General features: G+C 39.4%; 44 protein-coding genes and 1 pseudogene (1 of these 45 only partly in view). 24 read left to right on the top strand and 21 right to left on the bottom strand.

Translation table 11 applies throughout. The features are described 5' to 3' along the window. Nucleotides 1-356 carry the 5' portion of a glycoside hydrolase family 140 protein gene (locus tag IFO69_RS19520; RefSeq protein ID WP_225444227.1) on the bottom strand. The gene continues 1012 nt to the left of window position 1, outside the view, so the window shows 356 of its 1368 coding nt (coding positions 1-356); it begins with the start codon at nt 354-356; its stop codon lies beyond the left edge, outside the window. 109 nt (nt 357-465) lie between these two features. Here IFO69_RS19520 and IFO69_RS19525 point away from each other — a divergent pair, with 109 nt between their 5' ends. Beyond that, nucleotides 466-1320: an SDR family NAD(P)-dependent oxidoreductase gene (locus IFO69_RS19525; protein ID WP_192011826.1), complete on the top strand. Its 855-nt coding sequence runs from the start codon at nt 466-468 to the stop codon at nt 1318-1320. Here the strand turns inward: IFO69_RS19525 and IFO69_RS19530 are convergent. Further along, on the bottom strand, nt 1317-2132 hold the full coding sequence (locus IFO69_RS19530; RefSeq protein ID WP_192011827.1) for an SDR family NAD(P)-dependent oxidoreductase: 816 nt from the start codon (nt 2130-2132) through the stop codon (nt 1317-1319). The two genes, IFO69_RS19525 and IFO69_RS19530, sit on opposite strands and share 4 nt — an antisense overlap. A 213-nt stretch (nt 2133-2345) precedes the next feature. On the opposite strand from IFO69_RS19530, the gene IFO69_RS19535 reads away from it, so the two are divergent. Beyond that, complete coding sequence (locus IFO69_RS19535; protein ID WP_192011828.1) at nt 2346-2795, top strand: DUF4231 domain-containing protein; 450 nt, start codon at nt 2346-2348, stop codon at nt 2793-2795. 51 nt (nt 2796-2846) lie between these two features. Here IFO69_RS19535 and IFO69_RS19540 read toward each other — a convergent pair whose 3' ends face one another. The 4 genes from IFO69_RS19540 to IFO69_RS19555 all read right to left on the bottom strand — a co-directional run bounded on the left by IFO69_RS19540 (nt 2847) and on the right by IFO69_RS19555 (nt 6183). Further along, on the bottom strand, nt 2847-3245 hold the full coding sequence (locus IFO69_RS19540) for a hypothetical protein (RefSeq protein WP_192011829.1): 399 nt from the start codon (nt 3243-3245) through the stop codon (nt 2847-2849). 36 nt (nt 3246-3281) lie between these two features. After that, nucleotides 3282-4277, bottom strand: a complete 996-nt coding sequence (locus IFO69_RS19545; protein ID WP_192011830.1) for a hypothetical protein — start codon at nt 4275-4277, stop codon at nt 3282-3284. Between the two features lie 22 nt (nt 4278-4299). After that, nucleotides 4300-5349, bottom strand: a complete 1050-nt coding sequence (locus IFO69_RS19550; RefSeq protein WP_192011831.1) for a toll/interleukin-1 receptor domain-containing protein — start codon at nt 5347-5349, stop codon at nt 4300-4302. A gap of 291 nt (nt 5350-5640) precedes the next feature. Continuing rightward, nucleotides 5641-6183 carry a hypothetical protein gene (locus IFO69_RS19555; RefSeq protein WP_192011832.1) on the bottom strand — a complete coding sequence of 181 codons (543 nt, stop codon included), beginning with the start codon at nt 6181-6183 and terminating at the stop codon, nt 5641-5643. A 272-nt stretch (nt 6184-6455) separates the two neighbouring features. On the opposite strand from IFO69_RS19555, the gene smc reads away from it, so the two are divergent. Together smc and IFO69_RS19565 are read left to right on the top strand one after the other, a co-directional pair. Further along, complete coding sequence (gene smc, locus IFO69_RS19560) at nt 6456-10010, top strand: chromosome segregation protein SMC (RefSeq protein ID WP_192011833.1); 3555 nt, start codon at nt 6456-6458, stop codon at nt 10008-10010. A 232-nt stretch (nt 10011-10242) separates the two neighbouring features. Further along, nucleotides 10243-11925, top strand: coding sequence for a S41 family peptidase (locus IFO69_RS19565; RefSeq protein ID WP_192011834.1), 1683 nt, complete (start codon nt 10243-10245; stop codon nt 11923-11925). Between the two features lie 106 nt (nt 11926-12031). Here IFO69_RS19565 and IFO69_RS19570 read toward each other — a convergent pair whose 3' ends face one another. Continuing rightward, nucleotides 12032-14206 (bottom strand): B12-binding domain-containing radical SAM protein, encoded by a 2175-nt coding sequence (locus tag IFO69_RS19570; protein ID WP_192011835.1) that lies wholly within the window; start codon nt 14204-14206, stop codon nt 12032-12034. Nucleotides 14207-14543: 337 nt separating this feature from the next. Between IFO69_RS19570 and IFO69_RS19575 the strand changes: the two are divergent. After that, a pseudogene (locus IFO69_RS19575) lies at nt 14544-15524 on the top strand (DUF1624 domain-containing protein); the annotation flags it as partial. Nucleotides 15525-15603: 79 nt separating this feature from the next. Here IFO69_RS19575 and IFO69_RS19580 read toward each other — a convergent pair. Further along, the gene (locus IFO69_RS19580; protein ID WP_192011836.1) at nt 15604-16317 is read right to left on the bottom strand and encodes a DsbA family oxidoreductase; all 714 of its coding nucleotides are present in this window, start codon (nt 16315-16317) and stop codon (nt 15604-15606) included. Nucleotides 16318-16596: 279 nt separating this feature from the next. Then, a complete protein-coding gene (locus IFO69_RS19585) occupies nt 16597-17667 on the bottom strand; it encodes a Fic family protein (RefSeq protein ID WP_192011837.1) in 1071 nt (356 codons plus the stop codon). A 676-nt stretch (nt 17668-18343) separates the two neighbouring features. On the opposite strand from IFO69_RS19585, the gene IFO69_RS19590 reads away from it, so the two are divergent. The 10 genes from IFO69_RS19590 to dprA all read left to right on the top strand — a co-directional run bounded on the left by IFO69_RS19590 (nt 18344) and on the right by dprA (nt 28352). After that, entirely contained in the window at nt 18344-19018 is a 675-nt protein-coding gene (locus tag IFO69_RS19590) for a GNAT family N-acetyltransferase (protein ID WP_192011838.1), read from the top strand. A 1-nt stretch (nt 19019) separates the two neighbouring features. Then, nucleotides 19020-20219: an argininosuccinate synthase gene (locus IFO69_RS19595; RefSeq protein WP_192011839.1), complete on the top strand. Its 1200-nt coding sequence runs from the start codon at nt 19020-19022 to the stop codon at nt 20217-20219. Then, on the top strand, nt 20212-21180 hold the full coding sequence (gene argC / locus IFO69_RS19600; RefSeq protein WP_192011840.1) for an N-acetyl-gamma-glutamyl-phosphate reductase: 969 nt from the start codon (nt 20212-20214) through the stop codon (nt 21178-21180). The genes IFO69_RS19595 and argC overlap by 8 nt, the downstream gene beginning before the upstream one ends. A gap of 11 nt (nt 21181-21191) precedes the next feature. After that, a complete protein-coding gene (locus tag IFO69_RS19605) occupies nt 21192-22337 on the top strand; it encodes an aspartate aminotransferase family protein (protein ID WP_192011841.1) in 1146 nt (381 codons plus the stop codon). Nucleotides 22338-22440: 103 nt separating this feature from the next. Continuing rightward, nucleotides 22441-23382, top strand: a complete 942-nt coding sequence (locus IFO69_RS19610) for an N-acetylornithine carbamoyltransferase (RefSeq protein WP_192011842.1) — start codon at nt 22441-22443, stop codon at nt 23380-23382. A 25-nt stretch (nt 23383-23407) separates the two neighbouring features. After that, nucleotides 23408-24208: an acetylglutamate kinase gene (gene argB / locus IFO69_RS19615; protein ID WP_192011843.1), complete on the top strand. Its 801-nt coding sequence runs from the start codon at nt 23408-23410 to the stop codon at nt 24206-24208. Between the two features lie 79 nt (nt 24209-24287). Then, complete coding sequence (locus tag IFO69_RS19620; protein ID WP_192011844.1) at nt 24288-25349, top strand: M20 family metallo-hydrolase; 1062 nt, start codon at nt 24288-24290, stop codon at nt 25347-25349. A gap of 41 nt (nt 25350-25390) precedes the next feature. After that, the gene (argH, locus tag IFO69_RS19625) at nt 25391-26725 is read left to right on the top strand and encodes an argininosuccinate lyase (protein ID WP_192011845.1); all 1335 of its coding nucleotides are present in this window, start codon (nt 25391-25393) and stop codon (nt 26723-26725) included. 171 nt (nt 26726-26896) lie between these two features. Further along, on the top strand, nt 26897-27247 hold the full coding sequence (locus tag IFO69_RS19630) for a MerR family transcriptional regulator (protein ID WP_192011846.1): 351 nt from the start codon (nt 26897-26899) through the stop codon (nt 27245-27247). Continuing rightward, a complete protein-coding gene (gene dprA / locus IFO69_RS19635; protein ID WP_192011847.1) occupies nt 27231-28352 on the top strand; it encodes a DNA-processing protein DprA in 1122 nt (373 codons plus the stop codon). The genes IFO69_RS19630 and dprA overlap by 17 nt, the downstream gene beginning before the upstream one ends. 659 nt (nt 28353-29011) lie before the next feature. On the opposite strand, the gene IFO69_RS19640 is transcribed toward dprA, so the two are convergent. Together IFO69_RS19640 and IFO69_RS19645 are read right to left on the bottom strand one after the other, a co-directional pair. Continuing rightward, nucleotides 29012-29857 (bottom strand): hydroxymethylglutaryl-CoA lyase, encoded by an 846-nt coding sequence (locus IFO69_RS19640; RefSeq protein ID WP_192011848.1) that lies wholly within the window; start codon nt 29855-29857, stop codon nt 29012-29014. Nucleotides 29858-29950: 93 nt separating this feature from the next. Then, nucleotides 29951-30205 carry a hypothetical protein gene (locus IFO69_RS19645; protein ID WP_192011849.1) on the bottom strand — a complete coding sequence of 85 codons (255 nt, stop codon included), beginning with the start codon at nt 30203-30205 and terminating at the stop codon, nt 29951-29953. Between the two features lie 448 nt (nt 30206-30653). Between IFO69_RS19645 and IFO69_RS19650 the strand changes: the two genes are divergently transcribed. From IFO69_RS19650 to IFO69_RS19680, 7 genes are all read left to right on the top strand, one after another. Beyond that, nucleotides 30654-31175 carry a T9SS type A sorting domain-containing protein gene (locus tag IFO69_RS19650; protein ID WP_192011850.1) on the top strand — a complete coding sequence of 174 codons (522 nt, stop codon included), beginning with the start codon at nt 30654-30656 and terminating at the stop codon, nt 31173-31175. A 7-nt stretch (nt 31176-31182) separates the two neighbouring features. Beyond that, nucleotides 31183-32106: a hypothetical protein gene (locus IFO69_RS19655; RefSeq protein ID WP_192011851.1), complete on the top strand. Its 924-nt coding sequence runs from the start codon at nt 31183-31185 to the stop codon at nt 32104-32106. Nucleotides 32107-32309: 203 nt separating this feature from the next. Then, nucleotides 32310-34745 (top strand): YfhO family protein, encoded by a 2436-nt coding sequence (locus IFO69_RS19660; RefSeq protein WP_192011852.1) that lies wholly within the window; start codon nt 32310-32312, stop codon nt 34743-34745. Continuing rightward, complete coding sequence (locus tag IFO69_RS19665) at nt 34729-35442, top strand: SAM-dependent methyltransferase (protein ID WP_192011853.1); 714 nt, start codon at nt 34729-34731, stop codon at nt 35440-35442. The genes IFO69_RS19660 and IFO69_RS19665 overlap by 17 nt, the downstream gene beginning before the upstream one ends. A 21-nt stretch (nt 35443-35463) precedes the next feature. Continuing rightward, nucleotides 35464-36321, top strand: coding sequence for a glycosyltransferase family 2 protein (locus IFO69_RS19670; RefSeq protein WP_192011854.1), 858 nt, complete (start codon nt 35464-35466; stop codon nt 36319-36321). A gap of 50 nt (nt 36322-36371) precedes the next feature. Then, nucleotides 36372-37088 carry a class I SAM-dependent methyltransferase gene (locus tag IFO69_RS19675; RefSeq protein WP_192011855.1) on the top strand — a complete coding sequence of 239 codons (717 nt, stop codon included), beginning with the start codon at nt 36372-36374 and terminating at the stop codon, nt 37086-37088. 4 nt (nt 37089-37092) lie between these two features. Beyond that, nucleotides 37093-38583 carry a lipopolysaccharide biosynthesis protein gene (locus IFO69_RS19680; protein WP_192011856.1) on the top strand — a complete coding sequence of 497 codons (1491 nt, stop codon included), beginning with the start codon at nt 37093-37095 and terminating at the stop codon, nt 38581-38583. Here the strand turns inward: IFO69_RS19680 and IFO69_RS19685 are convergent. The 3 genes from IFO69_RS19685 to IFO69_RS19695 form a co-directional block, all read right to left on the bottom strand. Then, the gene (locus IFO69_RS19685) at nt 38573-38974 is read right to left on the bottom strand and encodes an acyl-CoA thioesterase (protein WP_192011857.1); all 402 of its coding nucleotides are present in this window, start codon (nt 38972-38974) and stop codon (nt 38573-38575) included. The genes IFO69_RS19680 and IFO69_RS19685 overlap by 11 nt on opposite strands. A gap of 156 nt (nt 38975-39130) precedes the next feature. Then, the gene (locus IFO69_RS19690) at nt 39131-40006 is read right to left on the bottom strand and encodes a DUF6528 family protein (protein ID WP_192011858.1); all 876 of its coding nucleotides are present in this window, start codon (nt 40004-40006) and stop codon (nt 39131-39133) included. Between the two features lie 174 nt (nt 40007-40180). Beyond that, complete coding sequence (locus tag IFO69_RS19695) at nt 40181-40570, bottom strand: DUF302 domain-containing protein (protein ID WP_192011859.1); 390 nt, start codon at nt 40568-40570, stop codon at nt 40181-40183. 343 nt (nt 40571-40913) lie between these two features. Between IFO69_RS19695 and IFO69_RS19700 the strand changes: the two genes are divergently transcribed. Continuing rightward, the gene (locus IFO69_RS19700) at nt 40914-41477 is read left to right on the top strand and encodes a hypothetical protein (RefSeq protein WP_192011860.1); all 564 of its coding nucleotides are present in this window, start codon (nt 40914-40916) and stop codon (nt 41475-41477) included. Nucleotides 41478-41492: 15 nt separating this feature from the next. Here the strand turns inward: IFO69_RS19700 and IFO69_RS19705 are convergent, their stop codons facing one another. The 7 genes from IFO69_RS19705 to IFO69_RS19735 form a co-directional block, all read right to left on the bottom strand. Further along, on the bottom strand, nt 41493-42587 hold the full coding sequence (locus IFO69_RS19705) for a DegT/DnrJ/EryC1/StrS family aminotransferase (protein WP_192011861.1): 1095 nt from the start codon (nt 42585-42587) through the stop codon (nt 41493-41495). Further along, nucleotides 42562-43872: a glycosyltransferase family 4 protein gene (locus IFO69_RS19710; RefSeq protein ID WP_192011862.1), complete on the bottom strand. Its 1311-nt coding sequence runs from the start codon at nt 43870-43872 to the stop codon at nt 42562-42564. Before IFO69_RS19710 ends, IFO69_RS19705 begins: the two co-directional genes overlap by 26 nt. A gap of 47 nt (nt 43873-43919) precedes the next feature. After that, entirely contained in the window at nt 43920-45068 is a 1149-nt protein-coding gene (locus tag IFO69_RS19715) for a glycosyltransferase family 4 protein (RefSeq protein WP_192011863.1), read from the bottom strand. A 170-nt stretch (nt 45069-45238) separates the two neighbouring features. Next, nucleotides 45239-48187, bottom strand: a complete 2949-nt coding sequence (locus IFO69_RS19720) for an FAD-binding and (Fe-S)-binding domain-containing protein (RefSeq protein WP_192011864.1) — start codon at nt 48185-48187, stop codon at nt 45239-45241. 100 nt (nt 48188-48287) lie between these two features. Beyond that, nucleotides 48288-49025: a class I SAM-dependent methyltransferase gene (locus IFO69_RS19725; RefSeq protein WP_225444229.1), complete on the bottom strand. Its 738-nt coding sequence runs from the start codon at nt 49023-49025 to the stop codon at nt 48288-48290. 31 nt (nt 49026-49056) lie between these two features. Continuing rightward, nucleotides 49057-50379, bottom strand: coding sequence for a DUF2254 domain-containing protein (locus tag IFO69_RS19730; protein ID WP_192011865.1), 1323 nt, complete (start codon nt 50377-50379; stop codon nt 49057-49059). A gap of 68 nt (nt 50380-50447) precedes the next feature. Then, nucleotides 50448-50828 carry a hypothetical protein gene (locus tag IFO69_RS19735; protein WP_192011866.1) on the bottom strand — a complete coding sequence of 127 codons (381 nt, stop codon included), beginning with the start codon at nt 50826-50828 and terminating at the stop codon, nt 50448-50450. A 196-nt stretch (nt 50829-51024) separates the two neighbouring features. Here IFO69_RS19735 and IFO69_RS19740 point away from each other — a divergent pair, with 196 nt between their 5' ends. Then, entirely contained in the window at nt 51025-51375 is a 351-nt protein-coding gene (locus IFO69_RS19740; protein ID WP_192011867.1) for a single-stranded DNA-binding protein, read from the top strand. Nucleotides 51376-51653: the final 278 nt, after the last annotated feature.

Here is a 51653-nt window from a genome sequence, read left to right on the forward strand (position 1 = left end):
AAGTAAGCTTCATTAAGATGGTTGGGGTCTTGGTTATCAAGGGGAAGTGCGCCGTAGGCATTTGGAACGGTCAAACCACCTAATTCAGCCAAAACCACCGCCTGGATTACTGTAAACCCTTTGGAAGCCCGATCCTCTAAGTAGAGAGTGACTTCTTCCCTGTTTAAGCGATGAAAGAGTTCCCAAGCGGTATCTCCTAACCAAAAAAAGGGTTTACCATCGCACTCAAGGTAATGATGGTTTTCACTTACTTTTAAGTTTTGGGCGAATAAAGGACGAATACTGATTATGGAACAAAGAATCCAGAAAAGGAAAAAGCGGAGCGCTACCATAATTGTCTTTACGATTAGTTTCAAAACCAACAAAAGTTAAGAAACTACTTCCATACCTCCATAGTATTCAAACAATTATAAGTAATTTGTATAAAATCCATAGATCTAGAAATAAACCAACAAACACTAAACCATGGACAAAAAAACCTGTATTGTGACCGGGGCCACTTCTGGAATAGGGCTAGGAATTGCGAAAGGGCTGGCCAAAGAGGGAGTAATCTTGATACTGATTGCCCGAAATGCTACAAAAGGAGAAAAACTGATGAATCAGTTGCAATCAACCTACCCATCATCAAAAATTCACTTTTACCCCACAGACCTTTCCTCCCAAAAACAAATCAGAGCCACTTCAGAAAAAATAAGGCGGAATCACCAAATAATTGACGTCCTGATCAATAACGCGGGGGTCTGGACTTCAGAAGCCAAGCTGACTGAAGATGGCATCGAAGAGCAATTTGCAGTCAATCACCTCGCTTATTTCCTTCTTACCCATTTACTCTACCCCCAACTTGCCAAATCACAGGATGCCAGAATAATCTGCATGGGATCCAATTCACACCAATATGGTAAAATCAATTTTATTAACCCCAACCTAACCGACGAATATCACGGACTGAAGGCTTACGGACAATCAAAATTGGCCAACCTTTTGTTTGTATACGAACTGGAAAGAAGAAAGCCTGACAATATCATTTCCACCTTCTGTGTTTCTCCAGGTTTGGTCAAAACAGATATTGGTGTCAAACACACCAATCCGTTTCATAGCCTCATGTGGAAACTAAGAAGATTGACAGGAAAGTCACCAGAAAAAGCTGCAGAAACCCCTATCTTTCTAGTCCTAGCAGATAAGAACTTAGCACCAAGCGGTCTTTATTGGGAAAACCTAAAACCTAAACCTTCCTCTAAATCTTCTCACTCAAAGGAGCAAGCATCAAAACTATGGGAGCTCAGTAAGCAGTTATGTCAAATCGATAAGTTTTTTGGCTAGGTCTTGTAAACCCTAAACAGCTTTTCTAACAATGGCATTTTTATTGACCTAGGAAGCTTACTGCCTAGCCAAAAGAAAAATGCATTTATATACCCAGGCACTATCACTAATTTGCCTTTCAGCATACCATCAATGGCTATTTTGGCCACTTGATCTGGCATCATCAACAGTAACTTTGATCGTTTTCCATGTGCATTCATTCTGCTCAATCCATCTGCATTGGTTAAGACAGGCCCAGGACAAATCACACTGACAGACACCTTGGTTGGCTTTAATTCTTCTCTTAGGGCCAGTGAAAATGCATAAACAAAGTTTTTAGTCCCGGTATACACTGCTTTATAAGGTAAAGGAAGCGTCGCCTCTATGCTGCTCATATTCAAAATGTAGGCTTTTGGCTGTTGTTGTAATAGCTTTAAGAAATAAAAGGTGAGTTCTATAAAAACACGGTTGTTCAATGTTATCATGTAATTGGCTTCCTTTATTTCCATTTCACTAAAAGTCCCACTTTTGCCAATCCCTACATTGTTGATCAATGCAGTTATTGGAAATGCATTTTCCATCACCCATTCAAAAACTTTTAATGGTGCCTGCTCTTTGGCCAAATCGATGCAAAAAATACGACAGTCAACCCTATACCATTGACAAAGATCTTGCATCAACCGGTTCAGTGCCACTTGGTCATCGGACACTAAAAGCATATTCATTCCTTTGGAGGCACACTCACAAGCCATAGCTCTTCCAATACCCTTACAGGCTCCAGTGACCAGGGCATAATTGCCATTTATTTTCTTTTGAATACTTTGCCTTTTCAACCTTGAAACCCACTAGCAATACATTGGATAAAAGTCCTCTCACAAAAATAACACACTGACAATAAACCAAATAGTCCAACAGTCATTTAAAAGTAAAATAGTATAAAACGCTAAATCTCTTTCATGGGATATGGTGGATTTTCAGGATATCGTTATATTAAAGTAATTAAGCCAGTATTTGTTCATTCATTTCACTTTAAGCCATACAAAATCATGACACCTGAAGAATACATAGAAGAAAGAGTAAACTTTCAAATGGACTGGTACGAAAGAAAAGCCTCGCATAATAAAAACCTCTTTATCTGGAAAGAAGGACTGACCATTGTTTTTGCTGCACTAATTCCTTTTTTTGCTGGGCTGGATTCTGATGGCAAAATACTTCCTTTGACCATTGCTGTCCTGGGCGTATTGGTAACCGTACTCACTGGTCTAGCTTCCATCCTCAAATTGGAAAAAAAGTGGATCGAATATCGAACTACCGCCGAAATGCTAAAACACGAAAAATACCTTTTCTTAACCAATGCTGCCCCTTATTCCGATCCCGCATCAAGTTATCCGAATTTTGTCAGCAAGATCGAAAGTCTTATCAGCAAAGAAAACACCACTTGGAACAATTACATTAAAAATAACAATGTGCCCCCTCCAACATCTCCCAAACCTTAAAGAGAAAATGTGGATAGTATAACATGTTGTTTGAGCTAATTTTATGATGCTCTAAAAAGCCAGAATCAAAGGATCGCCTTTTTCCGAGGTCAGTTCTATTCTGATGATATTCTCATTGTCATCTGTGATAAAAACGCCTGAATATTTGATATCGCCACTTCCTCTCTGTATGACAAACTCTATATTATATCCACTGAATTTGCCACTAAGGAGGTTTCCATCCAAATCAGATTGGTTTCCAAAATGCTGTTCGGTGCCTGCGAAAATCCCGGATTCCACATTTTGGTTCTCTGAATCAGGCCTCAGTTCTATAAAGTGATCTTCATCATTGACGTCAGGCCAAGTAGCGCTAAACAATGGAATAAAGACGACGGCCTCTACCCCACAACTCACATTAAGTCCTAAGAAAAGGACAAAAATGCCGATTCTGATAAAATTTGAAATTCTCATGGTTCAATTTTGTTTTCGTTGGTCAACTAACTCGTATTAAATCTGCTTCTTCAGTTGGGAAAGAAAGACACTCTCTTTCACTTCTAAAACACCAATCTTTCTATCCAATTCATCGGTGATCTTCTCCGAATCCTTTAAGATTTCTTCCTTTTTACTCTTCTTTTCTTTTTTGCTGAGCCCTGAATAATCTATAATTTCCAAGAGTACTTCATTTAAGCCCAAAATCTCTTGCTTATGGATGTCATTCATGATCATATCATGAATACCTTGCAATTCACCCCCTAAATCTTCTCCCCAAGTTTCTTTGAAATCAAGTATGTATGAGGGGCCTTTCTCATTGAGTTCTGTAAACACTTCATTATAATCTCCAACGATCTTATTGATTTCGGACAGGTAGTCACTGTTGGTAAAGGCATATTGGGAAACCTGCTTAAAATGGCTGTTCACATCTTTTACTTTGACCAAATAGCTGGACAGCCAGGAAGAGATAAACTCATATTGTCCCCTTTTTATTTCAAGATTTTCCTTTTCATGAAGCATGGTCACTAGGTTACGCATGGCTTCTTTGCGGCTTCTATTGTCATTGATAATACCTCGCTTGATCAGAATACTACCTTTTCTAAGAATGACTCCATCCAAATCCTGAAAAGTCACCGTCACCTCGTACTCACCACTTTGCACATCATCGAACACCTCTCCAAATGCCACTGCGTCTGCGCTGACAGCCCGTAAACTATCCCTACTGGCTTCAGATACGGTATTCATAGCAGATATTCGCTTTTCCATATCCCTATGAGCAATCACCCTATTATAATTGCGGCGTTCCAGCACCGTATATATTCCATAGCTAATCAGTTCTGTCTCAAAATCCTCCGTAAAAAGTACTCCAATATCCTCCATCTCAGCATCACTCACTGCAAAATCCCAGACATAAACCACCGAATCAGCCATATTGGAGGTTTTAGCCAAAGCTCCATTTATCCCGAAGTTACAGATTATAAGACACAGCAAAATCCAACTTATCTTTTTCATTCCATCATGATTTTTGACTCAATCAATTACACATGCTTAATTCCTCAATATCATTTTTGATTACACGGTCAACCTTACAAGTATCTGTTTTGCCTCTGAGCTCTATGCGGTGAGTTCCCTGTTTTTCTTTGACTTCCAGTTTGATAAAAATCAAGTTTCTTTCTAAAACCAAACCAGGCCCCCCATCCACCCACACTTCCGCTTGACTCATCCTTGAAGGCACGACCAAGTTCACCTCAAAAGTTTTGCGTTCGCTTTCTTCAGGATGAATTTCATTTGTCTTGACCAAAGGCTTGTTTTGAGGCGTTTCACCTTCTTTTTCATCATTTGCGGGTACTTCCCTAAGCAAACTGTCGGGAATCCCTAAATTTCCTCTTTCCACCATAGGCGCTTGATTTCTTCCCAACCAAAGCCAAACTCCCAGACAAACAACGATCAAAGCGGCCAAAACTCCTCCTACATATTTGATTCCTGGCCTGACACTAAACCCTCCAAAATCAGCATCATGCTTCTCCTCTATTAAGCTGATGATCTGAGAAAAATCAGATTTTATATGCTTTTGGGTATTGAGGTAATTGATATCCTTTAAAATGCTTGTCAGCTTTGCAATATTATTTCTGATTGCTTGGTATAGGTTCAGGTCTTCAGTGATTCCCTGAATATTGCTGAGCTGCTCCAGTTTCCTAATCTTCTCATCCAATTGCTTGGATTTCACTTCCCAATATTTGACCAACTCCACCCGGTCTGCTGCATCTGAAATGCTGACCTCATCCAAAACGATCGGATAAATCCTTTCATAGAATAATTTATTCTCAAAAATTTTCAGCAACTCATACATGCAATATTCCGACTTAAAATAGTCGTTACTGATTATCAGGATTACATATTTCCCCTGCCCAATTTTATCCATAAAATCCTGGATTCTACCCTTGTACTGTAATTCTGATTTGTCGCGCATAAAGCGTGCACCTCGTCTGGTCAACTCATCCTCCAAAGCGTCTGCAATAGCTTCACTTTCCTTATTCCAAGCATAAGAAAGGTAGATTTCCAGTTTTTCTCTGCCATTAGACATATTCAAAAGTTTACCGAATTCCCATTACCCTTGTTAGATACAAAATGAATTTTAAACAAAATGAAAAAAGTCATTTTGTAAACAAACAACTCACTCCTCAAAACAATCACAACCAATTCAAAAACAGACGATTACAATCAACAACCACTTACACACAATATAAAAAAATCACTCCAAATGAAGCTTAAATTCCACTGAAATTCACAATTACATTATTTCTTGATTATGGGCAAAAAAAAGGAGCCAATGGCTCCTACTTGTGTTTAATGGGGTATCTAGTACTTCTATTCCCTAAAAAGTCCTTCTCTTTAAAATCTCCGAAACTACCACAGCATCTCTCAAAGACTGAGGATCTTTCAGCATTCTCCTATATCGGTTATAACTGGCAGATTCCTCTGCCACATCTTCCACTTCTTTCAAAATTTTCTCATCAGAATTAATTTTCACCTGATCATCCAGCTTTACCAAAGATTTACCTTTTTCTGTATGGTCAGCCTGATAAGTCCCTTCATAATATTGGATTTCAGGTTGTCTTCTTATTGGTTCGGGAACTTTCTCCAACTTTTCATAGGATGGCTTTTCTACAGGCGGGTGATACTCATAGGCCTCCTGTTGATTTGCCTCTTCCTCCTCAAGCTCCTCTTTTTGTTGTCCTTGGCGGATTTCTCTCAAAAGTTCTTCAAAAGTCGTAGGCGTCTTGCGAGGTTGCTTATCAGCAGGCAAGCCTTGCTCTCCAGTAGCTTCATCTCCCGTAGGCTTTTTCTTTTTGGTCAAAGCATTGAAAATAAAAAAAACTATTGTCAAAACGATATAAATCAAAGTTCCGTTATCCACCGATCAACTATTTTTGGTTAAGAGCAAGGTACAAAAAAATTCCAATCTCTACATAAGGAAAACTAGCTACAACTGCTTTCACTCAGAAAAACAAAGAGTTATTCATTTCCTTAAAATTGCTTTTATCTTCTCAGACAAGAACAGGTAAACCACTCTAAATTCCCTTATTTACTTTTTAGGCTGTTCTTGCCATGAAGTAACAACGATGTACACTTGCTTATTACCCTGATCTGATTAATTTTGTTTGTCTTAATCTATTTTATTGAGCATACATGCAGCTAACCAAGCTTGAGATCAGGGGTTTTAAAAGTTTTGGGGACAAGGTCACCATTCATTTTGACAAGGGCATTACAGGTATTGTAGGCCCCAATGGCTGCGGCAAGTCCAATGTAGTGGATTCGATCCGCTGGGTGCTGGGAGAACAAAAAACCAGAATGCTGCGCTCAGACAAAATGGAAAATGTGATTTTCAATGGTACCAAAAACAGAAAGCCCACCAATCTTGCTGAGGTTTCCCTTACTTTTGAAAACACCAAAAACCTCCTTCCTACGGAGTACACGCATGTGACCATCACTCGTAGGTATTACAGATCTGGAGAAAGTGAGTATTTACTTAATGGCATTGCCTGTCGTCTTAAGGACATTAACAACCTCTTTATGGACACAGGAATCCAATCCAACAGCTATGCCATCATCGAACTGAAAATGATCGATGAGCTGCTCAATGATAAAAACAATTCAAGAAGAGACCTATTTGAAGAAGCTGCCGGTATTTCCAAGTTCAAAACCCGTAAAAAGGAAACCCTGAAAAAGCTAGAGGATACTGATGCCGACTTGGACCGTGTTGAGGATTTGCTCTATGAGATAGAAAAGAACCTCAAATCACTCGAAAAGCAAGCTAAGCAGGCCGCCAAGTATTTTGAGATCAAAAAATCTTATAAGGCTTCCAGTATTGCATTGGCTAAAATCAGCGTCAGAACACATACGGATAATCTTATCGGAGCCAATGAGAGAATTACGGCTGAAAATGACCGAAAGCTTCAACTCAATAACCAAATCACGACCAAAGAGGCAGAATTGGAAAAAACCAAGTCTGACCTGATCCATAAAGAAAAACTGCTTTCTACCCGCCAGAAGACACTCAACGAGCATGTCAATAAAATCAGGCAATTTGAAAGTGAGAAAAAAATAAAAAACGAACGATTAAGATTCCTGGAAGATCGTTCTATGAAATTGCGTGAGCAGATCGATCAGGACCGTAAATCCAATGACCGTGCAGGCTTCAGTATCCGTTCTTTGGAACAAGAAAAAGAAGTCGCTGAAAAGCTTTTAGCTGAAAAGGAGCTTACTGTAGAAAACTTAAAAGCAGATTACGAAGAGCAGAAATCTGCCCATGCCATTCTTCAGGAAAGACAAAAGGTACTCAGTAAGGATTTTTCCTCCCGCAAGGATGCTATCTATCAACTAAGCAAAGACCTAGAGATCAAACAAATTCAGCTTAGTTCCTTAAAACAGGAATTGGAAAAGACGGCTTCGGATGACAACAGCCAAGAGGCCAACCTTGCTGATTTTGAAGAAAAATTGGTTGTTCTAAAGGATGAGTTGGATAGCAAAACAGATCAACTCTCCCAAATAAAGGCCAAAGAAGAAGATCAAAACCAAAAAATCGAAGAATCCAACCATACCATTGAACTGATCAGGGAAGAAGTTACCCAATTAGGAAGGAAATTAGATGCCAAATCCAATGAGTTCAACCTCACCAAGTCTTTGGTAGAAAATTTAGAAGGCTTTCCTGAAGCGATTAAGTTCCTAAAAAAGAATTCCAGTTGGGGCAAAGACACACCTCTCCTTTCAGATATTCTGACGACGAGTGAAAACTACCGAGTCAGCATAGAAAACTACCTAGAAAGCTACATGAACTATTATGTAGTGGACACAGAAGCCCAGGCCATTGCTGCAGTGAACTTATTGAGTGATGCGGCCAGAGGCAAGGCCAATTTCTTTGTATTGGAACATTTTGAAAGGTTCAAACCCTCACAGAACAAACTGTTCGCCAATGCTATTGCTGCAACGGAAATCATTGAATATGATGAAAAGTACAGTAAACTGATCAGCTATATCTTGGACGATGTCTACATTGTCCAAGGTGAAATCAAGGATATTCCGCAAGATGATAACACCATTTTCATCACTGAAAGTGGCAAATACACTAAGCGTAAATTCAGTATTTCAGGTGGATCCGTAGGACTTTTTGAAGGCAAGCGAATAGGTCGGGCAAAAAACCTTGAAAAGCTGGAAGTGGAAATCAAGGAACTGAACAAGAAAGTCAGCACTGCCCGCTCCAATTTGGATAGAAAGGTCAGTGACCTGATGAAGCTTAAAGAAGTTTCCTATAAAAAAGATATTGAAGGCCTCCAAGCTGGAATCAGTGAGGTCAACCAACAATATATCTCCATCAAAACCAAGAAGGAGCAGTTGGCTGAAATGCTCTCTACCAATGCCAACAAGCGAGAGGATATTTTGGAGAAAATTGACAGCCTTTCGGAAGAAGTCAATGAAATTGGACCTCAACTGAATGAACAAAAACAAGGTTTTGACGGTATGGAAGAAGAGCTCGAGATCATCAACGAGCAATTGCTAACCGAGGAAGAAAGTCTTGCCGTAAGGTCCAGCAATTACAACCAAGAAAACATCCAATACCACCAGCACCTCAACAAGGTCAACAGTTTGGAACAGGAAATTTCGTTCAAAAAAAGTGCTTTTGAAAACAGTAAGGAAAGGATCGAAAAATCCCAATCCGAACTGAGTAATATCGATCAAGAAATCAAAGGTCTTTTGGACAACAATGAGATCAAAGATGATGAATTGATCGAATTGTATACCGAAAAAGAGTCCATCGAATCAGGTGTCACGGAAGCAGAGAAAAACTACTATGCTTCCCGTGGCAATATCGATGAAATGGAAAAGGCCATTCGTGAGCTTCAAAAGCAAAAAGAGGGCATTGATGCCATCATCATGGAACTGCAGGAATCCCTCAATGAAGTCAAACTGAAGCTCAGCAGTATGAAAGAAAGGCTGAGCGTGGAATTTGAAATTGATTTGGATGGCTTGATGCAAGAAGACCCTGAGGTGGCTGAAGAGTACCAGGGCAAGGATGTTGAGGAAATTCGTGAGGAAGTTCAAAAAGCCAAGCAGCGGTTGGAAAAGATTGGTCCCATCAATCCTATGGCCATGGAAGCCTATGATGAGATCAAAGAGCGCCATACCTTTATAACCTCACAAAAAGAAGATTTAGAGAAAGCCAAAAATTCCTTAGTAGAGACCATAAAAGAAATTGATTCTGTGGCAAAGGAAACTTTCTTAACAGCCTTTGATCAGATCAAGACCAACTTTATCAAAGTATTCCGCTCACTGTTTACTGCAGAAGATGATTGTGACCTGAGGTTGACTGATCCAGACAATCCACTGGACAGCACCATTGAGATCATGGCTAAACCTAAAGGCAAGCGGCCATTAACGATCAACCAGCTTTCAGGTGGAGAGAAGACCTTAACGGCCACTTCCCTACTCTTTTCGATTTACCTACTGAAGCCAGCACCATTCTGTATCTTTGATGAGGTGGATGCCCCACTGGATGATGCCAATATTGACAAGTTCAACCAAATTATCCAAAAGTTCTCCCACGAGTCCCAGTTTATCATTGTAACCCATAATAAGCGGACCATGGCCAGTACCGATATCATTTATGGTATCACCATGATCGAAGCGGGTGTATCAAGAGTGGTTCCGGTGGATTTGAGGGAATTGGAGGATATTATTGAGGATTAATTCATTTTATTTATAAGCTAAGGAGGATTTAAAATCCTCCTTTTATCTTCAAGGAATCCTACTTTTTGAAGAGTCCATTATCTCTTTTTACAAAATTTAACAAACAAAAACCTTTACCTAACCAACGACAAACCTCAAACTTACTACTTTAACATCTTTTATATTTTATTCATTAGTCATTTTTTAGAAACTGCAGCTACATTTTATGCACCATTCATTTTTAAGCATTCTTATGAATTCAAAAAGTTATTTGATGGCCGTTATTCTTACACTTTGTTTTATTTTCGATGCAAGCTCCCTAACCATAGAGTCACTTAGCGGAACCGAAAAAGTAAAGCAGTTTGGACTGGTCTGGGGACTGATGAAATATCACCATCCCCATGTGAGTAAAGGAAAATACGACTGGGACAAAGTATTTGTATACAAAATCAACGAATTAGAAGACGTTAAAAGCCAAGCAGAGCTGAATATATTTTTACTTGATTTTGTAAACAGTGTAGACCCCGGAAAAATTAAAACCTCAACAGACCTTGAAGGATTTTTTACTGAAAACTATGATTATGACTGGATCGAAAAGTACGAACCCTTACCTGATCTGCACTCCATATTGTCCAAACTAAGGGACAATACCAATATCAAAAGCCATTATATAACTCACCATACTTTTACATCAATTCCAACCTTTGGTAATGAAAAAGGTTTTGATGGTTTTGACTACACCCTTAAAAGCCATAGGCTATTGACGCTTTTTAGCTTCTGGAATGTGATCCAATATCATTATGTCAATAAATACCTTATGGAGGAAAACTGGCTAGACATGCTAGATGAATTTATCTTGGGATTTTCAGAATGTAAATCAAAGTTTGACTATGAAAAAGCTAAATCAAATCTTTTTGTACATTTAAATGATTCACATTCTTTCTATTACAGCCAAGAATTGAGTGATTCTTTAATGGCCTACAAACTTCCAATTGGAGTAAATATGATTAATGACACCTTAGTCGTCTCATTCGTAACAAAAACTCTAGAAGAGGAATACGATATAAAGCTGGGGGATTTAATTTTTGAAGTGGACGGAAAAAGTATTCAAGCTAACCTGAATGATAAAGTAAAGTCATTGCTTTCATCCTCGAATAATACCTACTTAAAAAAATGGGCCAACTGGATACTTGTTAGTAGTCAAGAAAACATGGAATTGACCATTAAACGAGATAATCAAATCATAAAAAAGTCACTTAATCTAACCAATCCCAGTAAAGCGAATAACTACACTTCTCTCAAATCTTCCACCCCTACCGAAAAATGGAAAATCATAGAAGATAACATGGGTTATTTGAATCTTAAATCTGTTACAAATGATAATTTAAAAACAGCCTTTCAAGATTTTTCTGGCACGAAGGGGATAATTATTGATTTAAGAAACTATCCAAAAAACATCCAAATCGCTGCTCTTGCAAAGTATCTTTATCCTGAAAAGAAAAAATTCATCAAGACTATTTCTCCAATTCCCAACAGACCTTCGTTAGCACATTACGACAAAGCACCGCTAAAAATCATAAAAAACCCCTTTAAAGCAGGTAGCAAAAACCCAAAGTATTATAAAGGAAAGGTTATATTACTGGTCAACAAAACTACAATGAGTCAAGCTGAATATATTGGTATGGCCATACAAGCCTCGCCAAACTGTATAACTGTAGGAGAAAATACCGCTGGAGCCCAAATGAACATAGCTTCATTTACCCTACCAGATAAATCCGAAATCAATTTCACGAGTTTGGGAGCGTTTTATCCAGATGGAGCCGGAGCACAAAGAAAGGGCTTAAAAATTGATTATTATGTAGAAGAAACCACTTCCAACTTCCTACAAGACCAATATATACTGAAAGGGGTTGAATTAATCAATTCAACTCATTAGGCAATTCTACTATAGATGATTTAAAATCCTCCATTAATAATGACTCGGAATTTAAAATTCCAAATAGTCAAACTTCCTCTGATGTTCCTTGTAATCTCAGTGGTTACTAAAAAACCAATAAACCTTGCTCCCTCAAAATCTCCCAAACTTCAGATTCCACCAATTCTTCAAAATCACCGACATTGGCTTCATAATCTTCCCAAATTTCCTTAAGCATGCTCAAAGGTTGATCATAGGATACGTTGGCTAATAGGCTGGCCACCCATTCAGCAAATTCTTCTGGCAACTCCATGGCAAAATCTTCCTTCTTGCCAGAAAAGACCAATTCCACAAAGCCGGGCTCCTCGGAATCCTGAATGTCCGGTTGCTCTCCTATCCAAATGATCCTTTGATGCTTTTTATAGATTAATGCTGGCTCCTCTACAATTTGCCTTTGGATATAATTTTTGGGAATTGTGGTCACTGGAACCCTAAAATCAAACCATTCTTTCAAAGGAATATCAAAGCCCACTCCATGCATATAGTTGAAAAGTGACTTACGGAGACCTTCTGAGAATAAAGCATGATCCACTCCTACCGGATCTTCATAACCTACCTCATTATTGGCAAATGGCGCCAGCTCCAAATCAGTTCTTTGCACACCAAAGGCCTGAGGATCCAAACCAACTGGACTATGGGCAGTCATGGCGAATCTGTGCCAAAACCCAGACTGCAAAACACCTTCCTCGAAAAGCTGACGTACCATTTCCAGGGAATCCATGGTCTCCTGAGCTGTTTGCGTGGGATAACCATACATTAAATAGGCATGCACCATAATGCCAGCTTGCGTAAGATGACGGGTGACCTGAGCCACTTGGGCTACGGTTACTCCTTTTTTGATCAAGCCAAGCAAACGATCAGAAGCCACTTCTAGTCCCCCTGAAATGGCAATGCATCCGGAAGTCCTTAGCAACCTACAAAGATCAGCTGTAAAATTACTTTCAAAACGGATATTGGTCCACCAAACCACCACCAAGCCTCTCCTCAAAATCTCTAAGGCCAAATCCCGCATCAATGCCGGTGGTGCCGCCTCATCCACAAAGTGAAAACCATTGGTTCCCGTCTGGGCCATAATTTCCTCTATCCTGTCACAAAGGATAGCAGCAGTAATAGGTTCATATCGCCCAATATAGTCCAATGATATATCACAAAAAGTACACTTCCCCCAATAGCAACCATGGGCAAGGGTCAATTTATTCCACCTACCATCGCTCCATAAACGGTGCATGGGATTGGCTACCTCAATCACCGAAAGATATTCAGCAAGCGGCAAATCACTGTAATCGGGTGTTCCCACCTCTCTTTGAGAAACATCCTTAACTGCGCCATTATTGATCATTTTCACTTCTCCTTCCACACGGATAAAGGTCCGTTTCAACTCCTCCAAAGGCCGCTGACCGCCCAAATACTCCAATAATAAACGCACAGGACTTTCTCCATCATCCAAGGTGATATAATCCACATAATCAAAGACCCGAGCATCTTTCAGACTCCTGAGCTCCGTATTGGGATAGCCTCCACCCATCCATACCTTAATACTAGGATGCTTTTTCTTTAAATATTGCCCGCACTTTAATGCCCCATAAAGATTCCCTGGAAAAGGAACTGAGAAAGCCACCGATTCAGGCTGGTATGCTTTCATTTTTTCCTCCAACAATTCCAGCAACATAGCATCAATCAGACTCAATGGCTCCTGTAATGCCGCCTCCATTTCATCAAAGCTGCCTGCAGACATCCCTAAACTTTCCGCATATCTACTGAATCCAAAATGCGGATCAATGGCTTCTGTAATCAAATCACCCAAATCTTCTAAATATAAGGTGGCCAAGTAGCGGGCCTTGTCACGAAGCCCCATGGTTCCAAAAGCCCATTCCACATCGCCCAGCTGCTCAAATCTACCTGCCTGGGGCAAGAAATTCCCTTCAGAAATATGGTACGCCAAGGTTGGATTCTTATCCTGTAAAAAGTCTACCACCGTATCGATGGTCTGTAAATAAGCAGGCTTCATTCTCAATATCCGGTGAACATTGTCAGAATATTCCAGCCCTTGTTCCTCTGCCGATTCAAACACTTGAGCCAACCCTTTTCTGGAAAACAATTTTAAAATCACTTCCAAACCCAAATCTGCCTGATTGGATTTAATATTTAGGGTATTGAGATAACCTTTCAGATAAGCCGTAGCCGGATAAGGAGTATTCAACTGGGTGAATGGAGGGGTAATGAAGAGAACTTTAGTCGCCAAAGTATAAGGGATTGATTTGAAGCAAAGTTATACAAAATAGACCTTGTATCTATAATTAATTTTATGCAACATTATTGCATAAATTATTTTTTGTATAACTTTGCTTTCCCAATCCTATCCGACCCATTATAACCCAACCGGAATCACTATCTAAATCTTAAATAGTAATTAAATTGGGAAAATCCTTAAGATCAAATCGAATTGACTCCATTGATATTTTGCGGGGCCTTGTCATCATATTTATGATTCTCGACCATGTCAGGGAACGCTTTTTCTATCATATGCAGGTCTCAGATCCCATGGACATTGAAGCGATACCACCTACACTCTTTTTCACAAGGCTTTGTGCACATTTATGTGCACCTACATTCTTTTTTTGACAGGATTGTCCGCTTGGCTTTATGCCCGTCCTGCAAATGGAGGCGAACGCTCTCCCAGTTCATTTTTATTTAAACGCGGCTTGTTTCTACTATTACTTGAAGTTTCCTTAGTAAATTTGTCTTGGTTCGGAAACTACCAAACCATTTATCTTCAGGTAATTTGGGCGATTGGATTAAGCATGATCTGTTTGTCTTTCTTATCCAAACTACCACAAACAGTCATCGCTATAATTGGTTTTATCATAGTATTTGGGCACAACGCATTGAGTCCTATATCCTTCCAAAATGATGAATGGCTCTATCCAATTTGGACCATTTTGCATGACCGTGGCTTTCTTTTAACGGAAGGTTTAATTAAAATAAAAGTATCATACCCAGTCCTACCTTGGATAGGTGTAATTTTGTTAGGTTATTCAATAGGGCCTATTTTTCATCATAAATTCACCTCAGCCAGAAGAATAAAAACATTGATTGCTTTGGCGTGTACTTCTTTCATTATACTAATAGTTCTTCGAAGCTTTAATATTTATGGAGAAGAGCTTCCTTGGGCTCTTCAAGACACTTTTGTCAAAACTATTATGGACTTTATCAATTTCACCAAATATCCACCTTCATTAGACTTTTTACTGTTGACTTTGGGTATTGGCTTTTTACTTCTGGTTCTTTTTGAGAAGTATTCGGCCGAGTGGATGAACATTTTGAAAACATTCGGTGCTGCCCCTATGTTTGTATATATCCTTCACCTTTATTTTTTGCTTATATTGTACCAGATCGGACTGAATGTTATGGGGACCAATCAAGGAGAATATTTTGGTTTTTCATCACTCTATCAAGTATGGCTGGGAACAATCATCCTTACAATGCTACTCTATTTTCCAACTAAATTTTTTGCTGCATTCAAACGTAAAAGTTCTAATAGATTATTAAAATATTTTTAATTGATAAATCAGTAAAAAAAGAAAGGTGAAACTTCAGTCTCACCTTTCTAATATTTAACACTAAATCACAAAATTTACATTAATCACAATTTCCTTCAATATCACAGGCACTGCCTGTTTCTGTTCCTTCTACAGATTTTAAGGGAGCTCTCTCCGCTTCATAAGCTTTCCAAGCAGTATCCAATGCCTGGCTAAAAGTTTCTTTTGGCTGTGCTCCGGAAACACCATACTTCTGGTCCAGCACAAAGAAAGGAACACCTCTCACCCCTAATTGCTGGGATTCATAGATATCATGGTTAACAGCTGCATCATAATCCGCGGACTGTATGGCTGCCTCAGCTTTTTCCGCTTCCAACCCAACCTCTTGAGCCAACTTTATCAAGGTAGGTTGATCATCCATATTGGCACCTTCTGAAAAATAGGCATGAAACAGCCTTTCTTTCAAAGCATCACCCTTTCCATTGATCTTGGCAAACTGCAAAAGACGATGTGCCTTACGGGCATTGGCCACAACCACTTTACTGAAATCATAATCCAATCCTTCTTCTTTGGCCATGGCCGCTACCTGCTCTCCCGCCTCTTCTGCCTGATCCACAGTCCAACCTTTGGTTTCCGCCAAATACTGGGCAATGCTTTTGTCAGGTTCTGTTTTCATTTCGGGGTTTAATAAAAAACTCTTCCACTCCACCTGTACTTTATCTTTATGAGGAAATTCCTCTAATGCTGCTTCTAACCTTCTTTTTCCGATGTAACAAAATGGACACATGATGTCCGACCAGATTTCTATTTTCATAGTTAATTTTGATTATCTTAAGGGTAAATCAATTTTGAAGCATTTGAGTTCAAAAAATATATGAAAACTAGAGAATGTCCCTCCTGTGCCATGGAGGTAGATGCTAAAGCAAAAGAATGTCCCATTTGCAAATATGAGTTCCCAAAGCGTAGCCCACTCTTTCAATGGGCCGCTATTCTGTTGGCTATTCTTTTTATTCTCATGTATCTCTTGTAAAAAAACGATTAACCATCCTATAAAGGATAAAGGTGGCCAAATAATAAACTACCTTTATCCTGACTAAACCATCTCCAAATGCTGCTCCAGAGACTCCAAAACAGCATCTGTTACCAAATGATAAAATGGAACTGGATCATTGTTCACTTGCACTGCTTCCAAAGCGCGATAATAAGCAAGCCTAGATGCATTATCTCCTTTTAAATTGGCAATGGTGTACCCATTACTGACCAAGATCAAATTCATAATCAATCGGCTGGTTCTTCCATTTCCATCTACAAAAGGGTGAATACTCACCAAACGCTCATGAAGTTCCGCAGCCAAAAGCACTGGATGCAATACATTCCTTTGCTTTTGGTAATGCAGGAAATAGTCCTCCATCATTTTATCTATCAAATAAGGTTGAGGCGGAACATGCTGATTACCACTAATCCTCACAGGAACAGAACGATATTTGCCAGCATTTTCTTTATCTATCCCCTTTAAAACCAAATAATGCAGATCTAAAAGACTCCTTTTATAAAACTCCGCCTTATCAGATGCCATTTTCTCTAAGTATTCAACAGCTTCCGCATGGTTAATTGCCTCCAAATGTTCTCTCATAGATTTACCACCAACAGTAATCCCCTCATTAACTACCAAATGGGTTTCTTGCAATGTCAAGGTATTTCCTTCGATCCTATTACTCTCAAAGGTATAGGCCACATTAAAATACTCTTTCATTTTTTGAAGCTGAATTTCGCCCAAAGGCCTTCTATTCTGCCATTTTGCTTTTAAGAAATCTATCGTCTCTAGTTTGGATGAAATCTCTGCAGGAATCTCCTGAAGTGTGAGTGATTGCCTGCCTGCAAGGTATTCAACCCTGCTTTCAGCCAAAGCTAATATTTCTGCTGAATCAACTTCATACTGAACCAAACTCAACACCTTCTCTGCCAACCAAACCTTTTTCAAATCGGCAAATGACAATCTATAAGCTTCAGCCAAGCTCAACAGGTTTCTTTCGGATGGTAACCTTTTGCCCCGCTCGAACTTACTTAGCAATCCTGAATCTATTTTTGTTACGCTTACAGCTTCCTTCAAGGTTAGTCCTAACCTTTCCCTGCTTTCCATCAAAATTGTTGCTAATGTTCTCATTTGACATTTTTTATTTTGACAAATTTAGTCAAAACAATTTGATAAAGGAAACTTCAATCCTTTAATTTTCAATATTTTAAATTAAACTACTCTTTTTACTATTTCGGCTATAATCTCAATTGTCGTAACCTTAATGAAAATTTAAAGTTGATAAACTTCTATCTACAGTTAATCCAAGATTGTAATAAAATTTCGGCCTACCTCCATTACATGAACTAATGATTTAAAAAAATTTCTGTTTAGACTCTAACACCAAAGGATTAACTGTGCCTTATTATAAAGCTTCAAAATATAATTATTTGATCATTGCGGTATTCAGGCTAAACTGTAGACAGAAGTCCTGTTTGATAAAATTTATCTAAAAATGTTTTGTATATTTAATCTTTAATTTGAACATTTGTACCGCATTAGAAAAATGAGCAATTTAATCAACATAGCAGCGCACAATAACATGATGGACATTCTTTCCATTAACAGCATTGCTATGCCACTTTTTTCTCCTAGGAAAAACTTCAGGAATCTTTTTAGGGCCTAGTCCCTACTATTATAATGGACTTCCTACGCGGAGGTCTTACTACCCCAAGCATAATTATTTCTTTGAACATTCTGGAGTCAAACAGTTGGCAAGACAATATCGGGATTATAGCCACTTATGACTTCTCGATAAATACCAAAAATGGCAAAAAGTCAATTCATCATACAGCCTGCGGGAGTGCAGCACTGTAAATACGCTCAGACCATCGTGGATGAGATGGCATTATCTGCTCAAGCACGTGGCACAGGTATCGCAAAACGTTCCCCTGACTATATCACCCAAAAGATGATGGAAGGGAAAGCCGTTATCGCCCTTTCCAAAGAGGGAGAATGGGCAGGTTTCTGCTACATTGAAGCGTGGAGTCATGGTAAGTTTGTGGCCAACTCAGGCCTGATAGTCTCTCCTAATTTCAGAAAATCAGGTCTTGCCCGTGAAATTAAAAAAGCAGTCTTCAAACTAAGCCGTTCCAAATACCCTAATGCCAAGATTTTTGGCCTTACCACTGGAGCTGCTGTCATGAAAATCAACTCAGAATTAGGCTATGTACCGGTGAGTTATTCTGACTTAACAGACGATGAGGACTTCTGGAAAGGCTGTCAAAGCTGCGTTAATTATGAAATTTTAAAGAGCAAAAACCGTCAAAACTGTCTTTGCACGGCCATGCTCTATGTTCCAAAAGACCAAAAGAAAAAAGAGGTCGCCCTTAAAAAAGACTTTGGTAAAAACCTTAATCTGTTCGAACGATTGGTACGAATGAAACGTGCCGTATTTACGAGTGTAAAAAAAAAGACGAATAAAACATTAGAATTAATATAAAATGAAAAAAGTTGTTTTAGCATACAGCGGTGGTTTGGACACCACTTTTTGCGCTATCCACCTGTCCAAAGAAAAAGGCTATGAAGTTCATGCCGTATTGGTTAATACTGGAGGATTTAGTGAAGAAGAGTTAAAAGCTACCGAGGAAAGGGCTGGCAAATTAGGGATTGCCTCTTTTGAAGTTTTGGATGTTACCCAAACTTATTATCAGGAAGTAATCAAATATTTGGTTTTCGGTAATGTGTTGAAAAACCAAACCTATCCTCTTTCTGTTAGTGCGGAAAGAATTTTGCAAGCCAAAGCCCTAGCTGAATATGCTAAAAAAATCGGAGCAAAATCAGTAGCTCATGGAAGCACAGGAGCTGGAAATGATCAAGTACGCTTTGACATGATCTTCCAAACTATCTTGCCTGAGGCAGAAATTATCACTCCTATTCGGGACTTGAAGTTAAGCCGTGAAGCTGAAATCGAATACCTCAAAAAACATGGGGTAGAAATGAACTTCGAAAAAGCGGCATATTCCATTAATAAAGGAATCTGGGGAACTTCTGTTGGCGGCAAAGAAACATTGACTTCCGGTGGTACTCTACCTGAGGAAGCCTACCCTACTCAGTTGACCAGAACCGAGCCTGAAACCATTACACTCCAATTTGAATCTGGAGAACTAAAAGGTGTCAATGGGAAAAAACATGATAATTCTGTGGAAGCAATTTTAAAGGTACAGGAATTGGCTGATCCATACGCTATCGGAAGAGACATTCACGTAGGAGATACCATTATTGGTATTAAAGGACGTGTAGGTTTTGAGGCTGCTGCCCCATTGATAATTATCAAAGCGCATCAACTATTGGAAAAACACACATTAACAAAGTGGCAAACCTTCTGGAAAAACCAATTGTCTGAATTCTACGGAAACCATCTTCATGAAGGGCATTATTTGGATCCCGTCATGAGAAACTTAGAATCTTTCCTTCAGGACACGCAGACCTTTGTTACTGGAGAAGTGAAGGTAATCCTAAAACCTTACCAATTCCAATTAATCGGCATCGAGTCAGCACATGACCTGATGTCATCTAAATTTGGTAGCTATGGTGAAATGAACAAAGGCTATACCGCAGAGGATGTCAAAGGGTTTACAAAAATCCTTGGTAACCAAACGGCTATTTTCCATAAAGTGAATCAAACCTTAGAAAATGACTAAAATCAAAACAGCCATTATTGGCGCTGCTGGATATACGGGAGGTGAATTATTGCGCATCCTGATCAACCACCCCAATTGTGAGTTGGTCTATATCCATAGCAACAGTCAAAAAGGTAAAAAAATAGATGAAGTACACCCTGATCTGATAGGGGATTCCGATTTGGTCTTTACAGATGAAGTAAAGACAGAAGGACTTGACGCAGTGTTTTTGGGTTTGCCACATGGTCAGGCCAAAAGCTTTCTGGATGAAAATAAATTCGATGATAATACGGTTATCATTGACCTGAGTACCGACTTTAGAAACGAATCAAACGGTTTCCTTTATGGTCTTCCAGAGGTCAATGCGAACAAAACAAAAGGGGCCAAACGAATTGCCAACCCTGGCTGTTTTGCTACCGGCATCCAATTGGCTTTGGCTCCCGCTATAGCTGCTGGATTGGCCAAAAAAGACATCCATATCTCAGGGATAACGGGAAGTACTGGCGCTGGTAAAAAACTGAGCGAGACTACTCACTTTAGTCAGAGAAACCAAAATGTTTCGGTTTATAAACTCTTCTCACATCAGCACCTAAAAGAAATCAAACAGACTTTTAGTCAGCTTCAAGAGGGATTTGATCAAAACCTTTTGTTTGTACCCTACAGAGGTAATTTCTCAAGAGGCATCTGGATTACTGCTTACTTTCCATATGAAGGTTCTTTGGAAGATGCATATAAAGTTTATAACGAATTTTATAAAAAAGCAGCCTTTACCCACGTTTCAGAAAGGGACATTGACCTGAAACAAGTAGTCAGCACCAACAAGTGCATCGTTCACCTAAAAAAGGAAGCCGATCAATTGGTGATATATTCTGCCATCGACAACCTATTGAAAGGCGCATCTGGACAAGCAGTGCAAAACTACAACCTGGCTTTTGGGCTGGATGAAAAAGAAGGCTTAAAACTTAAAAGTGTAGCTTTTTAACCCACTAAAAGATGAAACCATTTGACGTATATCCTTTGATCAATGTTACCCCAGTGAAAGCTGCTGGCAGTAAAATCTGGGATGATCAAGGCACAGAATATTTAGATTTATACGGTGGCCATGCAGTAATCTCTATAGGGCATAGCCATCCACATTATACCAAAAGAATCAAAGAACAATTGGACAACATAGCCTTTTACTCCAACTCTGTTCAGATTCCAATCCAAAAGGAATTGGCGACTAAGTTGGGAGAAATATCTGGCTATGCTGATTACGACATTTTCCTTTGTAACTCGGGTGCTGAAGCAAACGAAAACGCCTTAAAACTAGCCTCTTTTGAAACTGGTAAAAAAGGATTTATTTCCTTTTCCAAAGGCTTTCATGGAAGAACTGCTGGGGCTGTCGCACTGACCGATAATCCTAAAATCATCGCTCCATTTAATGAGCATGACCATGTGCATATCCTTCCATTTAATAAGCTTGACAAAGTTGAAAAGCAATTGGCTAAAGGTGATATTGCGGGGATCATTGTAGAAGGAATTCAGGGGGTTGGAGGTATTGTAGTGCCTAATCAAGAATTCCTGTTGGGACTTTCCAAATTGGCCAAACAATACGGAGCTAAGCTTATTCTTGATGAAGTCCAGTCTGGATATGCTAGAACGGGAAGGTTCTTTGCACACCAATGGGTGGAAGACCTTAAACCTGACCTAATCACTGTAGCCAAAGGAATGGGCAATGGTTTTCCTATTGGAGGTGTCTTGATCAGTCCGGAGTTCAAAGCTTCACACGGGCTTCTTGGCACCACATTTGGAGGAAATCATTTAGCCTGTGCAGCGGCTTTGGCTGTTTTGGAAGTAATAGAAGAAGAAAATTTGATTGAGGCTGCTTCCCGAAATGGTGAGGTACTAATGAAAGAACTGAGTGCCATTGAAGGGGTCACTGAAGTGAGAGGAAAAGGTTTGATGATCGGTTTTGACTTAGCTGTAGAAGCAGCTCCTGTCCGATCTGCATTGATCCATGAACACAAAATATTCACCGGCAGCTCCGGTGGAAAACACACAATTCGTTTGCTTCCACCGCTGAATATTGAAACAAAAGCTTTAACTTTATTTATACAGAAATTAAAAGCCGTTTTGACTACAAATAAGGTCCATTAACTGGTCCTCGTTTTCATAAAACATTTTCACCAAAGCGTTCATTTTACTAAAAAATGGACGCTTTGTCTTAACGGTTTTCTCATAGTCAAAAAACATTTAACCAATGAAATACTACACCCAATTTGAAAACAAAAGCCTAGCTGATCAGCTGATCCAAAAAGCATTGGAATACAAATCAAATCCTTTTATGGATAAGACTCTAGGTGCAGGAAAGAGAATTGGACTAATATTTTTGAATCCTAGTCTTCGGACACGTGTCAGCACACAGATTGCTGCCTCCAACTTAGGTATGGAAGCCATTGTCCTCAATATGGACAAAGAAGGATGGGCACTTGAAATGGAAGATGGTGCCATTATGAACCAAGGTAAAGTAGAACATATCCGGGACGCTGCAGGTGTCTTGGGTAGTTATTTTGATGTTTTGGCTCTTCGAGCCTTTCCATCACTAACCAATAAATCTGAGGATAGCGAGGATTTCATCCTTAACCAGTTTATCAAACACAGTGGCCTTCCGGTCATCAGCCTTGAAAGTGCTATCAGACACCCATTGCAAAGTTTGGCTGACATGATCACTATCGATGAGCATAAAAATAAAGAAAGGCCTAAAGTAGTGCTTACATGGGCACCTCACATCAAAGCTATTCCTCATGCCGTGGCCAATTCCTTTGCTGAATGGTCCATTGGGTGTGGCCATGATGTAACCATCACTCACCCTGAAGGGTATGAACTAGACGAAAGATTTACCCATGGAGCAACCATTGAACATAATCAGGATAAAGCTTTGGCCGATGCAGATTTTGTTTATGTCAAAAACTGGAGTGCCTTTAACGAATATGGTAAAATCCTTTGCACTGATGAGTCTTGGATGCTTAGCGAGCAAAAACTCTCTAAAGCTCCCAATGCCCAAGTCATGCATTGCCTCCCCGTAAGAAGAAATGTAGAACTGTCGGACGAAATATTGGATGGCTCAAGAAGTCTGGTCCAACACCAAGCCCAAAACAGAATTTATGCTGCTCAGGCTGCATTAAGTAATATTTTGAAATAACCTCTACCACTAACAACCACATAAAATGAAAATCAGTATTGTAAAAATAGGAGGAAATGTCATTGACGATCCCCAAAAACTTGATGAGTTTTTGTACCTGTTTGCCAGATTAGAAGGAAAGAAAATATTGGTCCATGGTGGAGGAGTCATGGCCTCAAAATTTGGAGAGCGATTGGGTATCCAGCCTAACATGGTGGACGGAAGAAGAATCACCGATGCAGAAACACTGGATGTAGTCACTATGGTCTATGGAGGCCTTATCAATAAAAAAATCGTCGCCAAACTCCAGGCGCTTGAGCAAAATGCTTTGGGGGTTACTGGTGCAGACGGCAACTTGATCAGATCTGCCAAAAGACCGGTAAAGGATATTGACTATGGGTTCGTAGGTGATGTCAAAGAAGTCGACACAGAGCTTTTGGACACTTTACTTGAAAAAGACATCATTCCCGTGGTCTCTGCCATTACCCATGACAAAAAGGGAAACCTGCTAAACACCAATGCCGACACAATTGCCTCTGAAATTGCCACCTCAATGGCTGTAAAGAACACCGTGAGGCTTTATTTCTGTTTTAATAAAGCAGGTGTGCTCATTGATGAAAACAATGATGATTCTGTCGTCACCAAAATCAATGAAGACATCTATGATGAATTGAAAAAAGACAAGGTAATCCATTCTGGAATGATTCCTAAATTGGACAATGCTTTTAGCGCTTTAGATAAAGGAGTCAGCAATGTATGGTTGGGCAAGGCAGAAAATTTGGTCCTGGCTGCAAAAGGTAAAAAATCAGGCACCAATATCGAAAAGCATCGCTACGACCTTTATTGAGTTCCGGACACCCAACGTTGGTAATCTATCCATTACTCATCCTTGATAATTTTAACCTTTAAACAGATTCTGCTGATTCATGCATAAGCTTAAAGAAGAAGCAAAAGAACTTCTCCAGCAATTGATTGAAACGCCTTCTTTGAGTCGAGAAGAGGAAAACACCGCTCAATTGCTTTCCAGTTATCTTGCCTCAAAAGGGGTAAAGGTCAATAGACAATTCAATAATATTTGGGCTGTCAATAAGCATTTCGACCCGCAGCTACCTTCAGTATTACTTAATTCCCATCATGATACTGTAAAACCCAATAATGGTTATACCAAAGACCCATACAAAGCAATCATTGAAGATGGAAAACTATATGGCTTGGGAAGCAATGACGCTGGAGGTTGCTTGGTCAGCTTAATAGCTGCATTCATGTTTTTCTATGAAGAAAAGCTTCCCTACAATTTGATTTTAGCTGCAACGGCAGAAGAAGAAATAAGTGGAAAAAATGGTATTGCTGCACTTTTGCCAGAATTACCTCCTGTTGATTTGGCAATTGTAGGAGAACCTACCCTCTTGGACGTCGCTGTCGCTGAGAAGGGGCTCATGGTCATTGATGCTACCGTCACTGGAAAGGCTGGGCATGCGGCAAGAAATGAGGGAATCAACGCCCTATATGAAGCATTGCCTGACTTAAACCTAATTAAAGATTACCGTTTCCAAAAAGTGTCTGATTACTTAGGAGAAAGTAAAGTTTCTGCTACCATCATTCAATCGGGTTCACAGCACAATGTCGTACCAGACAAATGTGTTTACACCCTAGACGTGCGAGTTACGGACAGTTATACTCTTCAAGAAGCTTTGGATGAACTAAAAGGAGTGCTTAAGGCAGATTTGCAGCCTAGGTCCATGCGACTCAACTCCTCAGCTTTACCTAAAGCCCATAAAATCTGGGATGTAATCCATAAGATGAACCTAAAATGCTATGGAAGTCCTACCCTTTCGGATCAGGCTTTGATCTCTTACCCATCCATCAAAATGGGACCAGGTGACTCGGCACGATCTCATACACCTGACGAATTCATCCATTTGGAAGAAATCAATCAGGGAATCGACAGATATATTGCTATTTTGCACCATTATTTTGATCAAAACTAGAAACTAATCCTCCCTACATTTAGGGAAAAGTAAATACGAGCATGAAACTTTGGCAGAAAAACACCACCAGTACCAAGGAAGTAGAACAATTCACCATTGGACGTGACCCAGAATTCGATATAGTTTTGGCACCTTTTGACGTGTTAGGATCTTTGGCCCATGCCACCATGTTGGAAAGTATCGGACTACTGACCGAAGAAGAATTGGCTACTTTAAAAAAAGGGCTTAGAGAAATCTATGCTGAAATAGAAGCGGGTACTTTTAAGATTGATCCGGGTGTGGAAGATGTGCATTCACAGGTAGAGTTCTTGTTGACTGAAAGGTTTGGAGATGTTGGTAAGAAATTACACAGTGGCCGATCCAGAAATGATCAAGTGGCGGTGGACCTTAAGCTATACTATAGATCTGAGATCCAAAGTGTTTTAGAAGCCACTAAATCCCTATTTGATCTTTTGATTAAGTTGGCGGAAAAACATAAAAATGACCTGATGCCCGGCTATACCCATACCCAGTTGGCCATGCCTTCCTCATTCGGCCTTTGGTTTGGCTCCCTTGCTGAGGCTTTGGCCGAGGATCTGGAACTATGGCAAGCCGCTTACAATTTGGCAGATAAAAACCCTTTGGGTTCTGCTGCAGGATATGGTTCCTCTTTTCCACTAAACAGAACCATGACCACTCAACTTTTGGGCTTTAAAGAAATGCATTACAATGTCATCAATGCCCAAAACAACCGTGGAAAAACAGAAAAGGTCATCGCTTTTGCCATGGCAGGGTTAGCGGGTACGCTTAATCGTCTAGCTGCTGATACGATTATTTTCATGAACCAACACTTTGGTTTTGTGAAATTTCCGGATAATCTCACTACGGGTTCTAGCATTATGCCCCATAAGAAAAATCCAGATGTATTTGAACTGATCCGTGCCAAAGCCAACCAAATCCAAAGTGGACCGCAAAACCTAATGATGCAAATGACAAATACCACTACAGGGTATCACCGTGATCTGCAATTATTAAAAGAAACTACCTTTCCAGACTTCGAAAAGCTGAAGGATTGCCTACAAATTACTCAGTTTATGCTGGAGCATATTGAGATTAAATCAGGCTTGTTGGAAGATAAGTTTTACAAGCATTTGTTCAGTGTGGAAGAAGTTAATCGTTTGGTACTAGAAGGCACTCCTTTCCGTGATGCCTATAAGCAAGTGGGATTGGCCATTGAAAATGATGATTTTGCTCCATTACATACGGTGAATCATAGCCATGAGGGAAGCATTGGACAACTCTGTTTGGAGGAAATCAAACAAAAAATGGATACCGCTTTGGCAAAATTTGATTTTGAAAACATAGCATCCAGTTATCAAAAACTATTGGAAGAGTAATAATAGACTTTAGATTTAAGATACTAGAAAGTAGTAAAAATGACGCATTACTTTAGCCCCTCAAAGGCTGGTGTAATGCGTCATTTGTCTTCATAATGGATACTAAATCCTCTTTTCCCATTGTCTTATTTCGTATAAATTCGTTATTTTGAATTCATAAATTTTTGAGCGGTGCCGTACAAAGAGAGAGAAATAGAAAAAAAATATTATTCCATTGGAGAAGTGGCTGATAAATTCAAGGTAGCTACTTCCTTAATCCGCTATTGGGAGGGTGAATTTGACATCATCAAGCCCAAAAAAGACAAAAAAGGCAACCGCAGGTTTACCAAGGAAGACATCGAGAAAATCGGTCTGATTTTTCACTTGGTAAAAGAAAAAGGCTATACCTTGCAAGGAGCTCAGGAAATCATCAAAAAAGACCATTATGAGATTTCCGACAAAGCCAGCATGGTCAACCGCCTGAACCAGATCAAGGACTTTTTAATCGAAATAAGAAACAATCTCAATGTCAAAAACGAATGATGAGCAACTACTATATGCCATTGCCCTAAGTCTAATTCCAAATCTAGGCCCCTTTATTTACAAAAACATTATCAGTTATTGTGGTTCTGCCTTGCAGTTTTTTAACATGCCTAATGGCAAAGCAAGCAAAATCCCCGGTATTGGCCCAAAGCTATTGTCTGTTCGAAAAGAAAAAGATCAGTTTCTCAAAGAAGCTGAAAAAATACTGGAAGATTGTCTGAAAAATGACCTCAAAATCCTGACCTATCAAGACACCACTTACCCTAAAAGATTAAAGTCATTTATCGATGCCCCTGTCCTACTTTTCTCTAAAGGGAATGTAAACCTTAATTCTACAAGAACTATCGGCATCGTAGGCACACGTAATGCTTCCGAATATGGCAAGACCACCACTAGAAAAATCGTAGAGGGTATTGCCCCTTTTTCACCGACCATCATTAGTGGATTGGCCTATGGCATTGATATCACTGCACATCGGGCCGCTTTGGAATTTGATTTGCCGACCATTGCGATATTGGGCAATTCTTTGGAAAAAATCTATCCAGCAGCTCACAAAAGCACAGCGAGCAGTATGTATCCAAATGGAGGACTGGTTTCAGAATATAAAGTGGGCACAGCTCTCAATCCAAATAATTTCCCCGCCAGAAATCGCATCATCGCTGGACTCTCCGATGCATTGGTTGTGGTCGAAGCAGCAAAAAAAGGCGGTGCTTTGATCACGGCAGAAATTGCTTTTAGCTATAATAAAGAAGTCTTTGCAGTGCCCGGGAACCTCCAAAACACTTATAGCGAAGGCTGTAATAATTTGATACGCTATATGAAAGCCAGCATCTACACCGGGCCAAAAGACATTCAGGAATCCTTGTCTTGGGAAACAGGGAATGGAGCGGAAAGCACTGTTAAAAAAAATAAAATTGACCTCAGTCAATTCACTAAAAATGAACAAACTGTTCTAAAACTGCTCTCGGACAATCAGGAATTAGAAATTGACCGACTCAGTTGGCAAAGTCAAATCCCTATTCCCCAATTGGCTTCCCTCCTACTTAATCTGGAATTCCAAGGGCTGATCAAGTCCTTGCCTGGCAAGAAGTATGTGATGGGATAAAAGAAAAATTAATCTCACTTAGATATTGGGATGTCGAAGTTCTAAGCTCCTATCACTCGAAGTGATGAGAATTTTTAATATATTAGTTTTTATTTACAAAATTTTTAAATAAAGGTTCATTTTAAAGCTTTAACACTCCTGAATATGCTACTAATATTTTTTGGATTATTATTGATTTTAATGTTTTACTGGGTCGTAAAAGGGTATAATTCTGAAACTAAAAACAAGAAAGAATAACCATAGAAAGAACAGCTAAACAATTACTTATTGTAGTAAATAATTTAATTGAAATTTACATTCAAAAAAATAATGGCCATAATCATACTATGATGGAGGGCTTTACATTTGGTCAATACCTAGAGGCATTAAAACGGGATTACCAATCATCCAATTCTGATGAAGTTTGAGAAAACATATTAGCTACTTGTACAGATAAAGCAGTTATTGAGGTTTACTTGGATGAAATAAACCGTCAATATAGTGGACTTGATCCAGTCCATAAAAAAATGAAAGAAATTGTTTCAAGATAAAAACCAAGGATAACATCAGGACTTATCTAATTTCAACCTTTTTGTTTATTTCAAAATAGCCATTACTTATGGATTTTTTGCATTGAAAAGGACTAAACCTATACCTCTCCCCGTGTTTTGCTGTCAAACTTAACCAAAAACAAACTTGGCCAATTTCATGGCCTCACCAAATTCTTCCATATTCAAATTCAGATGATGACCTTCCTTTTCCAAAACTTCAATCATCACTTCAGTGGCCACATTGCCCACCAGTTCATCTTTGGCCATAGGACAACCACCAAATCCTTTGATGGCACCATCAAATCGCCTGCACCCTCCCTTCAAGCCTGCGTGGATTTTCTCAGCAATGCCTTCAGGTCTACTGTGAAAATGTGCTCCAAACTCTATTTCAGGATAAGCTTGAATGTTTGTTTCAAATAGCTTCTCAATCAATTTGGGCTCCGCTACGCCAATAGTGTCTGACAAAGCGATAATTTTAATTCCCAAAGCATCCAGCTTCTCTACAAACTCAGCTACAATATCCACTGAGAAAGCTTCCCCATAAGGATTACCAAAGGCCATACTCAAATAGGTAACTACAGTTTTACCCTTTATTTCACAAAGGTTCTGAATATCCTCGACCACCTCCAATGCCTCAGCAATACTTTTATTGGTATTTCTTTGCTGGAAAGTTTCTGAAATGGACAAAGGAAAACCCAAATAATCAATCTCCTCAAAATGTAAAGCATCCTCAGCACCTCTCTTATTAGCCACTATTGCCAATAATTTCGACTTGGAATGGAACAAATCCAATAACTCCAGTAATTCTGCTGTATCACGCATTTGGGGCATCGCTTTGGGATTTACAAAACTCCCAAAATCGACTGTATCAAATCCTACCTCTAAAAGTTGGTTGATATAGGCCGCTTTGATCGCCGTATCAATAAATTCTTCTCGCCCCTGCATGGCATCTCTGGGACACTCTATGATCTTCATAAGGATGTACTTCGAATTCTAAATGATCGAAGTTAAAGAAATTAATTGGGAATTGGTGCTTTTTGGACTTCAAGTGGAACATGACTCCTTTCTCTAAATTCTCTCACTAAAAAAGATAATGCCCTTTTGTCTTTGGTAATCAACTTCTTTCAAAAACACAGAAATATTGCTAAAATGATCAATAGCCAAACCAGCATAAGTCACCAAACACAATTTTTCACCATTAGAGTGGCTGGAAAACATAGCCCGTCTCGATGAGTTTACACCTGAAGGCATGAATGACATCCATGGTTCTTGGTTATTACAGCTACCCAAGCTACCGCCGTAGCCTTTGCCATGGCTGGTCATTAGGGGTCACCGCTTGGCTCACCAATAATGTCCTTGGTATTAAAGTTATGGAAGTAGGTTGCAAAACGCTCAAAACAAAACCTCAACTGGATAATCTGGATTGAGTAGAGGCCACCTTTCCAACTCCTTTGGGAGTGGTCAAGGTCAAGCATTTCAAATTGGCGAATGGCGAAATCCAATCCATTATTGACACTCCAGAAGGTATCAAGATCATTTGATCACTACTCTACTCATTTGATTAACATCAATTTTAAAATACCTCAAAAAAATGTGTCTTTTTAACTGAGTAATTGATATTTTTAAAACCGACTTTTATTAAAAAACCTGAGGTGAGGCCAAAAATTTTATGTTCATCCTAAATCCAATCAACAAGATGCATTAGAGTGAGTCCATCAATGGGATATTGTGAAAAGATATATTTTCGAATATAATTGAGCTAAAAACAACCATGATTACTTTCAAAAAGTTGGATCATACAAAAGGCCATATGAAAAGTAAAATGCTCTTCCTATTACCAATATTATTTTGGATATCTTATGGGGTTGCACTAGCTCAATCAGGTATTCTATCGACTGGAGGCGAAACCTCAAGCAACTCAGGAACTGTCAGTTATTCTATCGGACAAACGGTCTACAACAATTATTACAACGAAAACTTGTCCTTAATAGAAGGCATCCAGCAACCTTACCAAATCTCTATTATTCTAAAATCTGAGGAACCAAATGAGAATATTAAATTAAATGCATATCCTAATCCATCAACCGATCACATTACCCTAAAAGTCACTGGTCACGAACTGAGAAGTTTGGCTTATCTGTTTTATAACTCATTGGGACAAGCACTAGCCACAGATTTAATATCAGAAGAAGAGACTATCATATACACAAAGGATTTATCACCAGCTTCCTATTTTTTAGTTGTAACAGATAAGAAATCAATCATAAAAACATTTAAAATCCTAAAAAAGTAACTTGGATATGAAAAACATTTATGTATTGCTTGTGCTTTTATCCATTTCATTAAATGTCCTGGCACAAGCTCCTCAAAAAATGAGCTATCAAGCAGTTATAAGAGACACTAACCATGAATTGGTGAGAGACGCTACGATCGGACTTCAAATAAGTATCCTTAAAGGATCTGCATCCGGTTCAATCATTTACAGTGAAACCTACACATCCAATACAAATACAAATGGGCTGGTAAGTTTAGAAGTTGGGACTGGTGAAGTGAAACAAGGTATTTTTTCTGAAATAGATTGGGGCAATGGATCTTATTTTATCAAAACTGAAACTGATCCTTCAGGAGGTACCGATTATTCCATTTCTGGGACAAGTCAATTGTTAAGCGTTCCTTTTGCCCTTTATGCCGAAAATGCAGGTGGATTGGGCTGGAAAGTAAAAGGAGACACTGTTTACACAGACCTAAGTGTTTTGATTGGAACTAGTAACATTGACGATATAACCCCTTTTCACGCTAAAATCCCTCCTGGGCTTTCGACTGGAGTGGCTATTGAAGGCTCTTCTATAGATAAAGGAAACCCAAGCATTCGATTTTATGACGAAGAAAAAAGAGCTTCAGCTATCGGTGTTTCCCTAGGTGGAAATGGCTACTTTTCTAGAAATGCAAAACTAGGTGATTTTGTTATCAGGTCAGAAGGTAATAACATCATCTTTGCCACTAACCCAACAAATGACTTTGAATCAATACTGATTATTTCGGAGGATGAAAATGTAGGTATAGGTACCACAACTCCCAAAAGAAAACTTCACGTAAAAGATGTATTAAGACTAGAACCAAGAAACAATGCTCCTGAAAATCCAGAAAAAGGAGACATGTACATGGACAATATCTCAAACAAACTAATGGTTTACGATGGTACGCAATGGCAATCCTGCTGGTAAGTACGATATGCCAAAGGTTAGTTTAAAACTTGATATAACATATACTGTCATAAGCTAAAAGGTGAGCGTAGTAATTGAATGGGGTTAACCATTTTCATCAATACTAAAATTTAGCACTCTCCTGTTCTCCTATCCTTATTATAAGTCCACATTAATTTTTAATTTGCAAATCGTTTTGACATAGGGTTAACCAAAAAATCAGCATGCAAATCAATTTCAAAAAAGAGATATTACCACACCTCTTAGGGATCGTTTCTTTTTATACTTTGATCGTCTTATACTTTTCTCCCATTATGTTTGAGGGGAAAATGATTTTCCAAAGCGATATCCTTCAGTGGGAAGGTTCGGCCAAAGAAATACAAGACTTTAGAGAAGATACGGGCGAAGAAGCCCTATGGACCAACCGTATGTTTGGTGGCATGCCCGCCTACCTGATCAACACTGAATATCCTGGCGATATATCCAGAGCAGTTATCAGCGTAATAACACTTGGACTTCCCCACCCCATTAATGGCCTGTTTTTCGGAATGGTCGCTATGTATATACTACTTTTGACCTTCAAAGTTCGGCCAGAAATATCTGTCATGGGCGCTTGGGCTTTTGCCTTTAACACTTTCAATATGCTTAGCCTAGAAGCTGGGCACAATGCGAAAATATGGGCAATTTGTTTGATCCCACTTATTCTGGCCGGAATCCACATGGCTTTTGGAGGGAAAAAGCTATTGGGCTTTTCAGTCACTGCTTTGGCCTTGATGTTGCAGATTCGCTTCAATCACCTTCAAATCACTTATTATACCTTGATCACTATCCTGATCTATGCCATTGGCCAATTGGTATATTATATAAAAGAAAAACAATTACCTGAATTCGGTAAAACGGCAGCTATTCTGATCTTGGGTGGTTTATTGGCTGTCGGGGCCAATTCAAACCGATTGTTGTCTGTACTGGAATATGGAAAATACTCCATTCGCGGTGAGAAGACTTTAGAAGGTAATACTCAGAATGAAAGTGGCCTGAACAAAGAGTATGCCTTCAGTTGGTCTCAAGGTAAGCTAGAGTCCATGACTTTACTAGTGCCAAATTTCTCCGGTGGTGCCAGCCAGGAAGCTTTGGGAGAGGATTCCAATACTGAAAAAGCTTTACAGCAAAACGGAGTTTCTGGCGCTCAACTCAGCAATTTTATACAAGGTGCCCCAACCTACTGGGGAGACCAACCTTTTACAGGAGGGCCTATTTATGGGAGTATCATTATGGTATTTTTGTTCGTAGTAGGGATCATCTACGCCCCTAAACGCTTCCGAAATATCTTTGTGGCGATCACCATTATTTCATTGATGTTGGCATGGGGCAAAAACCTAGCTTGGTTCAATTTCACTCTTTTCGATATTTTGCCTGGCTACAATAAATTCAGGGCCGTATCCATGGCTTTAGGCATCACGCTGTTTGCCATTCCGGTTTTGGGGTGCATTGGACTGGAAAACCTTTTCTCAGATTCAGACCAAAAGAGAAAGTTGAAAGGATTGCTGATGTCATTTGCCATTGTTGGAGGAATCACCTTGCTACTAATTGTTTTAGCTGGTGCATTTGGCTTTAAAGGAACTGCTGATACCAATTTCCCAGAATGGCTTACCAGTGCACTTCGGGCAGATAGAAAGGCCATGCTACAAAAAGATGCTTTTAGAAGTCTCGCCTTTATCACCTTGAGTGCAGGATTGATTTTCTTGGCCATTAAACAGAAGACTACTTATTTCTATGCAACATTGGGGATAGCTGTATTGGTCATTACAGATGTTTGGACCATCAATAAAAGGTATTTGAATGACGAATCATTAAAGAAAAACCCTAGCAGCAGCTACTTTGCTCCCACTGCAGCTGATAAAAAGATCATGCAGGATAATGGGTATTTTAGGGTACTCAATCTCCAAAACACTTTCAAAGATGCCCGTACCAGTTATTTCTTCAATAGTCTTGGGGGATATCATGGAGCTAAGATGCGCCGCTATCAGGACCTGATTGACAGGGTGCTTCAACCAGAAATCAACCAATTCATCCAAAAAGCACAAGAAGGTTCTTTTGACTATCAAAGCCTTAAGGCCGTCAATATGCTGAACACCAAGTATATTTTGGCTGGACAAGGGGAAAATGGGGTATTCCAAAATTCACAAGCAAACGGACCAGCGTGGTTTCCAGGTGAAGTTGTTCCAGTCAGCTCTAATGAAGAAGAAATCCAGCAAATCCCTAATATAAACACTAAAACCCAAGCCACTGTCAACACTTCAGAATTTGAAGCTCAAGCTGGAGCTGGTTCAGTAAGTTTATCACAATATTTACCTAATGAACTGCACTACTCTGTCAATGCCCGAAAAGGAGGCTTAGTGGTTTTCTCGGAAATCTATTATCCGGCAGGATGGAATGCCACCATCAATGGAGAAGCTGCAGAAATCATTCGCACCAACTACCTTTTACGCGGGCTGATGGTACCTCAAGGTAAGTCGGAGGTGGTATTCAAGTTTGAACCAAAAACCTATTATAGAGGTTCATTTATAGCGGTTTCCTCCCAATATTTTATTATATTACTATTGATTGCAGGATTAGTAATGCCGTATATAAATCGCCCGAAAAATGGAAGAGAAAGATAAATATTTCAGCTATTACGACCAGTTTAATTCAGATCCCAAAAAAGATGAAATAAACGTGCTGCACCTACATATTTTAGAAAAACTAGTAGGCGCTGGCTTGAAGTCCCATCATAAGGTATTGGAGGCGGGCTGCGGATTGGGAGAGCTTAGTCATCTTATTGCACAGAAAGTAAAAAACGGACAAGTCCTCAGTATAGACATCAGCCCAAGCAGCATAGAAAAAGCTTCTGAGCTATGGAAAAAGCAAAAAAATCTCCAATTTAAAATAGCGGAAATGAAGGCTTTTGAAAATGATGGAGAGCATTATGATTTCTTTATCCTATCTGAAATTTTGCAACAGGTCTCCAGGGATAAACACTTCAGGATTTTTGAAGGAATCAAAAGACATTCCCACGAAGATTCTGTGATTTTCATCAATTTGCCTACCCCCAAATTTTCAGAATGGAAGGCCCAAAATGACCCTGAGAGCCTTCAAGCTGTTGAAGCCTTTGTAAATATTGCCGACCTGATCCAAAGCATCAGCGCCAATGGTTTTTACTTGGAAAAGGTTGTCCCCTATTCTGTTTTTTTTGAAGAAAACGATTTTCAATATTTCATTTTCAAATCCTTGAACATGCTTTCCAACCCTACTCCCAAAAAGAAATGGGCTCTTACAAAGGAAAAGCTCCAGTTTAACCTGATGAACCTGCTGATGTAGTTGGCAGCTCAATCTTCCCTTATGTTAAAATACAGTGTCATTATTCCTGCGCATAATGAAGCGCAGTTTTTACAGGGCTTACTAGACTCATTGTCCAAACAAAGCTTAAAACCTGACCAAGCTGTTATAGTCAATGACAACTCTACCGATACCACCGAAAACATCATAGATGACTATCAAACTCGCTTTAAATGGATCAGTAAAGTTAATAGTCAAACAGAAGATTTTAGATTGCCTGGCAGTAAGGTGGTGGCTGCATTTGAAAAAGGTCTTGCACAAATTCAACAGCCTTATGACTTCATAGTCAAGCTAGATGCTGATTTGGTTCTACCTGAAAACTACTTTGAGAAAGTGGCTCAAACTTTCGAAAATCATCCAAAAGCAGGTGTGGTTGGGGGATTTGCTTATGAGTTGGAAAAAGGAAAATGGGCATTGAACCATCCCATGGGAAAAGACCATGTTCGAGGCGCATTCAAAGCCTACTCCAAAGCTTGTTTTGAGAAAATGAATGGGTTGCGGTGCAGCATAGGTTGGGACACCATGGATGAGCTGCTTGCTCAATATCACGGTTTTGAAGTTATTACATTGCCAGAATTAAAAGTAAAACACCTTAGACCTACAGGCTCCTCTTACTCAAAAAAAGCCAAACACATGCAGGGTCAAGCCATGTATAAAATGCGCTATAGTTTGAGCATCGCTTTTTTATCAATGGCCAAGGTGAGCTTAAAACAAAAAAAACCATCTTATCTCTGGGACAGCATGATTGGCTATTTTAAATCCTATTTCGATGGTACCCAAAGGGAAGTAACCAAGGCAGAGGGAAAGTTTATCCGCAACTACCGTTGGAAAAACATCTTTCAAAAGATCAGCGGTAAATAAATTGATTTTTCATAAGTTTGAACACTAAAAGCGACCGGTTGACCCTCAGTATGGCAAATCCCATCATTCAGCAACTCAAAAAAGAACAAGATAGAAGTATTCTCCCTAACCAAAATTGGCATAGAGAAAAATCCGATGGACTTCAATATATCCGATACCGGGTTTGTCGTCCCTTAATCAAAGGGGTTTTCTATACTTATCGTTGGTGGAACAAACCAACCCCTTGGTTTGCCCCATCTGCAGTCAATTTCCTTAAAAAGTGGCTCAAAAAGGACATGTTAGGCCTAGAATTTGGCAGTGGTGCCAGCTCCAAATTCTTTGCGAAAAAGATCAAACAATTGGTAAGCGTAGAACATCACCAAGGATGGTATGAACATGTTTCCAAATGGTTTAAGGAAAATCATCTTGACAATATTGATTATAGGTTTATCCCTGAATCCCCTGATTTTAAATCTACTGAGCTTCCTAAGTTTTTTAAAAAAAATGACCTAAAAAGTGAAGACTACCAATTCAAGCAACAGTTCTGGGACTATTTTCATGTAGCAAATGAATTTCCAGATGAATATTTTGACTTCGTCCTAGTAGATGGCCGAGCCAGAGTGGCATGCCTCCTCAATTCAATTCCAAAGCTTAAATCTGGAGGGTTAATGATATTGGACAACTCTGATAGGCCTAGTTATCAACTGGCTTTTGATGTACTAAAAAATTGGGAAAATTACACCTGCACCACAGGACTTTCTGACACCACTTTTTGGATCAAACCATAAACTTATGGGGATCATTAGGAAACAATCTTCACAGACAACCATCATAGCTTATACGGGCATTTTGATAGGCTTTGTGGGTTCTGCACTACTGCGTCCCAAAATATTATCAGAGGGAGAAATTGGCCTGCTCCAATTGGTCCTAAATACAACAGCACTTTTTGCCTCAATCTTCACTTTGGGCACCAACTTAACCACCCTGAAAATGATCCCTGAATTTAGGGATAAGCCAGAAAAGAAAAAAAGCTTTATCAGCTTTTCGCTTTTGGTAGGACTTGCAGGCACCATGCTGGCTATTCCTGTTTTTTTGCTGACCAAAAAATTTATCTTCCAGACCCAAGATGGAGGTTTTGAAGGATTTAATTACAACCCTACCTTTTACTGGGGCATTATAGTGGTGATTGGTTTTCGGGTATTCCAATATATTTTGGATGCTTATTTACGCACCAACCATCAGCCCTTGCCCGGTGTTTTTGCCGAAAGTATTATTCAAAAATCATTGCCAATTATTGGTTTGATCCTTTTCTATTTCCAGTGGATCAGCTTTCAGCAATTGATCTATTTTAACCTCGCTATTTTTGTACTGCCATTGCTTATTTCTTTCATTATGCTAAACAAAGCCAAAGCCTTCAACTTAGGAAGACCAGGACCTTTTAGCCTAGAAGAAAAAAAGACCATAGCCGGCATTTCCTCCTCAGGGATTTTGGAAATTCTCAGCAGCAGTTTGATTTTGTATATCGACACCTATATGATCCAATGGTTGATGGGAGAAGATGCTGTGGGCATTTATACCACCCTTTTCTTTTTTGGGGTGGTCATTAGTGTTCCGGCCAAAGCCATCAGAAGAGTTTCTATTGTTACCATATCGGAATCGATGGCAGAAGGAGATTTCAAAAACATTCAGGACATCTACAAAAAAAGCAGCCAAACCCTACTAGTAGTCGGGGGCTTATTGTTTTTGGGCATTTGGTGCAACCGCTACAGCGTGGGCAACTACCTAGGAGAAAATTATGCCATGGCCTTACCCGTATTACTATTTACGGCCATTGCCCAATTGGTAGACTGCATCACTTCTGTAAATTACCAGATCATTGCTGTTTCCAAACACTATTATTACAACCTTTTTATGGGCTTTTTGACCTTGGCCCTATTGGTGACCACCAATTACCTTTTGATCCCGGTCATGGGCGTGGCAGGTGCTGCTTTGGCCTCTTTGGTCAGTATGATCTTGATCAACGGACTCAGATACTTATTCTTAAAACAGAAATACCAACTCAGCCCCTTCTCTGCGGGCAACCTTAAAACCATCCTTATTATCGGCTTAATATTGCTTCTGATTGAGTGGATTCCCAACATGGAAAATATTTATCTGAACTTAATATTCAAAGGTACTTTGGTACTTTCACTTTATATTCCAGCAGTCTATTTCACTAAGTGTTCCCCTGATTTTAATGTGGTGATGGATAAGTATTTGATAAAATTGGGAATCAAGAAATAGCCTTTAACCATTCCGGTGTAGGGAGTACCAATTTTCGGGCTTTGGTATCAAACAAACCTATGGTCATCTCCACTTCTGAGCAGCGGTTACCTTGACTGTCCAAAATCCATTGTTCAATGGTGCCCACTTTCGACTTATAACTTTTGGTTTTGGAAAAAATGGTGATTTCTTCCCGCAACTTTAACTCCTTGATAAATCTAATTTTTATTTCTAGGATTACCGGACCCAAACCTGTCTTTTTGATTTCCTTTAATCCGTAACCGTTGTCTGTGATAAACTGCCATCGAGCCTCTTCATAGATTTCCAAATAAGTGGCGTTGTTCACATGCCCAAAGGTATCCAAATGGAATTCCTTAATGATCATAGGGTATTCAAAAGTGTTACTTTCCATTTTCAGTAAAATAATAAGTAGTAAAAGGTTTAGGTTTAAAATTCCAATCCTGCGGAGTTTTCTGTTTTAAAAGGCAAAATAGCCAAAGTCTGAATACTTTGAAAAATGAAAAAGCCCAAGTTTAGAAAACTTGGGCTTTTTCTTGCTGAACTTTAATTATTCAAACCACCTTGCTTTATAGACCTTCATGTCTGGAAAAGCAATCTTTTTGTTCGGTCCATAGAAAGTAACATGATGCGTCCACCAGCTTTTTTCGGGAATGGTCAACATATACTGCCCAGAATCATGTTCTCCCAAACTCTTGATATTTTCTGTATTAGGAATTTCCTCCAAACTACTGAACTCTTCTGAGGACAAGTCAAATTTCCAAGCACCCGTATGTTCTGTCAAAAGAAAGTCTTGCCCATCAGCAGTGAGCTGAAGATCGTGACCTCCTTCTCCGGGTATTTTCCATTCTTTCTGTAAAACCAAACTATTAGGGTCTGGCATGGTATACTCTCTTAACACATCATAACCTAAGGCGAAAAGTGAATTTCTTTCCTTATGCCAAATCAGACCATGTGCTGAATACAGACTATCTTCAAACATCGGTTTATCATTATTTTGGATGTCAAAGAGCATGATCTTATTCCCTGCGCTGTGAGTGGAAGCTGCTGCCACCAAGCGGTTGTATGGCAATATCTCCACCGAATGGGCATTGGGTACAGAAGCATAAAACAACACTTCGCTAGTCTCACTATCCAACATAGCTACCCCACCAGATGAAGAAGAGACCAAAATCTTTTGCCCTCCATCAATTGCTTTACAATCGTCCATGGTATTGAATTTCTTGTCCCGATATTCAGCTGGTAGGTCTTGAGCCTGATGTGCATCCCAGGACCAAACGACATGCGGTTTGTCTTCTGTGGATTGTTCATAATCCACCAGTAGGACCTTATGATCCCCACAGACCAGAAAAGACTTATTAGCTGTACTTGGCGAACAGGATACGTAAAGCAAGACAACAAGAATTTGAAAACAACAAAATTTCATATATATATATTTTACTTACATATATACTAAGAATTCTTCTTATACCACTATTAATTCGATGATCAATGATTGAATCTTTTGTTAAAGAAGTCACCTCTCCATAATGCATCCTTCCTAAATGTCAGAAAATAGTTCAAGATTAAGCTTTATATGGAGATAATAAAACTGTTACTGCTATAATCCCTCCACGATTCTCTTTAAGCTATTTCGCACCGCTTCAGCAATGCTTCCCAAACTTTCATTTTCCACGGCACTCATGGAAGCTACCGGATCCACTGCGGCTACTTCAATAGTACCATTACTCAATTCCTGAACCACCACGTTACAGGGTAAAAATACTCCTATCTTATCTTCCGCTTCAATTGCCTTATGGGCAAAGTTAGGATTACAGGCACCTAGAATACGGTAATTCCTAAAATCCACATCCAGTTTTTTCTTAAAAGTTGCTTTGACATCAATGTCTGTAAGTACACCAAAGCCCTCTGCTTTCAAAGCTTCAATCACCTGATCAATCACTGCATCAAAAGAAATGTTTTGAAGGGTTTTATTATAATAGTAATTCATGGTTTCTTAATAGTTTGGTTAACTTTTAAGTTACAAAATCCCCATACTGTGACACAGGTCACATATCTATATAAAAAATTAAAATGAACACAGGTAAAAAGGGTAAAAATAGATAGACTTCTTATCTTTTATTCAAGTTTAAAGGCTTAAACCTGAGCTCTAATCTCAATTAAAAAATGCCTGAACTGCTTTAAAAACTTGTCTTAGCTATTATTACATAATCTAGACTCTTGAGTTTAGAGAAATTTAAAATCTTTAAGCTAGGGACATTTTCCAAAAAAACAGAAATTGAAAGAAATACTTTATATTAGTTAGATGCTTTCTAAACATTGAAGACCTCACCATGAAAAGCAAATATTTAATTTTAATATTTTTTTTCCTTTTCAAATGTACATTTAAATCAAATATAAATGAACAACTGTTACTTTCTTCCAAATTAGAGCATTTTACACAAGCAGAATTTGAAGAAATAATACTTTATTTCAAAGATTCAGGTAAAGTAATAAACCTTAACAAAGATGTCCCACTCAAAGAATATTTGGAATATCTAGAGCAAAATACCAATGAATCAACTTTTTTTGTTTTTCTTCCAGAAATTTCATCCAAAACCTATTTACCAATATTCCTTCCCACAAATGGTCCAATAATAGACATTGATATTAATGACATAGTTTTTGTAAATAGTTTAAATGACATAGAAGGAGCAACAGAAGACTTTAAATTGATATTTGTAAATGCCTCTAATTTTAAAAGTGCTGAACTTGATGATTTATTTAATTGTCTTGCAAAGGATTATTTAAATAGTATAAATGAAGCACTCCATAACAGAGCACTGCCAATATCCGAAAAAACAAAGATAAAAATTGCTAAAAAGTACCCCTTGGAAGTATGGGTTAGCACCAGATAATATCAACTTTCAACCTCAATTATAAAATGCCTGAACTGCTTCACAAACCTGCCTTACTTCCTTTTCTCCCAAATAGGGATGTAGGGGCAAGGACAGTGTAGTTTGGGCCATTTTATTGGCCATGGGGAAGTCTCCATCACCTTTAAAAGGCTTGGTAGCGGGAACAGCCTTTGGATAATGAATGGCTGTACCTATCCCTTGCTTCTCCAAGTATTGTTTTAAGGCATCACGTTCCTCGGTTCTGATAGTAAAAAGATGTGCATTATTGTCATCTTTTAAAATCCTGTCAGGCACTGTAATTCCCTTTGTATGTTGTAAATGTTCCAAGTATATTCCAGCAAGTTGCTTCCTCTTTTGCTGCCAGGCTAAAAAATATTCCATTTTTACATTCAAGAAGCCTGCTTGCAAACTATCGATTCGGCTATTTCTACCTACCATCTCATGTACATCCCTCTTTGATTGGCCGTGTGTTAGCATTAACCTAATCTTCTTTGCCAAAGCATCATCACTGGTTATCACCAATCCTGCCTCACCAAGAGCTCCCATGTTTTTGGTTGGGTAAAAGCTAAAACAGCCCATCTCTCCGAAAGCACCAGCGCTGTTACCCTCTTGAAAAGCACCAAAAGCTTGAGCAGCATCTTCCACCAATTTTATTCCCAAAGGTAGTGTAATTTGCATTAAGCGTTTCATATCCACCATCTTTCCATAAAGATGTACTGGCATTATAGCTTTGGTTCTTTCCGTAATTTGCTGCTCTAAAACATTAAGATCCAGCAAACCATATTGATCCACATCGCAAAAAACAGGCTCTGCTCCTACCATTTTGACCACTTCAGCTGTGGACACCCAGGTCAATGCAGGTACAATCACCTCATCTCCCGGCCCTATTTCCAATACTCTCAATGCCAATTCCATCGCATCGGTTCCATTAGCGCAGGCAATCGCATGAGGAACCTTTAAAAAGTCTTCTAAAGAACTTTCCAGCAAGTCCACTTCTTCCCCGCCAGAGAAAATTCCCTTTTGCAACATTTTATTGAATTTTGCCTTAAGCTCATCAGCCAAATCGGCATGCATGTCTGCCAAATCAAGAAAGGGAATTCGCATTTTCATCCAGTAATTGGGCTAGTTTTTGGCTAAGGTATTTTCGTTCAAAATGGTCAATGCTACTACTCGTCATGCTCTTTACACCCTCCATGATTTGTTGCTCCAAGTAGGCTTGAATCTCATCCACAGACTCGTGTGAGAAGACCTTACCTGCCCCCGCTTCCTGAATGATTTTGCTGGCATCACCTAGCGGGTCACCTAAAGCTACTATTGTCCTTCCTGTGGCAATATATTCGAAAAGTTTTCCCGGAATATTGCCTTTTGCATTTTTAGTATTGGTTAAGATCAACAAAAGCATATCCGCTTTTTCATAAAAAGTAAAAACCTTTTCGTGGGGCATGTAACCTGGGAAATCCACACGTTCTGCCAACCAAGGATCTTCCTTTACAAAATGGCTAACCTTTTCGCTTACCCTACCCACAAAAGTCAATTTTACGGTTTTTTCCATTGGCGCAAATGCTTGTTTAAAAGCATTGAGAAAAGGGATAGGATTTCGTATCGCATCTATAATTCCCGTATAAACGATCTCAAAGACAGGCGATTCTGACTTCTTCTTTTGAAAGTCTTTGGGCAAATCAGCTGAATCAAAACCATTCGTGATTAAATCAATTTCTCTATGAGCAATTTTTGCCAACTCCTCTTGGAATGTAGGAGAAATGGTCACCACCTTATCGGCCTCCCTGAACACAGATTGCTCCAATCGCTCATGTCTCCTCCGAATGGATTTCATCATGGGCAATGTGTCTAAAAATTCCCAAGTGGACCAAGGATCACGAAAATCCGCTATCCATGGCAAGCCAGACTTTCTTTTAAGATCTCTTCCAATTAAGTGCATACTATGGGGAGGTCCTGTGGTGATAATGGCCTGGATGCTATTTTTCTCCACAATATCCAACAGGTAATTGACAGAAGGCTTCACCCAAAACACCCTTGGGTCAGGAATCATGGCATTGGCCCTCAGCCAGATGGAAGTCTGGTCAAACCAGTTCTTGTGCCGCTTTTCTATGAGCTTAGAAGGGTCTTCTGCCTTTCCCTTCTTTTTCTTCTTCAAAAACCTAAATACTCCATAAGGCTCCCAAATTGGAAATTTAATCACCTCCCAATTGGGTGAAACCTCTTTGAGCATGGTCTCATCCTTAAGTTCGAAATCAGGATTTTCTGGTGTAAAAATCACTGGCTCCCAACCATATTCAGGCAAAAACTTGGCAAATTTCAACCAACGTTGTACACCAGAACCTGCACTAGGCGGCCAGTAATACGTAATAATTAAGACCTTCTTGGAAATTTCCATTCAACAAAGATAATGTTTTGGTGGAGAGTAAAAGCAGCCCAAAAACTTTACTTCATCAAGGAACGGTACTTTTCTAACAATAGGGCATGCATTTTTTTTCTACCATATTTGGCCGTCACATCAAGATACAGCTGATCCGTTAAGCCCTGCATCACTTCTCTTTTGACATAAGCAAATTCTATTGCATCCTTCAGCACTGCCTTGTCCTTGACAGGAAACACCAAGCCTGTTTTTTTATTGGTCACAATATCTGTATTGCCCATGATATCAGAACAGATTATTGGCAATTGCATCGCTGCAGCTTCCAAAAGGACATTGGGAAATCCTTCCCGATGAGAGGCATGTACCAACACATCGGATATGGCCATATAATGCTCTACATGATCTGACCAGTTTACTTGAACAATGCGGGGATGGTCTTCAATCTTTCTAATGGTCTCCTCATCAAGCGGGTTCAATTCCTGCTCAAAATCACCTAAGAGTACCAATTTGGAATGGTTAACTATTTTTGAATTCAAAAATGCCGTGACCAATTCATCTATTCCTTTATCTTTCACCAATCTTCCTACTGCTAGAATAATAAAATCATTGTCTCCCGGCATCACCCGCATGGTGGCAGCCACCAAATGGTTTTCTTTTAGATTATCCCTGTTAAATCGCTCCAAGTCAACCCCATTAGAGGAGCCTTCTCCCAACACCTCTACTTTTGCAGCTTCTGTAAGGTTTTCTTTGATAATAAAGTCCTGCAAGGATTTGGCATTTGGCCAAACATGAGTGGCATGACCGAAGGTCCACCTCTCCATGGTTTCCAAAAGCTTCCTTTTATTGTCCTTGGTCACCACATAAGGCAATCCAGCAACCGTATGGATCCTCACTTTCACCCCAGCAAATTTTGCCGCAATCATTCCCAAAAGCCCAGCCTTAGGCGTGTGGCTATGCACAATATCAGGTTTTTCCTGCTTGAAAAGTTGGAACAGTTTCCAAAGACAAACCAAATCATGAAGTGGAGTGATCTTCCTGGTAAATGGAATTACTGAATGTTCACAGCCTTCTTTTCTCTTGACCTCGTTGACTTCCTTTCCATCAGCACTGACCATCAGGACATCCCAACCAGCATCTTTCAAATATTTCATTTGGCCAGAAAGAAGTAATTTTAGGGAAATGGGTACAGTAGTGACGCGGATTATTTTCGGCATGAATTCTTGCTTTAAAAGGACAAATATAAACCTAAAAAGTGAAGGAATATATCTAAGAGATGAATTATAAATACAGCTTATTGTTCATCATCAAATATTTGACCAAAAAATAAAAAAGGTAGATAAATGGTTGACAGCACCTTACCACTGTCAACCATCCATAATAATCATTAAAGTCCTGCAGCTTCAAAAAGAACCTCTACAGGGTGTAAAGCCTTCCTTCCAGTTCCATCTGCAATCTGATGACGGCAGCTGGTTCCTGGAGCCGCAACAATCGTTTCAGGCCTAGCCCTTCTGACAGCTGGAAACAAGACCATCTCCCCAACTTTCATACTCACCTCATAATGTTCCTCTTCATACCCAAAAGATCCGGCCATTCCACAACATCCTGAAGGAATGGTTTCCAAGGTATAGTTTTCCGGTAAAGTCAACAGCTTCTGAGTAAACTGTACAGATGAAAGTGACTTTTGGTGGCAGTGCCCATGAAGCAGGACTTTCTTGCTAGCCTTGGTAAACTGGTCTGCCGTAATATTTCCTCGCATGGCCTCTTTGGCCAAAAACTCGTCCACCATCATACTGTTCCTTTTCAACTTCTTGGCATCTTCCACCAGATCAGCCCGAACCAACCTTGGATATTCATCCTTAAAGCTTAATATGGCCGATGGCTCAACGCCCACCAAAGGTTCATCCAAAGTCACCAGGTCTTTAAAAAGCTGTACATTTTTATTGGCCAGGTCTTTGGCCCTGTCCAAAAGGCCCTTGGACATTGCCCCTCGACCACTTTCCGGATGGTCAATCATCTTGACCTCATATCCCAAATGATGCAAAAGTTTAATGGCTTTGATTCCAATTTCTGTATCATTGAAATTGGTAAACTCATCACAGAAAAAATGAACGGCTCCTACTTTCTTTTGTGACGTTGGAAGTTGGCTGTAATTCTTTTGGTACCACTTTCTGAGGTTCACCTTGGCAATGGTGGGCAAGTTTCTCTTTTCAGCCACTCCCAAAACTTTCTTCATCAATGACCCAGTTGATTTATTGGTCATAATGAAATTGGTCATGCCAGGGACAAGGCTTCCCAGCTCATTCAGGTTATTGATATAAGCAAAAGCTTTACTTCTCAGTGGAACTCCATTTGTCTTTTGGTATTGATAGAGGAATTCAGCTTTCAAACTGGCCATATCAACATTGGAAGGGCACTCTGAAGTACAACCCTTGCAAGACAGGCAAAGGTCCATAACTTCTTTGATCTCTGGATGATCAAAAGGATTATCCTTAGTATTTTTTGTCAAAAATTCCCGAAGGGTATTTGCCCTACCACGGGTAGTATCTCTTTCATTTCTGGTAGCCATATAGCTTGGGCACATGGTTCCTCCAGATATGGGCAGCTTACGACAATCACCCGAACCATTGCATTTTTCAGCAGCCCTAAGTATCCCACCTACATGACCAAAGTCCAAAGCTGTATCGAACTCAGGTGTCTTCATATCCGGCTCGTAACGAAGAAAGCTAGTCATCGGTGCAGTATCTACAATCTTGCCTGGATTGAAAATATTTTGGGGGTCCCATGCTTGCTTGATCCTGCGGAAAAGCTGATAATTCTCCTCACCTACCATAATAGGAATAAAAGCAGCCCTTACCCTACCATCACCATGCTCTCCACTTAGGGAGCCATCAAATTTCTTAACCAGTTTGGCCACTGCTTCTGTAATTTTGTAGAAATCTTCTACATCTTCGGACTTCTTTAGGTCAAGAATAGGCCTAAGGTGAATTTCCCCAGCACCAGCATGGGCATAGTGCACAGGTTTCTGTCCAAAACCTTTCATGATCTCACCGAACTCGTCAATAAAATCTGCCAAATCATCGATATCCACAGCCGTATCTTCAATACAAGCCACAGCCTTTTTATCTCCCGGGATATTGGCCAACAAACCAAGACCTGCACTTCTCAGCGCCCAAACATTTTTGGTTCTCTCTCCAGTGATGATCGGGTAAGCATATCCTAATCCTGCAGCCTTCATACCATCAATAGTCTTCTGGGCCAAAGCCAAAGCCTCTTCCTCTGTTTCGCCTCGGAATTCTATCATCAAAATCCCCTCTGGATCCCCCTCTACAAAGTACCGGTTTTTACTTTGCTCAATATTTTCCTTGGTACAATCCAAAATAATTTTATCCATCAACTCACAAGCGGTGGGATGATTTTTCATGGCCAACTGGGTAGCCTTCATACTCTCATGTATGCTCTCAAAGTGAGCTGCCACCACTACATCTTTTGGGGCAGGAAGTGGATCCACATGAATCTTTATTTCGGTAGTAAAAGCGAGGGTTCCTTCGGATCCACAAAGAAGCTTGCAATAATCAAAAGCCGTATCAGTTTCTGAAAAGATTTCTGTTTCCAAAAGATAATCGACCGCATAACCTGTATTCCTCCTTTGGACAGAAGGCTTGGGAAACTGACTTCTAATATTTTCTTGGTTGACTGGCTGAGCCAGTTCATCATATATTTTTTGATATAAAGCTCCCTCCAAAGTTTCCAGTTGCTTTTTCTGCTCAAATTCCTCTTTGGATATTTTAGCAAAAGTAGCTTCTGATCCATCACTTAAAATGGTCTGCAACTCCAATGTATGCTCTCTGGTAGAGCCGTAAATAATAGAGGTAGTACCACAGGAATTGTTTCCTACCATCCCTCCGATCATCGCCCTATTGGCAGTGGAAGTGACGGGACTAAAGAAAAAGCCATAAGGTTTCAAAAAAGCATTTAGCTCATCCCTGACCACTCCAGGCTGTACCCTCACCCAACCTTCTTCTTTATTAAACTCCAGTATTTGTGTAAAATATTTTGAGACATCCACCACTATTCCATCACCCACACACTGTCCCGCCAAGGATGTCCCTGCAGTCCTAGGAATCAAGGATGTTTTATACTGCCTGGCAAATTGAATGAGTTTTTTGATATCTTCTTTGGTCTTCGGTAAGGCTACCGCCAAAGGTAATTCCCGATATACCGAGGCATCTGTGGCATAAAGGGTTTTCATCAATTGATCGTAATGCAAATCACCTTCTAAATCTTTGGCCAATTGGGCCAAAAAAGGTGACAAATTCTCTGGTTCGTTAGACATGCCATAAAATTAAGACAGTTAGGCCAACTAATAAATAATAAAATGAAATATCTATTGAAAATCTTTGATCCCACATTTATGAAGTTCACCAGAAGAAATATTACTGCTTGTTTATCCCCACCCGTAAAATCAAAGGAAAGTTAACAGGCTTCATTTTTTCCGCCCCCCATTTATTTCTCAAGCCTTCTTCAATCAAATCAACTGGATTGGTGCCATTCTGTTTGATATAATGTTTGACTGCAGACCAAGTGTTTAGGTAACCTAACAAATCATCAAGACTCCACCTTTCTTCAATGCTAAATTGAGGTGTTGCCAACTCTTCAAATTGAAAAGGGATACTTTTGTAGGCCTCCTCGATATACTTTCTTTCCGGATCCCAAAAGTCTGCCAACAAATCAGCATACAGGTATTTTATTTCTTGATCCAAACCAGACACATCCATTAAACCGTAACCTATTAAAGCGATCACCCCATTTGGTTTAAGTGTCCTGTTTACTTCCTTAAAAAATGGATCAAAATCGAACCAATGTACCGCTTGCGCTACTGTAATTAAGTCAAAAGTATGGTCTAAAAACCCACTTTTCTCTGCTGGGCATTTTGTATAATAGACATTGGGTTTCCATGGCGCTTGAGCCATTTGCTGCTCGCTGATATCACTAGCTTCAACCCTTTCAAAATAATTAGAAAGAATGGATGCAACCTGTCCATTCCCTGTCCCACAATCCCAGGCTACTTTCCTGGTTTTCAATTGACTAATTAACCAGACATAGAAGTTTTCAGGGTAAGTAGGACAAAACTTCTCGTATTCTGATGCATGACCGGAAAAATTATCTTTCATAAAAATCTTGGTTAAAATTTTATCAGAAGCCTCAGATTAACGTTTTTAGTTGTTCATATCTCTCTTTTAAATCCTTCACATCATTCTCATCCAAAAAACTTTTCTCACCAGTGTGGGAAATCATAGAGGCATGTTTTAGGATAATGTTTTTATGTTGGTCATCCTCTGCAAACTGAAAAATGGTTATCATGGCTTCCATTAACCTGATAATTACCGCTGGACTATTGCTTCCAAATTGACGGATCTGGTTAAATGCCACACTCATCACACCATCAAAACTTATCGTTTTGGTTACCAAACGCATCTCACCTTCTCCATCAAAATGATACGGGCTTGGTAGTCTTGCGGAAGTCAAATAGCAGATCACATCGGTCAGTTTATCAATACAGGTAATGGCGGTAAAAGGATCATTGACTCCAGGTGAAAGTGCCCTAGCAGCTACTTCTACCATTTGCCTGATGGCAAACTCGGCATCTTGAGAAGATGTCCTTTTGTTGCCGATGATAAAAGAAGACCTAAAGCGATCCTCAAGTCCATCTTCCAATTTTCCAGATGTATGAATAATGATCAACTCCTGTTTTTCTACTATAAAATTGCCAGCGTGCTTTTTGACTTCTACTATTCCTTGAACCTCCTTGGCCAGTTCCATTAATTTATGATGATCGATGGATTGAAGGTAACCGCTTTTTCTAGAATTAAGTGAGTATTCTTGTTTTAGCTGAGCCTTTTTTACCTCTAGCATTTTCTCATCGAAAGTAAGTGGTTCACTGTCATTGGTATCTTTGATTGGAAAAAGACGCTTAAAATTTTTATGAAGGTTATTATTCACATTGGAAATCACTTGGTCTGCTTGAATACTAACCGAAATGTGATGGATAAAAATGACCAGCAAAAATATATTGACAATAGCGAGAAAAATCGCAAAAATGATGGAAATATTTGGAACAAAACCCAACTCCTCCCCCGACTTTACCGCCCTCAAAACCAATAAGCAATAGTTAAAGGTGGCTATGTAGGAACCCAAGACCACTTGATTGATCCGGTCATGCATAAAATTCTGTAACAAGCGGGGGCCAAATTGTGAAGAAGCCAAAGTCAAGGCCACCAATGTAATGGAAAATACTGTTCCCGCCACACCGATCATCGCTCCTGCTATGGTGGACAAAATACTTCTAGCAGCTTCTTCTTCCCCAAACATGTAATACTTGAAAACTCCTGAAGGTTCGAACTCCCACACGGTGTCCAAATAGATAAACCCAGTCGCTGCAATAATGGAAACCAGAATCAATTGCAATGGCACAAACCAAAAACTCGATTGAAGAATCGACCAAAAGTAAACTAATTTTGTTTTCAAGACCAGTTGTTTTTTAAAATGTCAAACCTATGTCCGCCTATTGAAAGCCAATTTTACGTGATTGGCCATTATTTAGAGACAGTCTTCTTTCTCACCACCAAAAACCAATCAGGGTCTCGATCCAGTTCCAAATAGCCAAAGTCATAGCAATAAACATACACATTGCCTTTTTTGTTAACATATTGATGCGTGTAGTATTTGAACTGAAAGCCTTCTTGCAAAAGTTTTTCCCGATTGACTTTTATCGTTTCATCAGTATTTTGCAAAATTGATTCCAAAATATTTCTGTTTTTCTTCAAGGCATTATTAATGTTTCTAATCACATTGTTCTTTACTGCCTTTAACTGATTATTATAGCTGTTGCGACATTGATCGTCGCAAAACTTTTTATCGGCCCTTCCTTGAACAGGCTGGTCACAATACAAACAATTCTTTCCGTTCCCAAACATAAAAAATAGCATTTAAGGTAAAAAACTAATTGAATTTACAAAGCAAAACACACATTAGCAAACACTTACAAACGACTGTAAACGGAAAGAAACATTTAATACCCGACTATCTTCCCCAGCTCCATTCAAATTTGTGTCATCAGCAATGAATATAAATAATCTTTTTAAAACATTCTTTAACCTAAATTTTAGCATTATGAACACTTTAAGAAACAAAGTTCAATTAATCGGAAGGCTTGGCGCAAAAGCCGATTTCAAAGTTCTGGACAACGGAAATACCATGGCCAGAATAAGTTTGGCTACCAACGAAGTCTACAAAAACAACAAAGGTGAGCGCATAGAGGACACTACCTGGCATCAGTTAGTGGCATGGGGAAAAACTGCAGAAATTATCAACAAGTACACGGACAAAGGAAGTGAAATAGCCATTGAAGGAAAATTGATCAACAGGACCTACACGGATAAACAAGGTGTAAAAAAGTACATTACAGAAATTCAGGTCAATGACTTGGTGCTCTTAGGTGATAAGAACAAAGCTGAAGCTTAAAGGGATACATTTTACGTAATGATCAAAAGGCTCAATATGTTTGGGCCTATTTTATTTTAAATTTAAAGTGTAATATCCTTGATCTATTGTTTTACCATAAACCAAGTACAGATGGATTAATTTAAAAAGACACGTAAAATAATAGCCAATAAAAAAGAGGCTGTCTCAAAAGTAGATAGTTTAAAAGGCTAGCTGATTTCTCGGCTAGCCTTTCCTGTTTAACTCAAAATGGATATTTTGAGGTGTGAAAAAACAAGACTTAAATATAGCTTTTAAAG

It is taken from the genome of Echinicola arenosa, from assembly GCF_014841125.1.
In the GTDB taxonomy this organism is placed as follows: Bacteria; Bacteroidota; Bacteroidia; order Cytophagales; family Cyclobacteriaceae; genus Echinicola; species Echinicola arenosa.

Bases quoted from the DNA above. Each gene is read 5' to 3' on its own strand.
- IFO69_RS19525 (WP_192011826.1), top strand. From the start codon at position 466: ATGGACAAAAAAACCTGTATTGTGACCGGGGCCACTTCTGGAATAGGG.
- IFO69_RS19535 (WP_192011828.1), top strand. From the start codon at position 2,346: ATGACACCTGAAGAATACATAGAAGAAAGAGTAAACTTTCAAATGGAC.
- IFO69_RS19540 (WP_192011829.1), bottom strand. From the start codon at position 3,245: ATGAGAATTTCAAATTTTATCAGAATCGGCATTTTTGTCCTTTTCTTA.
- IFO69_RS19545 (WP_192011830.1), bottom strand. From the start codon at position 4,277: ATGAAAAAGATAAGTTGGATTTTGCTGTGTCTTATAATCTGTAACTTC.
- IFO69_RS19550 (WP_192011831.1), bottom strand. From the start codon at position 5,349: ATGTCTAATGGCAGAGAAAAACTGGAAATCTACCTTTCTTATGCTTGG.
- smc (WP_192011833.1), top strand. From the start codon at position 6,456: ATGCAGCTAACCAAGCTTGAGATCAGGGGTTTTAAAAGTTTTGGGGAC.
- IFO69_RS19565 (WP_192011834.1), top strand. From the start codon at position 10,243: ATGAATTCAAAAAGTTATTTGATGGCCGTTATTCTTACACTTTGTTTT.
- IFO69_RS19580 (WP_192011836.1), bottom strand. From the start codon at position 16,317: ATGAAAATAGAAATCTGGTCGGACATCATGTGTCCATTTTGTTACATC.
- IFO69_RS19585 (WP_192011837.1), bottom strand. From the start codon at position 17,667: ATGAGAACATTAGCAACAATTTTGATGGAAAGCAGGGAAAGGTTAGGA.
- IFO69_RS19590 (WP_192011838.1), top strand. From the start codon at position 18,344: ATGGCAAAAAGTCAATTCATCATACAGCCTGCGGGAGTGCAGCACTGT.
- IFO69_RS19595 (WP_192011839.1), top strand. From the start codon at position 19,020: ATGAAAAAAGTTGTTTTAGCATACAGCGGTGGTTTGGACACCACTTTT.
- argC (WP_192011840.1), top strand. From the start codon at position 20,212: ATGACTAAAATCAAAACAGCCATTATTGGCGCTGCTGGATATACGGGA.
- IFO69_RS19605 (WP_192011841.1), top strand. From the start codon at position 21,192: ATGAAACCATTTGACGTATATCCTTTGATCAATGTTACCCCAGTGAAA.
- IFO69_RS19610 (WP_192011842.1), top strand. From the start codon at position 22,441: ATGAAATACTACACCCAATTTGAAAACAAAAGCCTAGCTGATCAGCTG.
- argB (WP_192011843.1), top strand. From the start codon at position 23,408: ATGAAAATCAGTATTGTAAAAATAGGAGGAAATGTCATTGACGATCCC.
- IFO69_RS19620 (WP_192011844.1), top strand. From the start codon at position 24,288: ATGCATAAGCTTAAAGAAGAAGCAAAAGAACTTCTCCAGCAATTGATT.
- argH (WP_192011845.1), top strand. From the start codon at position 25,391: ATGAAACTTTGGCAGAAAAACACCACCAGTACCAAGGAAGTAGAACAA.
- dprA (WP_192011847.1), top strand. From the start codon at position 27,231: ATGTCAAAAACGAATGATGAGCAACTACTATATGCCATTGCCCTAAGT.
- IFO69_RS19640 (WP_192011848.1), bottom strand. From the start codon at position 29,857: ATGAAGATCATAGAGTGTCCCAGAGATGCCATGCAGGGGCGAGAAGAA.
- IFO69_RS19645 (WP_192011849.1), bottom strand. From the start codon at position 30,205: ATGACCAGCCATGGCAAAGGCTACGGCGGTAGCTTGGGTAGCTGTAAT.
- IFO69_RS19650 (WP_192011850.1), top strand. From the start codon at position 30,654: ATGATTACTTTCAAAAAGTTGGATCATACAAAAGGCCATATGAAAAGT.
- IFO69_RS19655 (WP_192011851.1), top strand. From the start codon at position 31,183: ATGAAAAACATTTATGTATTGCTTGTGCTTTTATCCATTTCATTAAAT.
- IFO69_RS19660 (WP_192011852.1), top strand. From the start codon at position 32,310: ATGCAAATCAATTTCAAAAAAGAGATATTACCACACCTCTTAGGGATC.
- IFO69_RS19665 (WP_192011853.1), top strand. From the start codon at position 34,729: ATGGAAGAGAAAGATAAATATTTCAGCTATTACGACCAGTTTAATTCA.
- IFO69_RS19670 (WP_192011854.1), top strand. From the start codon at position 35,464: ATGTTAAAATACAGTGTCATTATTCCTGCGCATAATGAAGCGCAGTTT.
- IFO69_RS19675 (WP_192011855.1), top strand. From the start codon at position 36,372: ATGGCAAATCCCATCATTCAGCAACTCAAAAAAGAACAAGATAGAAGT.
- IFO69_RS19680 (WP_192011856.1), top strand. From the start codon at position 37,093: ATGGGGATCATTAGGAAACAATCTTCACAGACAACCATCATAGCTTAT.
- IFO69_RS19685 (WP_192011857.1), bottom strand. From the start codon at position 38,974: ATGGAAAGTAACACTTTTGAATACCCTATGATCATTAAGGAATTCCAT.
- IFO69_RS19690 (WP_192011858.1), bottom strand. From the start codon at position 40,006: ATGAAATTTTGTTGTTTTCAAATTCTTGTTGTCTTGCTTTACGTATCC.
- IFO69_RS19695 (WP_192011859.1), bottom strand. From the start codon at position 40,570: ATGAATTACTATTATAATAAAACCCTTCAAAACATTTCTTTTGATGCA.
- IFO69_RS19700 (WP_192011860.1), top strand. From the start codon at position 40,914: ATGAAAAGCAAATATTTAATTTTAATATTTTTTTTCCTTTTCAAATGT.
- IFO69_RS19705 (WP_192011861.1), bottom strand. From the start codon at position 42,587: ATGAAAATGCGAATTCCCTTTCTTGATTTGGCAGACATGCATGCCGAT.
- IFO69_RS19710 (WP_192011862.1), bottom strand. From the start codon at position 43,872: ATGGAAATTTCCAAGAAGGTCTTAATTATTACGTATTACTGGCCGCCT.
- IFO69_RS19715 (WP_192011863.1), bottom strand. From the start codon at position 45,068: ATGCCGAAAATAATCCGCGTCACTACTGTACCCATTTCCCTAAAATTA.
- IFO69_RS19720 (WP_192011864.1), bottom strand. From the start codon at position 48,187: ATGTCTAACGAACCAGAGAATTTGTCACCTTTTTTGGCCCAATTGGCC.
- IFO69_RS19725 (WP_225444229.1), bottom strand. From the start codon at position 49,025: ATGAAAGATAATTTTTCCGGTCATGCATCAGAATACGAGAAGTTTTGT.
- IFO69_RS19735 (WP_192011866.1), bottom strand. From the start codon at position 50,828: ATGTTTGGGAACGGAAAGAATTGTTTGTATTGTGACCAGCCTGTTCAA.
- IFO69_RS19740 (WP_192011867.1), top strand. From the start codon at position 51,025: ATGAACACTTTAAGAAACAAAGTTCAATTAATCGGAAGGCTTGGCGCA.